This window comes from Martinezella tropici (assembly GCF_003287875.1).
GTDB classification, from domain to species: domain Bacteria; phylum Pseudomonadota; class Alphaproteobacteria; order Rhizobiales; family Rhizobiaceae; genus Rhizobium; species Rhizobium tropici_C.
In genome coordinates this window covers 458,138-513,673 of record NZ_QMKK01000054.1, presented here as the reverse complement: position 1 = coordinate 513,673, position 55,536 = coordinate 458,138, and the positions used below count along the sequence as shown (strand labels likewise).

General features: G+C 60.5%; 59 protein-coding genes (2 of these 59 only partly in view). 31 read left to right on the top strand and 28 right to left on the bottom strand.

Going from position 1 to position 55,536, the window contains the following annotated elements; genetic code table 11:
• On the top strand, positions 1-758 hold the 3' portion of the coding sequence (bla, locus tag DQ393_RS27735; protein ID WP_112344883.1) for a class A beta-lactamase. The gene continues 133 nt to the left of window position 1, outside the view; 758 of the gene's 891 nt are visible here — the last part of the coding sequence; its start codon lies beyond the left edge, outside the window; its stop codon occupies positions 756-758.
• Positions 759-814: 56 nt separating this feature from the next.
• Positions 815-1,981 (top strand): class C beta-lactamase, encoded by a 1,167-nt coding sequence (gene ampC / locus DQ393_RS27730; RefSeq protein ID WP_432422041.1) that lies wholly within the window; start codon positions 815-817, stop codon positions 1,979-1,981.
• A 74-nt stretch (positions 1,982-2,055) separates the two neighbouring features.
• Here the strand turns inward: ampC and DQ393_RS33580 are convergent, their stop codons facing one another.
• Positions 2,056-2,214, bottom strand: a complete 159-nt coding sequence (locus DQ393_RS33580; RefSeq protein WP_181592426.1) for a hypothetical protein — start codon at positions 2,212-2,214, stop codon at positions 2,056-2,058.
• A gap of 295 nt (positions 2,215-2,509) precedes the next feature.
• Here DQ393_RS33580 and DQ393_RS27720 point away from each other — a divergent pair, with 295 nt between their 5' ends.
• Positions 2,510-2,908, top strand: coding sequence for a hypothetical protein (locus DQ393_RS27720; protein WP_112344880.1), 399 nt, complete (start codon positions 2,510-2,512; stop codon positions 2,906-2,908).
• 120 nt (positions 2,909-3,028) lie between these two features.
• Here the strand turns inward: DQ393_RS27720 and DQ393_RS27715 are convergent, their stop codons facing one another.
• From DQ393_RS27715 to DQ393_RS27700, 4 genes are read right to left on the bottom strand one after another with little or no spacing between them, the layout of a single operon-like run.
• Entirely contained in the window at positions 3,029-4,015 is a 987-nt protein-coding gene (locus tag DQ393_RS27715; RefSeq protein ID WP_112344879.1) for a branched-chain amino acid ABC transporter permease, read from the bottom strand.
• Positions 4,012-4,920: a branched-chain amino acid ABC transporter permease gene (locus DQ393_RS27710; RefSeq protein ID WP_112344878.1), complete on the bottom strand. Its 909-nt coding sequence runs from the start codon at positions 4,918-4,920 to the stop codon at positions 4,012-4,014. The genes DQ393_RS27715 and DQ393_RS27710 overlap by 4 nt, the downstream gene beginning before the upstream one ends.
• Positions 4,917-5,666: an ABC transporter ATP-binding protein gene (locus DQ393_RS27705; protein ID WP_112344877.1), complete on the bottom strand. Its 750-nt coding sequence runs from the start codon at positions 5,664-5,666 to the stop codon at positions 4,917-4,919. The genes DQ393_RS27710 and DQ393_RS27705 overlap by 4 nt, the downstream gene beginning before the upstream one ends.
• Entirely contained in the window at positions 5,663-6,460 is a 798-nt protein-coding gene (locus DQ393_RS27700) for an ABC transporter ATP-binding protein (RefSeq protein WP_112345207.1), read from the bottom strand. The genes DQ393_RS27705 and DQ393_RS27700 overlap by 4 nt, the downstream gene beginning before the upstream one ends.
• Before the next feature lie 122 nt (positions 6,461-6,582).
• On the opposite strand from DQ393_RS27700, the gene DQ393_RS27695 reads away from it, so the two are divergent.
• From DQ393_RS27695 to DQ393_RS27660, 8 genes are all read left to right on the top strand, one after another.
• The gene (locus tag DQ393_RS27695; protein ID WP_112345206.1) at positions 6,583-7,317 is read left to right on the top strand and encodes a GntR family transcriptional regulator; all 735 of its coding nucleotides are present in this window, start codon (positions 6,583-6,585) and stop codon (positions 7,315-7,317) included.
• Positions 7,314-7,802: a DUF3830 family protein gene (locus DQ393_RS27690; RefSeq protein WP_112344876.1), complete on the top strand. Its 489-nt coding sequence runs from the start codon at positions 7,314-7,316 to the stop codon at positions 7,800-7,802. Before DQ393_RS27695 ends, DQ393_RS27690 begins: the two co-directional genes overlap by 4 nt.
• Before the next feature lies 1 nt (position 7,803).
• Positions 7,804-8,157: a TIGR04076 family protein gene (locus DQ393_RS27685; protein WP_112344875.1), complete on the top strand. Its 354-nt coding sequence runs from the start codon at positions 7,804-7,806 to the stop codon at positions 8,155-8,157.
• Between the two features lie 5 nt (positions 8,158-8,162).
• The gene (locus tag DQ393_RS27680) at positions 8,163-9,218 is read left to right on the top strand and encodes an aldo/keto reductase (RefSeq protein ID WP_112345205.1); all 1,056 of its coding nucleotides are present in this window, start codon (positions 8,163-8,165) and stop codon (positions 9,216-9,218) included.
• Complete coding sequence (locus DQ393_RS27675) at positions 9,215-9,643, top strand: hypothetical protein (RefSeq protein ID WP_112344874.1); 429 nt, start codon at positions 9,215-9,217, stop codon at positions 9,641-9,643. Before DQ393_RS27680 ends, DQ393_RS27675 begins: the two co-directional genes overlap by 4 nt.
• A 52-nt stretch (positions 9,644-9,695) precedes the next feature.
• A complete protein-coding gene (locus tag DQ393_RS27670; protein ID WP_112344873.1) occupies positions 9,696-10,952 on the top strand; it encodes an ABC transporter substrate-binding protein in 1,257 nt (418 codons plus the stop codon).
• A 135-nt stretch (positions 10,953-11,087) separates the two neighbouring features.
• Entirely contained in the window at positions 11,088-12,386 is a 1,299-nt protein-coding gene (locus DQ393_RS27665) for an NAD(P)/FAD-dependent oxidoreductase (RefSeq protein WP_112344872.1), read from the top strand.
• Positions 12,387-12,561: 175 nt separating this feature from the next.
• Positions 12,562-13,779 carry an SfnB family sulfur acquisition oxidoreductase gene (locus DQ393_RS27660; RefSeq protein WP_112344871.1) on the top strand — a complete coding sequence of 406 codons (1,218 nt, stop codon included), beginning with the start codon at positions 12,562-12,564 and terminating at the stop codon, positions 13,777-13,779.
• Between the two features lie 68 nt (positions 13,780-13,847).
• Here the strand turns inward: DQ393_RS27660 and DQ393_RS27655 are convergent, their stop codons facing one another.
• Entirely contained in the window at positions 13,848-15,053 is a 1,206-nt protein-coding gene (locus DQ393_RS27655) for an acyl-CoA dehydrogenase family protein (RefSeq protein ID WP_112344870.1), read from the bottom strand.
• A 72-nt stretch (positions 15,054-15,125) separates the two neighbouring features.
• Complete coding sequence (locus tag DQ393_RS27650) at positions 15,126-16,169, bottom strand: substrate-binding domain-containing protein (protein ID WP_112344869.1); 1,044 nt, start codon at positions 16,167-16,169, stop codon at positions 15,126-15,128.
• A 420-nt stretch (positions 16,170-16,589) separates the two neighbouring features.
• Here DQ393_RS27650 and DQ393_RS27645 point away from each other — a divergent pair, with 420 nt between their 5' ends.
• From DQ393_RS27645 to DQ393_RS27625, 5 genes are all read left to right on the top strand, one after another.
• Positions 16,590-17,597 (top strand): sugar ABC transporter substrate-binding protein, encoded by a 1,008-nt coding sequence (locus tag DQ393_RS27645; protein WP_112344868.1) that lies wholly within the window; start codon positions 16,590-16,592, stop codon positions 17,595-17,597.
• A gap of 61 nt (positions 17,598-17,658) precedes the next feature.
• The gene (locus DQ393_RS27640) at positions 17,659-19,209 is read left to right on the top strand and encodes a sugar ABC transporter ATP-binding protein (RefSeq protein WP_112344867.1); all 1,551 of its coding nucleotides are present in this window, start codon (positions 17,659-17,661) and stop codon (positions 19,207-19,209) included.
• Positions 19,199-20,218 carry an ABC transporter permease gene (locus tag DQ393_RS27635; RefSeq protein WP_112344866.1) on the top strand — a complete coding sequence of 340 codons (1,020 nt, stop codon included), beginning with the start codon at positions 19,199-19,201 and terminating at the stop codon, positions 20,216-20,218. Before DQ393_RS27640 ends, DQ393_RS27635 begins: the two co-directional genes overlap by 11 nt.
• Positions 20,219-20,221: 3 nt before the next feature.
• Complete coding sequence (locus tag DQ393_RS27630; protein ID WP_112344865.1) at positions 20,222-21,199, top strand: ABC transporter permease; 978 nt, start codon at positions 20,222-20,224, stop codon at positions 21,197-21,199.
• Positions 21,200-21,235: 36 nt separating this feature from the next.
• Complete coding sequence (locus DQ393_RS27625) at positions 21,236-22,633, top strand: LLM class flavin-dependent oxidoreductase (protein ID WP_112344864.1); 1,398 nt, start codon at positions 21,236-21,238, stop codon at positions 22,631-22,633.
• A 64-nt stretch (positions 22,634-22,697) separates the two neighbouring features.
• On the opposite strand, the gene DQ393_RS27620 is transcribed toward DQ393_RS27625, so the two are convergent.
• Positions 22,698-23,735: a dipeptidase gene (locus DQ393_RS27620; RefSeq protein ID WP_112344863.1), complete on the bottom strand. Its 1,038-nt coding sequence runs from the start codon at positions 23,733-23,735 to the stop codon at positions 22,698-22,700.
• A gap of 457 nt (positions 23,736-24,192) precedes the next feature.
• Here DQ393_RS27620 and DQ393_RS33695 point away from each other — a divergent pair, with 457 nt between their 5' ends.
• The 4 genes from DQ393_RS33695 (at position 24,193) to DQ393_RS27605 (ending at position 26,655) form a co-directional block, all read left to right on the top strand.
• Positions 24,193-24,348 carry a hypothetical protein gene (locus DQ393_RS33695; protein ID WP_186450724.1) on the top strand — a complete coding sequence of 52 codons (156 nt, stop codon included), beginning with the start codon at positions 24,193-24,195 and terminating at the stop codon, positions 24,346-24,348.
• A 34-nt stretch (positions 24,349-24,382) separates the two neighbouring features.
• Positions 24,383-25,525 carry a helix-turn-helix transcriptional regulator gene (locus DQ393_RS27615; protein ID WP_112345204.1) on the top strand — a complete coding sequence of 381 codons (1,143 nt, stop codon included), beginning with the start codon at positions 24,383-24,385 and terminating at the stop codon, positions 25,523-25,525.
• Between the two features lie 276 nt (positions 25,526-25,801).
• Positions 25,802-26,023, top strand: coding sequence for a hypothetical protein (locus DQ393_RS27610; RefSeq protein ID WP_112344862.1), 222 nt, complete (start codon positions 25,802-25,804; stop codon positions 26,021-26,023).
• A gap of 191 nt (positions 26,024-26,214) precedes the next feature.
• On the top strand, positions 26,215-26,655 hold the full coding sequence (locus DQ393_RS27605) for a VOC family protein (RefSeq protein WP_112344861.1): 441 nt from the start codon (positions 26,215-26,217) through the stop codon (positions 26,653-26,655).
• Between the two features lie 135 nt (positions 26,656-26,790).
• Here the strand turns inward: DQ393_RS27605 and DQ393_RS27600 are convergent, their stop codons facing one another.
• From DQ393_RS27600 to DQ393_RS27590, 3 genes are all read right to left on the bottom strand, one after another.
• Positions 26,791-27,162, bottom strand: coding sequence for a hypothetical protein (locus tag DQ393_RS27600; protein WP_112344860.1), 372 nt, complete (start codon positions 27,160-27,162; stop codon positions 26,791-26,793).
• Between the two features lie 265 nt (positions 27,163-27,427).
• Positions 27,428-27,784 (bottom strand): hypothetical protein, encoded by a 357-nt coding sequence (locus DQ393_RS27595; RefSeq protein WP_112344859.1) that lies wholly within the window; start codon positions 27,782-27,784, stop codon positions 27,428-27,430.
• 311 nt (positions 27,785-28,095) lie between these two features.
• Positions 28,096-29,094: a LacI family DNA-binding transcriptional regulator gene (locus tag DQ393_RS27590; RefSeq protein WP_112345203.1), complete on the bottom strand. Its 999-nt coding sequence runs from the start codon at positions 29,092-29,094 to the stop codon at positions 28,096-28,098.
• 210 nt (positions 29,095-29,304) lie between these two features.
• On the opposite strand from DQ393_RS27590, the gene ltnD reads away from it, so the two are divergent.
• From ltnD to DQ393_RS27560, 6 genes are all read left to right on the top strand, one after another.
• Positions 29,305-30,171 (top strand): L-threonate dehydrogenase, encoded by an 867-nt coding sequence (gene ltnD, locus DQ393_RS27585; RefSeq protein WP_432422040.1) that lies wholly within the window; start codon positions 29,305-29,307, stop codon positions 30,169-30,171.
• A gap of 3 nt (positions 30,172-30,174) precedes the next feature.
• Entirely contained in the window at positions 30,175-31,449 is a 1,275-nt protein-coding gene (gene otnK / locus DQ393_RS27580; protein WP_112344857.1) for a 3-oxo-tetronate kinase, read from the top strand.
• The gene (otnC, locus tag DQ393_RS27575; RefSeq protein ID WP_112344856.1) at positions 31,446-32,096 is read left to right on the top strand and encodes a 3-oxo-tetronate 4-phosphate decarboxylase; all 651 of its coding nucleotides are present in this window, start codon (positions 31,446-31,448) and stop codon (positions 32,094-32,096) included. Before otnK ends, otnC begins: the two co-directional genes overlap by 4 nt.
• 2 nt (positions 32,097-32,098) lie before the next feature.
• Complete coding sequence (locus DQ393_RS27570; RefSeq protein WP_169643233.1) at positions 32,099-32,863, top strand: hydroxypyruvate isomerase family protein; 765 nt, start codon at positions 32,099-32,101, stop codon at positions 32,861-32,863.
• A 94-nt stretch (positions 32,864-32,957) separates the two neighbouring features.
• Complete coding sequence (gene denD / locus DQ393_RS27565; RefSeq protein WP_112344854.1) at positions 32,958-33,944, top strand: D-erythronate dehydrogenase; 987 nt, start codon at positions 32,958-32,960, stop codon at positions 33,942-33,944.
• A complete protein-coding gene (locus tag DQ393_RS27560; protein ID WP_112344853.1) occupies positions 33,941-34,717 on the top strand; it encodes an SDR family oxidoreductase in 777 nt (258 codons plus the stop codon). The genes denD and DQ393_RS27560 overlap by 4 nt, the downstream gene beginning before the upstream one ends.
• A gap of 57 nt (positions 34,718-34,774) precedes the next feature.
• On the opposite strand, the gene DQ393_RS27555 is transcribed toward DQ393_RS27560, so the two are convergent.
• The 3 genes from DQ393_RS27555 to DQ393_RS27545 form a co-directional block, all read right to left on the bottom strand.
• Complete coding sequence (locus DQ393_RS27555) at positions 34,775-35,737, bottom strand: S1C family serine protease (protein ID WP_112344852.1); 963 nt, start codon at positions 35,735-35,737, stop codon at positions 34,775-34,777.
• A gap of 160 nt (positions 35,738-35,897) precedes the next feature.
• A complete protein-coding gene (locus DQ393_RS27550) occupies positions 35,898-37,502 on the bottom strand; it encodes a diguanylate cyclase domain-containing protein (RefSeq protein ID WP_245430472.1) in 1,605 nt (534 codons plus the stop codon).
• 107 nt (positions 37,503-37,609) lie between these two features.
• Positions 37,610-38,092, bottom strand: a complete 483-nt coding sequence (locus DQ393_RS27545; RefSeq protein WP_245430471.1) for a MarR family winged helix-turn-helix transcriptional regulator — start codon at positions 38,090-38,092, stop codon at positions 37,610-37,612.
• A 39-nt stretch (positions 38,093-38,131) separates the two neighbouring features.
• On the opposite strand from DQ393_RS27545, the gene DQ393_RS27540 reads away from it, so the two are divergent.
• Positions 38,132-39,394: an FAD-dependent monooxygenase gene (locus tag DQ393_RS27540; protein WP_112344849.1), complete on the top strand. Its 1,263-nt coding sequence runs from the start codon at positions 38,132-38,134 to the stop codon at positions 39,392-39,394.
• Between the two features lie 11 nt (positions 39,395-39,405).
• Here DQ393_RS27540 and DQ393_RS27535 read toward each other — a convergent pair whose 3' ends face one another.
• On the bottom strand, positions 39,406-39,912 hold the full coding sequence (locus DQ393_RS27535; RefSeq protein WP_112344848.1) for a hypothetical protein: 507 nt from the start codon (positions 39,910-39,912) through the stop codon (positions 39,406-39,408).
• 166 nt (positions 39,913-40,078) lie between these two features.
• Here DQ393_RS27535 and DQ393_RS27530 point away from each other — a divergent pair, with 166 nt between their 5' ends.
• Both DQ393_RS27530 and DQ393_RS27525 read left to right on the top strand, forming a co-directional pair.
• Positions 40,079-40,711, top strand: a complete 633-nt coding sequence (locus tag DQ393_RS27530) for a lysozyme inhibitor LprI family protein (protein ID WP_112344847.1) — start codon at positions 40,079-40,081, stop codon at positions 40,709-40,711.
• Positions 40,712-41,001: 290 nt separating this feature from the next.
• A complete protein-coding gene (locus DQ393_RS27525) occupies positions 41,002-42,222 on the top strand; it encodes an ROK family transcriptional regulator (protein WP_112344846.1) in 1,221 nt (406 codons plus the stop codon).
• 82 nt (positions 42,223-42,304) lie between these two features.
• Here DQ393_RS27525 and DQ393_RS27520 read toward each other — a convergent pair whose 3' ends face one another.
• The 8 genes from DQ393_RS27520 to DQ393_RS27485 all read right to left on the bottom strand — a co-directional run bounded on the left by DQ393_RS27520 (position 42,305) and on the right by DQ393_RS27485 (position 50,951).
• The gene (locus tag DQ393_RS27520) at positions 42,305-44,326 is read right to left on the bottom strand and encodes a beta-N-acetylhexosaminidase (RefSeq protein WP_112344845.1); all 2,022 of its coding nucleotides are present in this window, start codon (positions 44,324-44,326) and stop codon (positions 42,305-42,307) included.
• Between the two features lie 27 nt (positions 44,327-44,353).
• Positions 44,354-44,824: a GNAT family N-acetyltransferase gene (locus DQ393_RS27515; RefSeq protein WP_112344844.1), complete on the bottom strand. Its 471-nt coding sequence runs from the start codon at positions 44,822-44,824 to the stop codon at positions 44,354-44,356.
• 12 nt (positions 44,825-44,836) lie between these two features.
• Positions 44,837-45,763 carry an ABC transporter ATP-binding protein gene (locus tag DQ393_RS27510; RefSeq protein ID WP_112344843.1) on the bottom strand — a complete coding sequence of 309 codons (927 nt, stop codon included), beginning with the start codon at positions 45,761-45,763 and terminating at the stop codon, positions 44,837-44,839.
• Positions 45,760-46,575 carry an ABC transporter ATP-binding protein gene (locus DQ393_RS27505; RefSeq protein ID WP_112344842.1) on the bottom strand — a complete coding sequence of 272 codons (816 nt, stop codon included), beginning with the start codon at positions 46,573-46,575 and terminating at the stop codon, positions 45,760-45,762. Before DQ393_RS27505 ends, DQ393_RS27510 begins: the two co-directional genes overlap by 4 nt.
• The gene (locus tag DQ393_RS27500) at positions 46,572-47,474 is read right to left on the bottom strand and encodes an ABC transporter permease (protein ID WP_112344841.1); all 903 of its coding nucleotides are present in this window, start codon (positions 47,472-47,474) and stop codon (positions 46,572-46,574) included. The genes DQ393_RS27505 and DQ393_RS27500 overlap by 4 nt, the downstream gene beginning before the upstream one ends.
• Entirely contained in the window at positions 47,471-48,454 is a 984-nt protein-coding gene (locus tag DQ393_RS27495) for an ABC transporter permease (RefSeq protein WP_112344840.1), read from the bottom strand. The genes DQ393_RS27500 and DQ393_RS27495 overlap by 4 nt, the downstream gene beginning before the upstream one ends.
• Before the next feature lie 22 nt (positions 48,455-48,476).
• Entirely contained in the window at positions 48,477-50,165 is a 1,689-nt protein-coding gene (locus DQ393_RS27490) for an ABC transporter substrate-binding protein (protein WP_432422035.1), read from the bottom strand.
• Between the two features lie 390 nt (positions 50,166-50,555).
• On the bottom strand, positions 50,556-50,951 hold the full coding sequence (locus DQ393_RS27485) for a RidA family protein (protein ID WP_112344838.1): 396 nt from the start codon (positions 50,949-50,951) through the stop codon (positions 50,556-50,558).
• Positions 50,952-51,336: 385 nt separating this feature from the next.
• Here DQ393_RS27485 and DQ393_RS27480 point away from each other — a divergent pair, with 385 nt between their 5' ends.
• The gene (locus DQ393_RS27480; protein ID WP_112344837.1) at positions 51,337-52,131 is read left to right on the top strand and encodes an SDR family NAD(P)-dependent oxidoreductase; all 795 of its coding nucleotides are present in this window, start codon (positions 51,337-51,339) and stop codon (positions 52,129-52,131) included.
• 85 nt (positions 52,132-52,216) lie between these two features.
• Complete coding sequence (gene ligD / locus DQ393_RS27475; protein WP_112344836.1) at positions 52,217-53,104, top strand: non-homologous end-joining DNA ligase; 888 nt, start codon at positions 52,217-52,219, stop codon at positions 53,102-53,104.
• Between the two features lie 2 nt (positions 53,105-53,106).
• Here the strand turns inward: ligD and DQ393_RS27470 are convergent, their stop codons facing one another.
• The 5 genes from DQ393_RS27470 to DQ393_RS27445 form a co-directional block, all read right to left on the bottom strand.
• A complete protein-coding gene (locus DQ393_RS27470; RefSeq protein ID WP_112344835.1) occupies positions 53,107-53,673 on the bottom strand; it encodes a methyltransferase family protein in 567 nt (188 codons plus the stop codon).
• 3 nt (positions 53,674-53,676) lie between these two features.
• On the bottom strand, positions 53,677-54,414 hold the full coding sequence (locus DQ393_RS27465) for a glutathione S-transferase family protein (protein WP_112344834.1): 738 nt from the start codon (positions 54,412-54,414) through the stop codon (positions 53,677-53,679).
• Between the two features lie 180 nt (positions 54,415-54,594).
• Positions 54,595-54,909, bottom strand: coding sequence for a plasmid stabilization protein (locus DQ393_RS27460; protein WP_112344833.1), 315 nt, complete (start codon positions 54,907-54,909; stop codon positions 54,595-54,597).
• Between the two features lie 39 nt (positions 54,910-54,948).
• Complete coding sequence (locus tag DQ393_RS27455) at positions 54,949-55,143, bottom strand: hypothetical protein (protein WP_112345202.1); 195 nt, start codon at positions 55,141-55,143, stop codon at positions 54,949-54,951.
• Positions 55,144-55,420: 277 nt separating this feature from the next.
• On the bottom strand, positions 55,421-55,536 hold the 3' portion of the coding sequence (locus DQ393_RS27445) for a DUF2934 domain-containing protein (RefSeq protein WP_112345201.1). Its footprint extends 145 nt past the window's final position; 116 of the gene's 261 nt are visible here — the last part of the coding sequence; the start codon falls outside the window, past its right edge — the gene reads right to left on this strand; the stop codon is at positions 55,421-55,423.

Genomic DNA, 55,536 nt, shown 5'->3' with positions numbered 1-55,536 from the left:
GCAAGCATCCGGGCCGTATTTGTGTGAGTATTCTCGACATGGCGAGCGGCAGGCGCATCGAACACCGCGCCGGCGAACATATCTTGATGTGCAGCACCTTCAAGGCACTGGCGGCTGCCCTGGTGCTCGCCCGCGTTGACAAAGGCGAAGAGAAGCTCGACCGGCGCATTCGCTACTCGGAAGGCGATATCATCGGCGGCTCGCCAGCAACCAAATTGCGCGTTGGCGACGGCATGACGGTGGCAGAACTCTGTGCTGCGGCGGTCACGCTCAGCGACAATGCGGCTGCAAATCTCCTGCTTGCGAGCTTCGGCGGCCCCAAGGCGCTGACCGCGTTCTGCCGGAGCCTTGGCGACGATCTCACGCGCCTTGACCGCACAGAACCCACATTGAACTACCACGACACGCCGGACGACCAGCGCGACACGACGACGGCGGCCGCGATGCTGGAGAACCTTCGGCGGCTTCTGTTTACCGACGTGCTCACGGCCTCCTCGCGATCGCAGCTTGCCGCATGGCTGATCACCAACAAGACGGGGGACGCCCGCTTGCGCGCCGGCGTCCCGAAGGATTGGCTGGTCGGTGACAAAACCGGTACGAACGGTGACAAAGCCGGCAATGCCAACGACATTGCGGTGCTGTGGACGTCGAAGCGCGCGCCGATCATCGTGACGGCCTATTGCGAGATCCCCTCGATTTCAGCGGACGAACGCAACGCCGTAATTGCCGAGATAGGCCGGATCGCCGCGACGATCTGAGATCGCCCTTCATCCATCAGCATGAGGATATCATCTTGAATATACCTAACAATTCTCTGCAGAAGCTCGGCATCGTCGCAGGCTGCCTTTTCTATGGGATCGGCGCCCACGCCGAAGGCATCGATCAGAACCGCCTGGAGCGGGCCGTCAACGAGACCATTCGTCCGCTCATGAAGGATAACGACGTGCCGGGCATGGCAATCGCCGTCACCCTCAAGGGTAAGCGCTACATCTTCAACTACGGCGTCGCCTCGAAGGAGAGCGGCCAGAAGGTGACGAACGATACGATCTTCGAGCTCGGTTCCATCAGCAAGACGTTTGCGGCAACGCTTACCTCCTACGTCGAAGTCAGCGGGAAGCTGTCTTTCTCCGACAAGGCGACGAAATACATGCCGGAGCTGGCTGGTACGGCCTTCGACAGGATCAGCCTTCTCGATCTCGGCACATACACGACCGGCGGCCTGCCTCTGCAATTCCCGGAGAGCGTCAGCAATGATGGAATGATCGCCTATTATCGCAGCTGGCATCCGTCCTTTGCGCCCGGCACGTACCGGCAATATTCCAATCCCAGCATCGGGCTGTTCGGCTATCTGGCCGCACGGGCCATGGGCCAGCCGTTCGATACGCTGATGCAGGACAAGATCATCGCCGGCTTCGGGCTCAAGCATACCTATGTCCATGTTCCCGCCGCCGAGATGGGCAGCTATGCCTATGGCTACTCGAAAATGGGCAAGCCGGTTCGCGTCGGCCCCGGCGTTCTCGACACGCCCGCCTATGGCATCAAGACCACGGCATCCGATATGCTTGCCGTTCTCGAAGCCAATATGGATGGTTCGAAGCTCGACGAAACGTTTCAGCGGGCAGTCGAGGCGACGCATGCCGGCTATTACACCGTCGGCAACATGACGCAGGGGCTTGGCTGGGAAATCTATGCCTATCCGACAACGCTTGCCCGGTTGCTCGCCGGCAACTCATCCGACATGACGCGCCAACCGCACAAGGTCACCCGGCTCGACCCGCCGCAGCCGCTACGCAAGGACGTGCTGATCAACAAGACCGGCTCGACGAACGGCTTTGGCGCCTATGCGGCCTTCATTCCCGCCCGTCAGGTCGGCATTGTGCTCCTGGCAAACAGGAACTTTCCGATCCCGGCCCGCGTCTCCGCGGCCTACAAGATCCTGGCGGCAGTCGAGAGCCTGTCCGGATCGAACGCTGCACGATAGAGAGTGGCTTGAGGATTAGTCAGCTTCGACAAACGGCCGGCCTTCGGAAAAGATATCGAGGCCGGCCTCGCATTTTATGGATTGCCAGACGACCGTCGCGCGGCAACATCGGCTTGGGAGGCCTCTGCCCCGTTGAAGAATTCCTGCAGGAGGCGGGTAATGCGCTCTGGCGATGTACCCTTGGCATATTCTTCCTGCATCCGGCGTCTGACCAACATTTCTAAGACTGACATGTCTTTCACCTCATCTATCCGGCGCAAGGAAAATGTCGCTCTCAAAGGCATGGGAGGCAAGTTACAGTTTTTTCATGATTTTAGCGGCGCGGCGAGAACATCTTCGGCTTTGCCGTCATCGCATTCGGTCCGAAGCGGAGTTGACCGAAGCGTGACCAATCTGCCACTTGCCAAATCCCGGCGCATCGTAGAATTGAAAGCGGCCAATCGGTCGGTTGTTTGCGCTTCCTTAACTTCCGTGCTTTAGCGGGCCACACCCCGACCATTGGATGATGTCGCCTGCAAGGAATGAATAATGCCCATAAAGAAAAGCTCTGCCTCTGACGTTTTCCAGCGCAAGATTTCGGATTTTTGCGATATGCGGCTCAAGCCGCTGCTTCAGCCGCGTAGCTTCGAGAATATCAAAGGCTTCATGATCGGTCTGATCGTTTTCCAGTCGCGCCCTCCTCTTCGGGCAGGCCGCGTCGACTGGCAGGAGATCGCTTCCCTCTGCGGCATGGACGAGGAAATGAGCCCGGAACTGAAGCGCGCGGCCCAGCCCGGCTTCGATGCTATTCTTCGCTGGCTTGGGGCAGCGAAAACCAGCACGGCGCGTAAGCCGCCCGTCGCCTCTCCTGCCGCCCGGAAAACGCCGTTGCGGGTTCCCGCCAAGCCTATTTCCGCTCAGCCCGTGCGCCGCGCTTTGGCGTCTTGAACCGAACTGCGTACCGGCCGCCTATGGCCGGTACGCCACCAATCCGCGTCGCCCGATCTTAAAACCCCAAACAGCACAGACTATCAATCCAGTCGGCAAAGGGCCTGCTTCCAGCTCCCGCTAGGATGGTGCGTTACTTTCATCCGCGATCGGTTTCTGCTGCGGCGCGATCGCAGATCGACGCTTCGGGATATCGCCGAAAAGGCCGCCCGGCCGCACAAGCAGGATGATGCAGAGCATGACGCCGATCGCGACGATCTGAAGCGAGGCCGCACGGGCCTGCTGCTCCGGCGAAAAAAGCACGCTCGTTAGCGCTCCCGATCCAGCCCATATCCCCCAGACGAGAATGCTGCCGACAACGGCGCCCTTGTTGCTGCCTGAACCACCGACGATCAGCATGACCCATACCTGGAAGGTCAGGGTCGGGATATAATTGTCGGGTGCGATGAAGCCGATGAAATGCGTCTGCATGGCACCGGCAAGCCCCATGATCGCGCCTCCGACGGCAAAGGCCTGCACACGGTAGAAGCGCGCGCTCTTGCCGAGAGAAATGGCGGCACGCTCGTCCTCACGCAGCGCCTTGAGAACACGTCCCCAGGGGCTTTTTGCAAGATGCTCCAGCGCAAAATAAACGATCAGCAATGCGACGACCACGATGCCTAGATTGGCAAGATTGAAAAGAAGTGGCGTTTCGGCAAGGCTGGAAAATGGGCGCGGGATGAAGCCGATGCCAAAGGGGCCACCGGTGAGCTTCTGCGCATTCAGCGCCACGAGCTGGACGACAACCGCGACGCCGAAAGTGGTGATCGCCAGATAATCGGATTTCAGCCGGAGCGTCGCCACGCCGATGAGGGCGGCGGCAAGACCGGCGATAATCATTGCGCCGAGCCAGCCGACGAGGATCGGCAGATCGAACCCACCAAACCGCCCGGCCGTATCGGGCGTCGTCAGCAGGGCCGAGGTATAGGCGCCAATCGCTACGAAGCCGGCGAGCCCGACATTGAAGAGGCCGGTCAGGCCCCATTGCAGGTTCAGGCCGAGGGTGATGAAGGAGAAGATCAGCGCGGTGGTCAGGAAGAAAGCGCCATAGCCAATAATGTCCATCATCGCTCCCTCACTCCGAAAAGGCCGATCGGCCGGATGAACAGCACCGCCATCAGGATGATGAACGAGATGGCGGCACGCCACTCGGCACCGACAAGCTGAACCGCGGCCGCTTCGGCAAGGCCGATGATCAGGCCGCCGAGAACCGCGCCCGGCACGCTGCCGATACCGCCGAGAATGGCGGCGGCAAACATCGGCAGCAGCATGTCGAAGCCCATCAGCGGGCGAATCTGCACGAGAATGCCGATCATGACACCGGCGACGCAAGCCAGCCCGCCACCGATCAGCCATGTGACGCGCACGACTTTGGCGACATCGATGCCGACGACGCGGGCAAGCGCCGGATTTTGGCTCAGCGCCTGCATGGAGCGGCCCGTCTGCGTCCTCGTCATCAGCATATGCACGCCGAAGACCAAAAGTGCCGTGACGATCAAAAGGGCGATCTGATCGGGCGTGATGCGGATGCCGAAACCGACGGGCATGGCGATCTGGATGGCGCGGCTGAAATAGGTCGGGCGCGACGTGAAGAGAAATTCGAGCAGGCTGCGCAGCGCCATGGAAGCACCGAAGCTTGCCATGACGACGATGATCGACTGGCCCTTGGCCCTGAGCCTGGCAAACAGCACCTTGTCGAGCGCGAGGGCAAGGACGCCGGTAAAGCCCATCGCCAGGATCACTGCCACGATCAGCGGCCAGCCGAAGGAAAGCGGGCCGATGGGGGCGACCTTGCCGAAGATTGCCCCGATGGCACTGACGACGGCAAGCGTCGCATAAGTGCCCCAAGCCATGAAATCGCCATGGGCGAAGTTCGAGAACCGCAGGATCGAATAGGTGAGCGTGACACCAATGGCGCCTAGGCCGATCATCGAGCCCGTCAGCAAGCCGTCGACGATGAATTGCAGGTTCATGCCGCACCTCCCTTTGTCGACGGTGCTGGTCGCTGCCCGAGATAGAGTTCGGCTACGACAGGATCGTTCCAAAGCTCAGAAGCCACGCCTTCATGCCTGTCCTTGCCCTCGACGAGGACATAGGCGCGATCGCCGATGGCCAGCGCCGCCCTGGCATTCTGCTCGACCAGCAGAATGGTGACGCCGGATTTGCGGATTTCGCTCAGCATGTCGAAGACCATCGAGACGAATTTCGGCGAGAGGCCCGCCGAGGGCTCATCGAGCACGAGAAGCTTCGGGTGAACGATAAGAGCACGCGCAACGGCCAGCATCTGCCGCTGCCCTCCGGAGAGATTGCCGGCCGCGATGCGGCGATGGCGGGCAAGATCCGGAAAGGTCGCGTACATTTCGTCGATACGAGCAGGCACGTCCTTCGGCTTCAGGATGCCGCCGGCGACCTTCAGATTGTCTTCGACGGACATCAGCGGAAAGACATTCTCCGTCTGCGGCACGAAGGCAAGACCGAGCCGCACCATCGTGTGCGCGGGCATACTCGTTATATCCCTGCCAACCAGTTCCACCGTGCCGCTTTCGACCGGAACGAGACCGGCAATCGCCTTGATGAAGCTCGATTTGCCGGCGCCATTGGGGCCGAGCACAACGACGATTTCCTTCTCCGCTACCGTAATCGAGGCGCCGCGCACGATCGGAACACCCGGCTCGTAACCGGCAACGAGATTGCGAACGCTCAAGACCGGTTCGCTCATGCCGCACCTCCCAGATAGGCCTCGATGACGCGCGGATCGCGGGCGACCTCTTCCGGCGTGCCCTCGCAAAGAAGCTGGCCGCTCGCCATCACAAGCACGCGGTGACACAGGCGGGTGACCATATCGATATTGTGTTCAATCAGAAGAAAGGTGACGCCGCGTTGATTGATATCGCGGATGCGGTTGATGATCGTTTCCAGAAGCGTCGCGTTGACGCCGGCCGCCGGTTCATCGAGCAGGATGAGGGCAGGATCGGCCATCATGACGCGAGCAAGCTCCAGAAGCTTGCGTTGACCGCCGGACAGAACGCGCGCCGGTTCATGCGCCAGACGCGTCAGGTGGACGAGGTCGAGCAGCTCCATCGCCTTGGCACGGGCAGCCTTCTCCTCAGCGGCAACCTTCCATGGCCGTAGGAAATTCGATAGCAGCCGCTCGCCCGCCTGATCCTGGGCGGCCAGCATCACGTTGTCGAGAAGCGTCAGATTGGGAAACGGTCGCGGGATCTGGAAGGTGCGTCCAAGACCACGTGCGATCCGCCGATGGGCCGCCTCGCCCGCGACTGCGGTGCCATCCAAGACGATTTCCCCGCTACTCGGCGCGACGCTGCCAGCCAGAAGGTCGAACATCGTCGTCTTGCCGGCGCCGTTCGGGCCGATCAGGCCGAGGATCTCGCCCTGGCGCACGTGAAAGGAAACGTCGTTGACGGCCACGAGACCGCCGAAACGCCGCACCACGTTTCTGGCTGTCAGAACGGGCCGGGCTTCCTCCCCATGCCGTTCAGTTGTCGTACTCATGAGATCCCTCTGGCCGGAAAACAATCGTTGCCGCTTCCCTGATTATTTGATTTGTGATCACACTTGCATTGATCACGCTAATCAGCTTTAATCCTCTTCGCAAGCCGAAAAAGGGATTTCGAATGCAAAAGGCCACCGCCGACAAGAGCGATCCGATTGCCGCACAGCTTGCGCCAGTGGGGCGAGAAACCGTTCAGGACCGGGTCTATCTGGAGCTGCGCCGCGCGCTGATCGGCGGGCTGTTCGAGCCGAGCCAGGTGCTGACGATCCGCGGCTTGGCCGACGCGCTGATGACCAGCACCATGCCTGTGCGCGAGGCGCTCGGTCGGCTCATTACCGAAAAGGCGTTAGAAGCCCTTCCCAATCGATCCGTTCGCGTGCCGCCGATCACGCTGGAGCGCATGGACGATCTTCTGCGCGCTCGCATCCTGATCGAAGGCGAGGCGATCGCGCTTGCCGCGACCCGCATGACGCCGCGGCAGATTACGACCATCGAGAGCATGCTCGGCGAATGGGATGAGATGCGCGCGCTGAAACACAAGAAGGACGTCGACCGCGAGGTGACGTTGAACCAGGCCTTTCACTTCGAGATCTATCGCGCCTGCGGTTCCGCCGTGCTGATCCCGATGATCGAAAGCCTTTGGTTGCAATCCGGCCCCTGTATCCGCGTCGCGATTTATGCCTTCTCGGATGCCGGTGAGGTCGATACCGCCCATTATCACCGCACAATCGTCAAGGCGATCGCCGCGCAAGACGCCAAGGGAGCCCGCGATGCACTGATCGCAGACATCAGCCGGCCGTTCACCTTCCTGCGCAGCAAACTGGAAGCCGAAGCCAAGAAGGGCCAATCCGTATGAGCCAACGCGCCATCAAGATCACCGAACCACGTTCCGGCCTCAGTGTATTGGCGCCTCTGCTGGAAGCCAAGGCGCCCGACAATGCCGCCTTTCTGTGGACCTATCTGAATGAGTCGCGCGTCGTCAGCGGTATTCATGCCATGTGGACCGGCCCGGAAATCTCCTGCCCGATCCCGCCGGCGCATCTGAAAGGTGCTTCCTATGCGAACGCCCTGCCCGCCGAGAACGCGACACTGACGCCGCAGCCAGGCGATATCGTGCTCAGCTACGTGCCGCCGCGTATGTGGGGCGGCAATCCAGATGCGATCTTCGATATCGGTCTGTTCTATGGTCAGGGCGCTCGCCTGCTCTTCCCGATCGGCTGGCTTGCCGGCAGCGTCGTCGCGCAAGTGCGCCCTGAAGAACGCGAACACTTCGCGGCGGCCTGCGGCGTCGTCCGCCGCAACGGCGCCTGTGACGTCACCTTCGAACGCGCGGAGATCTGAGATGGCGGCTGAAAGCGACGACAGTTTCGAGCTCTTCGATCTTAGAGTGGAAGCGGTCATTCCCGAGGGCAAACCGATCTATTGCGGCGCCAAGCCGGGCGACTATTTCGAACTCAAGGGCGAAATGCTGTCCCTCCCTGCGGGCCAGGGCTTTTCGATCTACTCCATTTCAGCCGTCCTGCCGCTGCTGGCGGCCAAGCAACGGCCAACTCACAAGAACGACTGGATGACCTCGGACGCAGAAATCGCCTGCCCCGACCCCAATTGCGCGAGCCGGCTGCGGATCGTCAGAACGGGCAAACGGCGGTTCAGCCATGCCGACACAACGGCCGTGCCGTTGCCCGAAGGAGAATGAATTGCATGACCGCCAAGACTTTTGAGCTCAGCCCCGGATACGAGATCTCCCGCGTCATCCGCGGCGGCTGGCAGCTTGCCGGCGGGCACGGCGCCATCGATCGCACCCAGGCGGTGACCGACCTGATCGCCGCCTTCGACGTCGGCATCCGCACCTATGACTGCGCCGACATCTATACGGGCGTCGAGGAGCTGATCGGCGAGGCGCGCGAACGGCTCCGCAACGAGCGCGGCACGGAAGCCTCAAGCGCGATGAAGGTCCACACGAAGCTGGTTCCTGATCTGGAAAAGCTCGCAACCATCAGCCGCGACTATATTCGCGGCATCGTCGACAAATCGCTTCGCAAACTGAAGACCGAACAGCTTGACCTGGTACAGTTTCACTGGTGGGACTACTCCCTGCCCGGCTATCTCGAAGCCCTGAGCTGGCTGGACGAGATGCGCCGTGAAGGCAAGGTGCGTAATGTCGGCACGACCAATTTCGATACACCTCATATTGCCGAGATTCTGAAAGCCGGCATTCCACTCGTCAGCCAGCAATTGCAATATTCCGTTCTCGACCAGCGGCCGTCGCTTAGCCTCGCCAAGCTGGCGGCGGAGAACGAGGTGAAGTTCCTCTGCTACGGCTCGGTGGCCGGCGGCTTCCTGAGCGATAAATGGCTGGGGCAGCCGGAACCGGACATGCCGCTCGAGAACCGCTCTCTCGTCAAATACAAGCTGATCATCGATGACTTTGGCGGCTGGGAGCTGTTTCAATCGCTGCTCGGCACGCTGAAAGCCATCGGTGATCGTCATGGCGTCGATATTGCCACGATCGCCAGCGTCTGGGTGCTGGAGCAGCCCCAGGTGGCCGCTGTCATCATCGGCGCCCGCAACCAGGCGCACGCGCTCGCCAACGCTAAGATCATGGATATTGCACTCTCGGACGAAGACCGCCGCCAGATCACCGACATCATCGCCCAAAGCCCCGGACTTGAAGGCGACGTCTATACGCTGGAGCGCGACCGCACCGGCAGGCACGGCTCTATCATGCATTACAACCTCAATGCGGGGAAGGTATGAGCCAGCAATCGCCTCTCTTCCGCAAAGCCAGCGCCGAAGTCATCGATTTCCATCGCTTCTTCGAAGCCTGGTACGATGCCGCGACTGCCGATCATACGGATTTCGGCCGCTGCGAACGCACCTTCGGCCAGGCCTTCCATATGATCCCGCCGACCGGCCGCATCTTCGACCGCGCTGAAACCATCGAGCTCATCCGGGCAAACCGGGCGACGTTTCAGGGCAATTTCACCATCGAGATTTCGGATATCCGCGCGAGCTACGAAACTACGGATACGATCGTCCTGACTTATGTCGAAGCGCAGACGCGGGCGGGCAAATATAGCCGGCGTCAGGCGAGCGCCCTTTTCACTGCAAGTTCATCGGCACCCAACGGCGTCGAATGGCAGCATCTGCATGAAACCTGGCTGCAGATGCCGGAGACCTGACAGGTTCTAAAAAACGGAAATGAAAATCGTTGACCGAACAAGGGGAACAAAGATGAAGAAGACGATATTTCAAATCACCACGGCTCTGGCCCTTCTCGCTGCCGCCGGCGCCGCCAATGCCGCGGACTGCAAAGTCACGGTCGGCCTCGTGATGGAACTGACCGGCCCGGCCGGCGAATATGGCCAGGCAGGCGCGAAGTCCGTCGAGATGGCCTTTCGCGACATCAATGCCGCTGGCGGCGCCCATGGCTGCGATCTGGTGACGGATACACGCGACAGCCAGAGCCAGGGCAATGTGGCAGTGGATGCTGCGACCCAGCTGGTGCAGGTCAAGAAGGTACCGGCGATTATCGGCGGCATTATTTCTTCGGTGACGATCCCGATCCTGACCTCGGTCACCGCGCCGGCCAAGATCGTGCAGGTATCGCCGGCAGCTTCCTCGCCGACGCTGACGGCGCTCGGCCGCGACGGCAAGACCAACGGTATATTCTTCCGCACCATCACCTCAGATTCGCTGCAGGGCATTGCCGCTGCCAAATATGCGATCGACAAGGGCTTCAAGAAGCTCGCGATCATCCACGTCAACAATGATTTCGGCGTGAACATGGTCGCCGAATTCTCGAAGGCCTATAAGGCGCTCGGCGGCACGATCGTCTCGACGACGCCCTACAATGAAAAGCAGTCGAGCTATGCTTCGGAAGTCACCGCCGGCATGGGCGGCGATCCGGACGGCCTCTACCTCGTCAGCACGCCGGTCGACGGCGCGACAATCGCCCGCACATGGATCTCGCAAGGCGGCCCGCAGAAGTTCCTGCTCAATGACGGCATGAACAGCCCGGACTTTATCGATTCCGTGGGCGCCGACTATCTGAAGGACGCCTTTGGCACCTCCTCCGGCACGACGCCGACGCCCTCGACCGACTATTTTAACAAGAACTACAAGGATTTCTCAGGGATCGAGCCGACTAATCCAGCCGCTGACCGAGCCTATGATGCGGGCGCGATCGTCGGTCTCGCGCTTGCTATCGCCGGCGACGACACCTCGAAGCTGAAGGATGCAATCTTCAAGGTCGTCGACTCCAAGGGCACGCCGATCTATGCCGGCAAGGAAGAGTTCGCCAAGGCGCTCGGCCTCATCAAGGAAGGCAAGCCGATCCGTTACGAAGGCATCATCGGCCCGGTCTCCTTCGATCAATATGGCGACATCACCGGCCCATTCCGTCTCTGGAAGATCGCCGACGGCAAGATCGTCACCGACGGCGAGCTGAAGATGGAAGACGTTTCGACCCTGAAGGATAAGATCAAGTAGGCGACACTCTACTTTGCAAAAAGGCGAGGTGCTCCCCATCGGCGCGCCTCGCTTGAAATCATCCTAGCGCAATCCTTTCAGCGGTTGATCTATGGTGACAGCTATCTGGCGTAGTTATTGAGAGATCCTCCGCTGATGCCCGGCAGTGCCCCTCGCCCCACCAATCCGACCCTGTGGACGCTGACAGCCGGCCCTGCCCCTGAACTTTCCCACGACCTGCCTTCCCGCTCAGACGTCGTCGTGATCGGCGGCGGCTTCACCGGCCTGACCGCAGCACTTCATCTTGCCCGCGCCGGCCGCTCCGTGACCGTTCTTGAGGCCGGGCGGCTGGGTGCGGGAGCCAGCGGCATGAATGCCGGCTTCGTCGTTCCCAATTTCGCCAAGGCCGATCCGGCGACCGTCCGTCAGAAGCTGCCGCGCGACAAGGCGGATGCGCTGTTGTCGCTCGTCGGTGCGGGCGCCGACGAGGTGTTTGCGACCATCGCGGAGGAGCAGATTTCATGCGATGCGGCGCAGACCGGTTGGCTGCAGCCCGCTTATGGCGACGACATGGCTGCGATCCTGCGCCAAAGGGCGAAGGACTGGACAGAGCTTGGTCGTCCAGTCGAATTTCTCAATGCCGGCGCCGTCCGGAACGAGACCGGTATGACTATCTATTCCGGAGGATTGATCGATCACTCCGGCGGCACCATCCACCCGCTAAATTATCTCTATGGGCTCGCAAGGGCGGCCATGCGGCGCGGCGCTATGATCCGCGAAAACAGCGTGGTCGAGCACGTCGAGCGACATGCCGGCACCTGGCACGTTAGCCTCGTGGACCATGAAATCGAAACGGAGGTCGTCATCCTCGCCACCAACGCCTTCACGAGCGGCATAGCTTCCCGCATGGGCCGAACGGGCGTGCCGTTAAAGGTGTATCAAGTGGCCACGAAGCCGATCGATGCCGAAACCGTTGCGCGGATCGCTCCCAATCGCCGGCCCGTCGGCGATACACGCTCCAACCTCTTCACCTACCGGCTCGATCGCGACAACAGGCTGATCAGCGGCGGCATGGCGATCAATCCGGTCGGTGCCTTCGAGCGCGTCGGTCGCGCCGTCGTCGACCGGCTCACATCCGAACTCCGCCTGCCGCATCATCCGGGTGTGGAGATCGTCTGGACCGGAACGGCGATCATGACGCCGGATTTCCTGCCGCGCCTCTATCGTTTCGGCGGCGGCTTCTTCGGAGGGATTGGCTGCAATGGTCGCGGCATCGCCATGACGGCGCAGCTTGGCCGGACACTGGCGAGACTGGCGCTCGGCGAAACGGCGGAATCCCTGCCGATTCCGCTGCAATCCAGCCACCCGCTGCCGTTCCACCGATTCACGCCCGCCGTCGCTTCGCTTGCTCTGGCGCATGCGCGCTTTGAAGACTGGCGCACCGGGCGTCGATAGCTTGGTGAGAACATCGCTGCTTATCAATGCCGAGACAGCTTCAGGCAGCAATTGACCATAAATTCTATAGAGAAAGGAATGAAGACGCGACCGCATCCGTAAAAACGAAATGGCTTTTCTCGAACGCCTGCTTTTAATGCGGCATCGTGGCGCCGGATGAAATCGGAGCCTGCCCATGAACGCGCAATTGCACCATATCAACGCCAAGCATCCCGAGGCGACCTTGCTGGAGACCGAGCAACAGGCGCTGGCCGTCGCGCAGGAGCTTGCCGCACGCTTTGCCGCCACCGCTTCGGAGCGCGATAGCGAAAGGCTGCTCCCGTTTGCGGAAATGGATGAGCTGGCTCTGTCCGGGCTGCTGGCGATCACCGTTCCCGAAGAATATGGCGGCCTGGATGTCTCGAATGCCACCCTGGCGGAGATCACCGCGATCCTGGCTGAGGCCGACGGCTCAATCGGGCAGATACCGCAGAATCATTTCTACATCCTCGAAGCCCTGCGCATCGACGGCTCGGAAGATCAGAAGCGCTATTTCTTCGGCCGCGCATTGGCCGGCGATCGTTTCGGCAACGCCCTTTCCGAACGCGGCACGAAGACGGTCGGGCACTATGATACCCGTATCACCCGCGACGGTCCCGGCTATCGTATCAACGGCCGCAAGTTCTATTCGACCGGCGTTCTCTTTGCCGATTGGGTCACCGTCTTCGCGCTGGATGAAGCCGACAAGCTGGTCATGGCCTTCGTTCCCAAGGGCACGGAAGGCATCGAGATCATCGATGACTGGGATGGCTTCGGGCAGCGCACGACCGGCAGCGGCACCACGGTCCTCAACAATGTCTATGTGAATGCCGATCACGTCGTCCCCCATCACAAGGGCTTCGAACGGCCGACGACGATCGGCTCGGTCGGTCAGATCATCCACGCCGGCGTCGATCTCGGCATTGCCCGAGCCGCATTTGCCGCAACGCTGGACTTCGTAAAAACCCGATCCCGCCCCTGGATGGATAGCGGCGTCGAGCGCGCGAGCGACGATCCGCTGACGATCGCCAAGGTCGGCCAGATCGCCATCCGGCTGGAAGCAGCGGCTGCGACTATCGAACGCGCCGGCCGCAAGGTCGATGCCGCACAGGTCGAGACGACCGAAAAAAGAGTAATTGAGGCAACGCTCGCCGTCGCTGCCGCCAAGGTGCTGACGACGGAAATCGCCATCGAAGCGACGAATACGCTGTTCGAGCTTGCCGGGACGGCATCGGTCAAGCTCGACCTCAATCTCGACCGGCACTGGCGCAATGCCCGTACGCATACGCTTCACGATCCGGTTCGCTGGAAATATCATGTCGTTGGCAACTACCATCTGAACGACGTCATTCCGCCGAAGAACGGCGCACTTTGATAAGAGCGCAAACAAAAGCCCCGTTGCCGACATTGGGCAACGGGGCTTTTCTGTCCGATGAGGTCTGATCAGCTGTAGAGGCTGACTTCGGGAATCCGGTCGTTCAGCACGAACTCGCCGACTTCCTTGGCCTTGTAGAAGACCGGATCGTGCAGCGTATGCGTCCGCACATTGCGCCAGAAGCGATCGAAGCGATATTTCTCTGCGGTCGAGCGCGCGCCGGTGAGTTCGAAGACGCGTGAGGTGATATCCAGCGAAACGTGCGTCGCATGCACCTTCGCCGCATAGGCCTCGGCTGCCGCCTCGCCGCGCTCGCGCGCCGTTGCCCTGCTTCCTCTCGCAAGAGCCTCCTGCACCGCTGCCGCGGCGCTATCGGCCAGCGCAACGGAAGCCTTCAAGGCCGCAGTGAACTCGCCGACACGCTCGAGAATATAGGGGTCGTCCGATGCACGCTCGACGCCGGAAGTAACCCAGGGCCGTGTCGTGGTGCGGACGTAGTCGATGGCCTCGCGCAACGCGCCCTCGGCCGTGCCAAGATAGAAGTTCACGAAAACAAGCTGAATGAACGGCGTGTTGAACGTCGCGAGCACCGGCGCCTCACCGCCAGTCGCCGCCGCCCTGTCCAGATCCTCCTCATAGACGGGGAAATCATGGAATTCGACGCTGCCGCTGTCGGAGAGGCGTTGGCCGAAATTGTCCCAGTCGTCATTGGCCTTGTAGCCCGGCCGGTTCGTCGGAACAGCAAAGCCGACGATCCTGTCGTCGAGCGCGGCATTGGCATTGATATAGTCGGACACGCGAGCGGCCGTCGAGAAGGATTTGCGGCCATTCAGGACATAACCGTTGCCGCGACGCGTCAGCACGAGGCCTGGATCGCGCGGATTGACGGCGGCGCCCCAATAGAGGCTGTTGGCAACCGTCTTGCTGCCGAATTCCTGCGCTCGTGTCTCGTCGAAGGCCCAATAGACATATTGGCTGTTGACATAGTGATAGCCGAGAAGCTGGCCGATGGAGCTTTCGCCGCGCGCAAGGATGCGCACCAGCCGCAATCCGTCCACCCAGTCGAGACCACCGCCGCCGATCTGCTGTGGGTGCAGGGCGTTCAGCAGCCCGGCATTCTTCAGTCTGACGATTTCGCCGTGAGGAGGCCGTCCCTCCCGGTCAAGTTCTGCAGCTCGCTTCGAAAGATCCGCGGCAATCTCTTCCGCTCTGGCAAAAAGGTCCTCTCGCGTGGCATTTCGATTGCCCGCAAAGACGACGTTGGACTGGCTCATGATATGAACTCCGGTTCAGTGACGTAATCCGGCGGGATCAAGGGACCCCGCCGAAAGATCGAAGTCGGCAGCTTAGAAAAGCTTGTCCGGTATCCAGCTTGCGGTCACTGCGTCGCTAGCGCTGAAGGCGGGAACTTTCTGTGCCAGTTCCTCGATCGTCTTGACGCTGGCCGCCCGCAGCCCTTCCTGCGTCAGCAGGGTCGGCTTGACGGTGATCTGATGCGGAACCTCCTGGCCTGCGACCTGCAAAGCCGCGGCACGGATGGAGACGGCGCCGACCACGGCCGGATTGGTTGCAACCGTCGCGACCCAGGGGCTGCCCGGCTCGGTGATCTCCTGAATGTCGGCTGTCGATACGTCGGCCGAGTAGATCTTCAGCTTGTCGGCAATCCCGAGATCGGTGGCGGCAAGCTTCACACCGCGCGCGAATTCGTCATAGGGAGCGAAGACGACCGATATATCGGGATTGGCCGTCAGCGCCGCCTTTGCCTGGTCCGCGGTCGACGTCGCCGTCGTATCGCTGACATTGCCGAAACGGGTCTTCTCGACGACCCCTGCATTCTGCTTCTTGAACGTGTCCCAGACCTCGTTGCGACGGTCGAGCGGCGCAAAGCCGGCTACATAGACATAACCTGCCTTGAAACTGTTCCCGTTGTCTTTGACGGCCTGCTTCAAAGCGAGATCGGCAAGCTCATGATCGCTCTGCTCGACCTGGGGGATCTTCGGATTGTTGAGATTGACGTCGAAAGCGACGACCTTGATGCCCTTGTCGAGCGCCTGCTGGACGACATCGCCAAGCGATTCCGGCAGGCCGTGATCGATGACGATGGCAGAGACGCCAAGATTGATTGCCTGGAGGATCTGTTCGCGCTGAGCTGCGGCATCCTGACGGCCGGGGAAGACGCGTAGATCGATATCGAGCGCCTTCGCCTGCGCTTCCGCACCGGCCTGATAAGCCTGAAAGAAATCGCCGGCGGATATGTAGCTGACCAAGGCGATCTTTACGCCCCCTTTATCAAAGGGCGCGGGAGCGCCATTCACACCGCCAGCCAGCGCAGTCTGCGCAAGAAGAAGAGGAGCAACGGCCGACAGGACAAGCCGTGTGAGAAATTTCATTGTCGCGACCCTCACGATCAATCGGAAGCGTCGTCTGACGGAATGATGACCCTGCGACGCGTGCAATTATTTAGCTATAAACTCTATGTTTTTAGTAGATTAAATTATCCGATTTTGCCCGCCTTCGGAGATTCTTTGTTCGCGACGGGAAGGCTTGGCGGCAAGGGCTTGCCCACGAGATCGCGCAATCTCGCAGATAGCCAGTTCGGGTGATGGCGATAGAGCAGCGTCCGAAAAGGCAGACCTTGACCTGTCAATCACTGCACGAGCCACGGAAACCCGATCTGTACATTAGAAGGCTGGATGACGGAAATTTCCCAGGCCGCTCCAGTTTTGGAAAAACGTTCCTCCCGCAAATCATTTAAATCTACCAATTTTATATTCTATTGGCATTTATGGATTGCTGGAGAGGATGCTTTCATGACCAAGGAACAGACGATCGGCCTCGGACGCCGGGATATTCTTAAACTGACGGCGGTTGCCGGAACGGCGCTCGCGGCCTCGAGCATTCTGTCCAAAACCGCGGCAGCTGCCGATGATGCATTGTCGTTGAAAGGCAAGCGGATCGCCATAAGCGCGACGGGAACCGACCACTATTTCGACCTGCAGGCCTACAACGCACAAATCGACGAAGTGAAGCGCCTGGGCGGCACGCCGATTGCCGTCGATGCCGGCCGCAATGACGGCAAGCTTGTCTCGCAGCTGCAGACGCTGATCGCCCAGAAGCCGGACGCGATCGTCCAGATCCTCGGCACGCTGAGCGTCATCGACCCCTGGCTGAAGAAGGCCCGCGACGCCGGCATTCCCGTTTTGACCGTCGATGTCGGCTCGACCAACTCGATCAACAACACCACCTCGGACAATTGGGGCATCGGCAAGGACCTGGCGCTGCAGCTCGTCTCCGACATTGGCGGCGAAGGCAATATCGTCGCCTTCAACGGCTTCTACGGCGTGACGCCCTGCGCGATCCGCTACGACCAGCTCGTCAACGTCGTCAAATACTTCCCGAAGGTGAAGATTATCCAGCCGGAGCTGCGTGACGTCATTCCGAATACGGTTCAGGACGCATTCACCCAGATCACAGCGATCCTCAATAAATATCCGGAAAAGGGGTCGATCAAAGCGATCTGGTCGGCTTGGGACATTCCGCAGCTTGGTGCCACGCAGGCTCTCGCCGCCGCCGGCCGCACGGAGATCCGCACCTACGGCGTCGACGGCAGCCCGGAAGTGCTGCAGCTCGTCGCCGATCCCAATTCACCGGCGGGCGCCGATGCTGCCCAGCAGCCGGCGGAGATCGGTCGTACGGCTATCCGCAATGTCGCCAAGCTGCTCTCGGGGCAGACGCTGCCGCGCGAAACCTACGTCCCTGCCCTGCTGGCAAACAAAAGCAATGTCGCCGACGTGATCAAGAAGCTCGGCATCGGCTGACCTGCAAACCGGCGATGCGGATCTCCCCGCATCGCTCCTCCAAAGGCGAAAGGCCTCTTTCATGACCGCAGCCGAGCATGCGACCACAGCAGACAACGAGTCGCACATCCTGCGCTTCGATGGCATCGTCAAACGCTTCGGCGGCGCGCAGGCGCTGGCCGGAGCGTCACTTGCCATCAGGCGCGGCACCGTCCACGGACTTGTCGGTCAGAACGGAGCGGGCAAATCCACTTTGATCAAGCTCCTTGCCGGTCTGCATACCCCGGACGAGGGACGGATCGAGATCGAGGGCCGGGCCTATGATCGCCTGACGCCGCATCTGTGCGAAGAGCTCGGCATTCATTTCATCCACCAGGATCGGCTGCTGGTCCCGACCTTCACCGTCGGAGAATCGCTTTTTCTCGGGCGAGAGACCCGCCTCGGCAAGACGCCTTTCCTCGACCGCAGCGCCATGCAGCGGCGGGCAGCAGAGCTCCTTGCCAATTATTTCGGCGTCGATCTGCCGAAGAACGCGCTCATCAGCGAGCTCTCGACGGCCGAACGCCAGATCGTGCAGATCACCCGCGCGCTGCTGCATAAACCGAAGATCCTTGTCTTCGACGAGCCGACCGCGGCGCTGGTGCGCCAGGAAGCGGAGATCCTGTTCCGCCTCATCCGTCGCCTGCGCGGTGAGGGCGTGACCATTGTCTATGTCTCGCATTATCTCAATGAAATCGAGGCCTTGTGCGACGATGTTACGGTTCTGCGCAATGGTATCGATGTAGCTTCTCTGAGGGCAAGCGAAATCTCGGCAGGTAAGATTGCCAACCTGATGGTCGAACGCGATATCGCCGACATGTTTCCCAAGCGGCAGGTCGAACTCGGCAAGGAAATCCTCAAGGTCAGGAATCTCTCGGCAGCCAGCCGTTTTCACGATGTCAGCTTCTCACTGCATCGCGGCGAGATCCTCGGTATTACGGGCTTTCTCGGCTCGGGGGCAAAGGATCTCGTTCGCACCCTGTTTGGCTTGCAGGCCGCAACAGATGGGACGATCGATGTCGATGCGCGTGGCCTGAAGCCGCGCAACCCGGTCGAAGCCGTCGATCACCAGATCGCCTTGGTACCGGAGGATAGGCGCGGCCACGGTGTAGGTCTGGAGCTCAGCGTCCGTGAAAACATCACCCTGTCGAGCCTGGGCCGCTATACGCGCTTCGGCTTTCTCAACAAAAAGCGAGAAAGCGCCGACACCGACGAGCTGATCAAGCGGCTGCAGATCAAGACGGCTGGACGCGAGGCATTGGTGCGGACGCTCTCGGGCGGCAATCAGCAGAAGGTGGCGATTGCCAAATGGCTGAGCCGCCGGTCGGATATCTACCTGCTCGACGAGCCGACCGCCGGCGTCGACATCGGCTCGAAGGTCGAAATCTATTCGCTGATCGGCGAACTTGCCGCCCGCGGTGCCGGTGTGATCGTGCTGTCTTCGGATCTTCAGGAGCTTGTCGGCATCACGGACAGGATCCTTGTGCTATTCCGCGGTCGCGTGACGCGTGAACTGATTTCCTCTCAGACCACAACGGACGAAGTTCTGTCGGCATCCACCGGTGCCTTGGAAGGATTGCGCCATGTCGGCTGATGTTCAATTTGCCTCGCTGCCTGAAACTTCGACGGCAAAAGCCTTACCGACCGGCGGCAGGCTTGCCGCTGCTGCCCTGCGGTTCGGTTCGCTGCTTGCCTTTGCAGCCATTCTGGTGATTTTCGCGCTGACGGCGCCCTATTTTCTGACGGTCGGCAATATCGGCAACGTGCTCGGACAATCGGCCATTTCGGGTGTTCTTGCCATCGGCCTCACGATCGTGTTGATTGCAGGCGGCTCCAATGTCGTCACCGGTGGCATAGACCTCTCGCTTGCCGCCAATATGGGGCTGAGCGCCGCGGTTTACGCAAGCCTCATCCAGCTCGGCTTCAGTGACCTGGTCGCCGCGGCGGGCGCGCTGGCGACCGGTCTGGCGATCGGCGCCGTCAATGCGCTGGCGATCGTCTTTGCCGGCATCGTACCATTGCTGGCGACCCTCGCCGTAATGAACGTGGTCGCCGGGCTGGAGCTGGTGCTGACGCAGAATACCGTGCTTCCCGCCTCGACTGACCTCCTTGCCCTTCTGTCATCGTCTGACGGCTTCGGCATTCCGATCCTCGCCTATGTGCTGATCGGCTTCACCATCATCGCCACGGCGATCGTTCAATTCACCCCACTCGGCCTCAGGCTCTATGCCGTCGGCGAGTTTCCGGAGGCCGCACGCGCCGCCGGATTGCCGTTGAGGAGCCTGGTCGCGGGCGCTTTCGTCGCCAGCGGGTTCTGCGGCGGCATCGCCGGCATCCTGTCGGTCGCCTATCTCAGCGGCAGCACCACCGGTTCGGGCGAAATGCTGCTTCCCGTCGTCGTAACGGCCTTGCTCGGCTCTGTCTTCTCGCGCCGGCTCGTACCGACCATCGGCGGCACGCTCATATCGACGCTGTTCGTCGGCTTTCTCATCAATGGCTTTCAGTTGCTCAACCTGCCAAGCACGCTGGTCAGCGGCGTTCAAGGTCTTCTGATCCTCATCGTGGTTTCTGCCACCACCCTGCTGCGCAAACGGGAGATCTGAGCCATGACCGCTGCCATCGCTCCGACACGATCATTCGCCGGCCTCGCCCGCTATGGACTCATTGTCGCCCTTGTCGTCGTCTTTTCCCTGTTTTCGATCGTGGCACCGACATTTCTCAGCATCGGCAATCTGCAGAGCATTCTCGTCAATAACTTCACGCTGCTGGCCATCGTCTCGATCGCCATGACCTTCGCCGTTGCCGCCGGCGGCATCGATCTCTCCGTCGGAACGGCGGTCGATTTCGCAAGCTTCGCCTTCGTCTCCGGTATTCTTGCAGGCCTGCCCGTGCCGCTGGCCGCCTTGGCGGGCCTTGGCGCCGGAGCCGTGGTCGGCAGCGTCAATGCGGCGCTGATCTCGGCGATCGGCGTCTCGCCATTCCTGGCAACACTCGGAACGCTGTTCATCGGCCGCAGCATTCAGCAATTGCTCACGGACGGTGGCAATCCGGTCTATCTGCCGCCTTCCGGCGTCCCCGCAGCGTTCCGCTTTATCGGTCATGGAACGATTGCCGGCCTGCCGGTCCCGCTTCTGATCGCCGCGGTCATCATCGCGGGCGCAGCACTGTTGTTCGGGCGCATGCGCTTCGGCCGAGTCGTGCTTGCGATCGGCATCCAACCGCGGACGGTGCGCTATTCCGGGATTGGACTGGCAAAGCATGTCGCCGTGACCTTCATTCTTGCAAGCACGATTGCCGCCTTTGCCGGGCTGATCCTGACGGCGACGGTCACCGTCTATATCCCCTCCTCCGGCAACGGCTTCATGCTGAACGCCATCGGCGCCACCTTCATCGGCACGACCTTTTCGCCACTCGGTCGGCCGAATGTCGCCGGCACCGTTCTTGGCGTTCTGCTGTTGAGCATCGTTGCCAACGGCCTGCTGCTGACGGGCCTGAACTTCTATTGGCAGCAGGTCGGCACCGGCCTTTTGATCTTCGCCGTGCTCGCCTTCAGCTTCGTCAACAAGAAAGCCGTCGGCGTCTGATCGCCGGCCCAACGATACAATCGCAGGAATAGCAAGATGACACGCGAAATCAGGCTCAATGCCTTCGACATGAACTGCGTCGGACACCAGTCACCGGGCCTATGGCGCCATCCGCGCGACAAATCCTGGACCTACAAGGACCTCGATTATTGGGTCCATCTGGCAAAGACGCTGGAGCGCGGCAAGTTCGACGGCCTGTTCATCGCCGACGTGCTTGGGGTCTATGACGTTCTGAACGGCAATGTCGATGCGGCCTTGCGCCATTCGGCACAGGTGCCGGTCAACGATCCGCTGCAGCTCATCCCGACCATGGCCTATGAAACGGAGCATCTCGGCTTCGGTCTGACGGCTTCGCTCTCTTTCGAGCATCCCTATACCTTCGCACGGCGCATCTCGACGCTCGATCATCTGACGAAAGGGCGCGTCGGCTGGAACATCGTCACCTCCTATTTGAACAGCGGCGCGCTCAACATCGGTCAATCGGCCCAGACACAACATGACGATCGTTATGCGTTGGCCGAGGAATATCTCGAAGTCTGCTACAAGCTTTGGGAGGGCAGCTGGGAAGACGACGCCGTCATCCGCGATCGCGAGAGCGGCATCTTTACGAGACCGGAAAAGGTGCATCCGATCCGCCATTCCGGCAAGCATTTCAGCGTACCCGGCATTCATCTCTGCGAACCGTCGCCGCAGCGCACGCCTGTGCTCTACCAGGCGGGCGCCTCCAGCCGCGGCAAGGATTTCGCCGGCGCGCATGCCGAATGCATTTTCGTCGCCGCACCGTCAAAAGCGGTCCTGAAACGCTATGTCGCCAATGTTCGCGAAGCCGCCGAGCGCATCGGCCGCAATCCCCGAGAAATCCTCTCCTTCAATCTTCAGACTGTGATTCTCGGTGAGACGGATGCCGAGGCGCAGCGCAAGTTCAACGAATACCGTCAATATGTTTCGCTCGAAGGCGCGCAGGCGCTGATCTCCGGCTGGACGGGCATCGATTTCGGCCAGTTCTCGCCCGACGAGGTGCTGCGCCATCGCCATACCAATGCGGTGCAATCTGCTGTCGAGACCTTCACCACCATCGACCCAGGCAAGGAATGGACGGTGCGCGAAATGGCGGATTGGGTCGGCATTGGCGGCTTCGGCCCGGTCTTTGTCGGCTCGCCACAGACGGTCGCGGACCTCATGCAGGAATGGATCGAGGATACCGACGTCGACGGCTTCAATCTTGCCTATGCCGTCACGCCCGAAAGCTTCGAAGATGCCGTCGATCTTCTGGTGCCGGAGCTGCAGAAGCGCGGCGTCTACAAGACCGAATATCGCGCGGGCACCCTGCGCGAGAAGCTCGGCGGCAGCGGCCCAAGACTCACGGCACCGCATCCGGCGGCCGGCTATCGCAATCTTGGGGAAGCTGCGGCCCTATCCAGACGCGCCGGATAGGCTTCAGGCAAGGGGCCGCCGCGATCTTCCGCAGCTGCCCCGGCTTGGACGGAGACGGCTCTTCTCAGCCGCCCCAGGTCTGATCGAGGACGCGAATCCAGTTCTGATGCGCGATCTTGGCGAGCGCCTGGTCGTCAAAGCCATGCGCGCGCAGGGCGTCGATCAGCTTCGGCAGCCCGCTCGCATCGCCTAGTGCTGCCGGTATGGTCGTACCATCGAAATCGGAACCGAGCGCGACGTGCTCTATGCCAATGCGCTCGGCAATGTAGGCGACGTGGCGAACGAGGATGTCGAGCGGCGTATCCATGTTCCTCGCGCCGTCATCGCGCAGGAAGAGCACGCCGAAATTGATGCCGACCAGGCCGCCCGTATCGCGGATCGCGTCGAGCTGCCTGTCGGTCAGATTGCGGCTGTGCGGGCTGATGGCATGCGCGTTGGAATGCGAGGCGACCAGCGGCGCATTCGACAATTTCGCGATATCCCAAAAACCCTGCTCGTTCATGTGCGATAGATCGATCATGATCCTGAGCTCGTTGCAGGCGCGGATCAGATCCTTGCCGGCATCGGTGAGGCCAGGGCCGATATCCGGCGTCGAGGGAAAGCGGAACGGCACGCCATGAGCAAAGACGTTCGAGCGGCTCCATACAGGCCCGAGCGTGCGTAGCCCGGCCTGATGCAGGACGTAAAGAGCATCGAGATCGGCCGCGACAGCCTCCGCGCCCTCGATGTGGAAAATCGCAGCGAATTGGCCCTCGGCAATGGAGCGCTTGATATCGGCGGCCGAACGGCAAACCTTTACCGCTCCCTTGGAGCGGGCCTCGATCGCTAGCAAAAGCCGCGCCATGGCCAGGGTCTCGTTCAGCGCGTCGGGCTGGGCAGGCGTGACAAAATCGGCGTTTTCGGGCTTCGGCTGATCCGGCGACGGAATGAATATGGCGCATAGCCCGCCGGCGAGGCCACCGCGGCGCGCACGAGGCAGGTCGATATGCCCGGCAGCTTCGCCATTCAGGAAAGCGTCGACGGAATTCAAGCCGCCGCGGCGCAGCCGGAGCAGCACGTCGTTGTGGCCATCAAAGACGGGGATTATCGAGGATTCGGTCATGTCTCATTCCAAAACTGTGGTTGATATCTGCGTAGGAAAAATTGGCTGGATGGGCAAATGCAAACTACGCATGAAAAACGGAAGGGTTGCTCGCAAAGCGCGCCGGTGGGGAGTTCCGCAAAGATATGATGGAGACCGGACCATGCCAAGCCTCGTTATGTGCGGCATAAAGCTATTGCCGGAAGTCGGCAACGCCTTCAATCAAATACCGGGGCGACATTGGTCTGCAGCGCAGCCCAAAGTCCGTCCACTCTTGCAGATATCCGATCGGCCCGCCGTCCCGAAATCGCTCGGTATGTGCCAATACGACACGAATCCACACCACCTGGCGCCATAGTTCAGGGCAATTGCCACGCGAATATGAGGTTGATGACCCGCGGGACTTGCCTTTTCGAAATCGCGCTGCAAATGAAAGGGTTTGGCATCATCAGGTAGCTAAGGATACGGCAGGTGCAACATGTCGTTTCGCTGGAGAAAAGACAGCCCGAAGCAGGCTTTGAACCTTATTCCTGTTGAAACAGGCGACCATCTATCAGCCGGCATCGTGAGTGGCCGTTTGAAGGCGGTGCTCATGTTTTATCCCGACGGTATTCGAGGAGACCGGATTGTCTGATTTGCGGCGCGAAGAACAATCCGCATCTGCGTCCATCGAGGCGAAGGATCGATCGTGGCGCGAGGACAGAAGGCCCCAGCCGTCAGATCGGCGGCGCTTTCCGCGGCCGGAAAAGCCGGCGAGCGAGGAAGTGTTGCCACTGCCGGCTTTGCAGCCGCTGCGGTTTTCGACGCGCGAGCTCGAACCGGCGGCACAATTTGCCGCCTGGCAGACCTATATCGCACCCCTGGTTGACATCCGCCTGCCGGATAATGTCTCGCCGGAAACCGGTTTTCCCGCAGATCATGTGGCCTGGAATCTCGGTGGCATGCTCATCGTTCAGCAGGATACGCCTCCTCACAGCTACATGCGCTCGCAGGCGAAGGTAAAAGCCAACCTCATCGATCATTGGCATATTTCCGTCCTGAGCGATGGCCGGACATGGACGGAGGTCGACGGGCGTGTGCTGGAAGGCGAGCCGGGCAAGATAGAATTGCGCTCTCTCGGGCATCCTTTTCGGGGACGATCGACCGAAGCGAAAACCCTCTCGCTCTTTCTGCCGCGAGCATTGCTGTTCGAAGTTCCCGCCCCCGTCGAGATCGAAAACAACATCGCCCTTTCCGGGATCTTCACGGGCATGCTGATCGAATATCTCGACAGCGTCACGGACAATCTTCCTCGCTTTGCGGCGACCGACCTGCCGCATATCGTTCAGACGGTGCGCAACATGATCGTGGCGTCCGTTTCGACATCGGCGGCCCAATCGACAGGCGTCGAGCAACATAGCACTCTGGCAGTAACGGAGCGCGTGCGGCGGTTCGTCGAAAGCAATCTTGCTGCGGGCGACCTGACGGTGGAGCAGATATGCCGGCAGCTCGGCATATCCCGCACCAGGCTCTACCAAATCTTCGAGCAATATGGCGGCGTGCATCATTATATTCAGCGACGCCGTCTTCTGTCGGCCCATGCCGCGCTCAGCGATCCGGCGAACCGGGAGCAGATCCTCGATATTGCCTTTAGCGTCGGTTTTTCATCGGCAGCACATTTCAGCCGGGCATTCAGCAAGGAATTTGGCTACAGTCCTCGTGAAGCAAGAAATCTCACCATTCCACGCTATCTTGGACAAGTCGCTTCGCCGGCATCGCCTGACACCCATTCCTTCGAAGAATGGCTGAGGACCCTCGGCTACTATCACTAAAGACGATGGATTTTGACATCCCTTGAACGCGCGCAAAGCGGATTGCTTCGCGCGCCGGGCGATACGTTCGCCTCCGCGATCTCGGCGCTCGGCCGCCGGATCGCACTTCAGCAATTGCGAAAATGGACGCTGCTGCAAGTTTCAGGATGCACGGCTAACGACATGTCGCACGTAACCTATTAGAAAAGAAGCATAATAATCGTTTGGACACCAAGGCCCTGGTGAGTGGCGAATGTACCCTCCGTCCACCACGGCAAAGCTTTAGGGAACATAGCAATGGTATCGACCCGCCAGACAATGACCATCAGCAAGCCTCAACATCCTTCCACCGACGCCTATCGCGCCGTCGAACGTGAAGAGGTTCTGGAAGTAGCGTTTCGCGATTTCGTACAAATGGTGCTTGCTGCCGGCTGGAATGAACCGGAAGTCGCTTTGACCCTCGCCGACATCGCCGACGACTACGTCATGGCTCTCGCTGGTAGAGTTGCCGAAAAATAGTGTTGCGTACCCGTCCGTGCCCCGCAGGGGTGGGCACGGACGGCCAGCAGCAACTCTTCAGCATGCCGCCGGCGACACCGCTCACCAAGAAGGCGGCTCGCCGGCGGCACGAGTTCTACCCATCAATACGGCAGACATGCCTCCTTCATGCGGCGCCCTATCCAGGCGGGACTTGAAGAAAGCGAATAGTGATGAAAGTCAGGCAACATCTCTGGTTTCGGCGTGATATGGAATCGGCGATCGAGTTCTACGCGACGCTTATTCCGAATTCGGCAACCGGGTGGATCTCGAATATCCTGACCGATAATCCGAATGGTCCGGCCGGCAGCGTGAAATTCGCAGGCTTCACACTCGGCAACCGTTCCTTCATGGGCTTTGAGGCCGGGCCGCTCGATCGCTCGGAGCATTGCTCTTCCATCATCTTCGAATGCGAAACGAAGGCCGAAGCGGATCGTTTGCGCGCTGCTCTGGAAAAGGGCAGTTCGAAGGATAGTCACAGCCCGGTGGTAGATCCCTGGGGTGTATCCTGGCAGTTCATCGTGACGTCGCAAAGCGATGGCGTCGAAGCGGCAGTCATATCCGACAAGACCAGCGGCACTGTTCCCGCGAAAAAGAAATTCGCCGCCGCCTAAGGCTGCGCGACAAACGGCAACAAAGCTCTAAAGCGGCAACGGCGCATCCTTTTTTAGCCAGTCGAAAGGATGCGCGGCCGCGAAGGTAAGCGGAAGCCGATCCACACTCGGCTTCCGCTTGCGCTATATCGGCTATCAGTTGAGAGCCGGGCAGCCGCTCCGATTGGCGAAGACCATACGGTCCGGGCCGCCATCATTCCAGCCACGAACGACGATACGCCGGCCATTGCTGTCAATTGAATCGATGCGCCGGAAGCCTTCGGCACGGGCGGCTCGCATGAGCTCGCGCCGGCTGCAGCCGCGATCACGGTCCCAATCGCGATCCCGGTCGCGGTCCCATCCGCGCGGCGGGCGGTTCCAATCACGACCCTGGTCACGCTGCCAGGGCGGCGGCGCGTAGCCGTCATCGCCACCATAGTACTGCGCCGAGGCGGCAGAGGTCATCAGTTGCAACGCGGCCAGCCCGATCAGGGCGACGCGCGATACTCGTACGAAACGTTCCAACATTTCCCTTACCCCATTTTCTCTTATGGACGAGGCAGAGATACACCAGCTCGCCTGAACTCTGCCTGAACGCCGCCGGAGCGTGATCATAGCACAGGGTCGAACGTCAAGGGACTATCGACGGACCAGCCATTGACGGCCGCGCAGAGGCGCTCGCAATTTCCTCGACAGCCAGCAAAATTCCATGTCCTCGAGATTCATGCCAGCAGTCTGCAGCCAAACCGCGCCAATCTCGCGAAAACCGCTACCTATTTTCGCGTACCACGCGTCAGGACGTATGATCTCCATCCCGCCAATCGGTGATGGCAGAATGAACCGACTGGGACAGAAGCATTGCGGCGGCGAGACAATAAAGCAACACGATAATGGCCGTTTCTATGATCAGCGGCAGGAAAGCAAAATGGGCGCCTGGGCTGTCTTCCTCTTCAGGAAAAAGATCCGGCAGCCCAAGGCTCATGGCCACCAGCGGCGAGGCCAGGATCGCGACAAAGGCGGCTGCATGAAACCAGAGGCGTAGTCGAGGTAATTTTCCCGCCGCCCAGAAAGCCAAAAGCGGCGCGCCGATATTGCAGACCAAACCAAGCAAAACGGCAATCTCTGTTGGCAGGATCGAATCGTCGTACATGAATCCCCAATCCCCTGATGCTACCCAAATTAGTATCAAGCCTACGAAATGACAACTTGCTCACATGATGATGCGATCGCCAGAATTCGGGCTTTCAGCGCATCGCCGCGAATTTATGGAAAGCATCGGCACTCGGAAACCTCGCTGGATAGCAAACCCGATATCTGTCTAGCTGACGAGCTCGCTCCGCCCCTGTCCGAATGTTTCTGCACGATGGAATTTATGGGAAATCTTGTTGCTGAACGTAAGAGGCCGTGCTGCCCTCAATACCCGGCCTGATATCCCCGCTTCGTCATCCAGACGGAGATATCCTAGCGCTCGATGCCAGTGATCGTCGGTTTGAACGCGATGGTTTTCTCGCCGATATCGCCCTCGCCGGCGACAGCGTGGCGAACCAGCTGTGCGGCCATCTCGCCCATGGCGCGCCTTGGCGAGCGGGAGGTCGCGATCGGCGCCGGCAGGGAGCCGACCAGATCCAGCCCATTGAATCCGGCAATCAACACTTGGCCAGGAACCTCAATGCCGAGCTGCATACAGGCGAACAATCCGCCGCTCGCCATGTCGTCGTTCGAATAATAAATGCAATCGATATCGGGCGCAGCCGCGAGCATTGCCATCGTCAGCCGCTTTCCCAGTGCGATTGAGGAAAAGGCATCGTCAATCCGCTGCTCGATGAAATCGAGACCATGCGTACGCAATATGCGCTCGAAGCCGGCCTTGCGTTTGCCGGCACGCAGGTCCTTTTCCAGCGCGCTGCCGACATAGCCGAACCGCCAACGGCCGGCGGCAATGAGCGCTTCGGCCATGTCTTCGCCCGCCGCGCCATGCGACAGCCCGACATTGAAATCGATCGGCGCACCATCGAGATCCATGAGCTGGATGACCGGAATATTGGCGTGGCGGAGCAAGTCCACCGTTTCCTCGGGTTGATCCAGGCCGGTGACGATGATGGCACAGGGTTGCCAGGAGAGCATATCGCGGATGATGTCGCGCTCCTTTGCCATGTCATAATCGGATATGCCGAACACGGCCTGCATGCCGGAACCATCAAGCCCGGCGGAAATGCCGGCAAGAATCTCCGGGAAAACAATGTTCGACATGCTGGGAACGACAACAGCGACCAGATTGGTGCGCTGAGAAGATAGTGAGAGTGCCAGCCTGTTGCCCACATAGTTCATCCGCGTTGCCGCCTCGATCACCCTGTCGCGCGTCTCGCTGGAGACGTCGGCAACGCCGCGCAAAGCGCGCGACGCCGTCATCTTGCTGACGCCCGCTTCGGTCGCGACTTCTTCCAGAGTGGGTTTGCGCATCCCCAAGCAACCCTCGATGAACCATGCGGCTGGCACAATGCCGCTCTCCTTCATAGAATGTTTCGCCGAAAAGGCAAACATGAGCCTATTGACAATTCCTCGAGAAATGAGCCTATGTTACCGATACCGGTATCGGTAACATAGGCTGAAAATCGCAGAGGTAGCGCCGTGCAGAATACGAAGAAGGCCGCCGTTATCGGTCTGGGGTCCATGGGCTGGGGCGCCGCTTTGTCGCTTCTGAGAGCTGGCTTTAACGTGCGCGGCTGCGATCTTCGCAGCGAGGCTCTCGCCTGTTTTGCCGAGAACGGCGGCACACCCTGCACGACGCCGGCGTCGGCGGCGGAAGATGCCGACGTGATCCTCGTCTATGTCGTCAACAACAAGCAGACCGAGGACGTGCTTTTCGGGCAGAACGGTGCGCTGGAAACAGCGCGGCCGTCGACGGTGTTCCTGCTCTGCGCCACTATGGCCCCGAGCGCCACAATAGCCATTGCGGAAAGGCTGGAAGCGGCAGGCATGCTCGTCATCGACGCGCCCGTCTCCGGCGGTCACGTGCGCGCCCTTGCAGGCGAGATCACCGTCATGGCGTCCGGCATGCCCGAGGCCTTCGATCGCGCATCCGCGGTGCTCGATGCCATTTCGACCAAGGTGTTCCGGCTCGGCGATCGCCCAGGCGCCGGTTCGCAGGTCAAGATGATCAACCAGCTGCTGGCCGGCGTGCATATCGCCGCGACAGCCGAGGCCATGACGCTTGCCGCCAAGGCAGGTATCGATCTGAAAACGCTCTACGAGGTGATTCGTGTTTCCGCCGGCTCGTCCTGGATGTTCGAGAACCGCGGCGAGCACATCGTTTCAGGCGATTACACGCCGCGCTCGGCGGTCAATATCTTCGTCAAGGACCTCGGCATCGTCACTTCGGAGGCCGGCAAGGCCGGTGCCGTCACCCCGCTTGCAACAACGGCGCTCGATCTCTTCGTTGAAGCATCGCAAGCGGGTCTCGGTCTTGAAGATGACGCAGCCGTCGCAAAAATCCTGGCCGCCAAGAGCGGAGCCAGCCTGCCGGGCGTGAAAGGTTAGACCATGGCGCTCCTGCTTGGTTGCATCGCGGATGACTTTACCGGGGCGACCGACCTTGCCGCGCTGCTGGCGCGCAGCGGATTGCCCGTTTCGCTGCGGATCGGCATACCGCCGGAGAAGCGCGACCGGAACGAGACGGCTGCCTTCGAGGTCATCGCCCTGAAATGCCGGACATCGCCGGTCGCGATCGCCGTGAAGCAGGCTCGGCAAGCATTGGATTGGCTGAAGGAAGCGGGAGCAAACCGTTTCTTCTGGAAATATTGCTCGACATTCGACAGCACGGCCGAAGGCAATATCGGTCCGGTCGCTGAGATGCTGCTGGCGGAGACGAGTGCGACCCAGACAATCTATTGTCCTGCCTTTCCGGAAAATGGGCGTAGCGTCTTCATGGGCCATCTCTTCGTCGGCGAGCAGCCTCTGTCGGAAAGTCCGATGAAGGACCATCCGCTGACGCCGATGCGCGATTCAAGCCTCTTGCGGCTTCTGACGCCGCAGGTGAATGGCGCTGTCGGCCTTGCCAGCCGTAATATCGTCTCGAAGGGTGCAGCGGCGCTGAGAGCAAAGTTGGCGCAACTCGGCAGCGGCGGCATTCAACATGTGATCGTCGATGCCGTATCCGACGACGATCTCCGCACGATCGCGGCGGCATCCTTCGACATGCCGCTGCTGACGGGCGGCAGCGCAATTGCCGGCCAGCTTCCGCGATTCTACATGGAGCAGGGTCTCGTTGGCCTCTCCGAACATAGACAGGCGCCGCCGAAGGTCGCCGGCGGCTCGATCGTCCTATCCGGCAGCTGCTCCGCCATGACGCGGAAGCAGGTTGTCAATTACGCCGGCAAGGTCGCCAGCCTGCAGCTCGATCCGGTCGTGCTTGCAGAGGAAGGCGCCGGTACTGCGCTGGAATGGCTGCGTCAACAGTCCCCCGATGCGCCGAAACTCATTTACGCGACCGCCGAACCCGATGAGGTACGGCAGGCGCAGGAGCGGTTGGGGCGGGACAAGGCGGGCCAGGTCGTCGAGAACGCGCTTTCCGAGATCGCCCGCGCGGCGTTCGATGGCGGCACCCGCCGCTTCGTCGTTGCCGGCGGCGAGACCTCCGGCGCGATCACGCAGGCGCTCGGGGCGGCGCATTTGACTATCGGGCCGGAAATAGCACCCGGCGTGCCTTGGACTTTCACGACCCTTGGGGGCGAAACAGTCGCTCTAGCTCTAAAGTCCGGCAATTTCGGCGGGGAAACCTTCTTTACAGACGCTTTCGATGGATTGAGGGCGGCATGAGCGAGGAAGCCGCGCTGCGCGAACAGATCTGCATGATGGCCAAATCGCTTTACGATCGCGGCCTGACCGCCGGCTCCTCCGGCAATATTTCGGCGCGGCTCAGCGACGGACGGCTTTTGGTGACGCCGACGGGCAGCTCCTTCGGACGCCTCGATCCCGCCCGCCTCTCGCTCTTCGACGATGAAGGGCGCCTGATCGGCGGGGACAAGCCAACGAAGGAGATGCCGCTGCATGCCGCCTTCTATGAGACACGACCGAAAAAGACAGGCGCCGTCGTCCATCTTCATTCCAGCCACTCGGTGGCGCTTTCGATCCTGCCCGGCGTCGATGCCGACAACATGCTGCCGCCGTTGACCGCCTATTCGATCATGAAGCTCGGCAAGGTGAAGTTGTTGCCCTATTTCATGCCGGGCGATCCGGCGATGGGCGATGCCATTCGCGGCCTTGCCGGCAAGCGCAGCGCCGTGATGCTGGCAGCACACGGCCCTGTCGTTTCGGCCAAGGATCTGGAAGCCGCTATCTATGCGATCGAAGAACTGGAAGAGACGGCTAAGCTTGCCATCTTGACCCGTGGGGCTAATCCTTCGCTGCTGACGGATGCGCAAATCGCCGATCTCGTCCGCACTTATGATGTGGAATGGGACTGAACATGACACGCTTTTCCGCCAATCTGGGTTTCCTGTGGCAGGAGCTTTCCCTTCCCGACGGCATCCGCGCCGCCAAGGCCGCCGGCTTCGACGCCGTGGAATGCCACTACCCCTACGACACGCCCGCTGAAGCCGTGCGTCGGGCGTTGGAGGAAACCGGCCTCGCCATGCTCGGCCTCAATACTGCCCGCGGCAATGTCGCGGCCGGCGACAACGGACTTGCCGCCATCCCGGGACGCGAGGAAGAAGCCCGCCTGCTCATCGATCAGGCTATCGACTATGCAGACGCCATCGGGGCGCGAAATGTGCATGTGATGGCAGGCAAGACCGCCGGCGATGACGCACGGGCCACCTTCATTTCCAATCTGCGCTATGCCTGCGAACGCGCCAGCAAGATGGGAGCGACCATCCTGATCGAGCCGCTCAACTATCGCGATGCACCAGGCTACTTCCTCCAGACTGCCGATCAGGCGCTGGACATCATCGTTGAAGTGGGCGCTGATAATCTCAAACTGATGTTCGACTGCTATCACCTCCAGATCATGCAGGGCGATCTGACACATAGGCTGCAAGCGCATATGGGAGCAATCGGCCATATCCAGATCGCTGCTGTTCCGGACAGGCGCGAACCGGATCACGGAGAGATCGATTATCGTCACATTCTGCAGGTCCTGGAAATGCTTGGTTATGACAGGCCGATCGGCGCGGAATATCGGCCGGCAACCACGACGAATGCGGGGCTCACCTGGCTGCAGACTTACAGATGAAACGGCGGTTGGCGTCCCGGATGCGGCCGTCAAACTTATTCACTCGGGACTGATCCCGAAGACTGACACTCGTCTACTGGGAGGAAAATCCGATATGCATGTTTTGATCCTGGGTGCCGCGGGCATGGTCGGCCGCAAGCTTGTCAACCGCATCGCCGCCGAACCGACGATTCTCGGCAAGGCTATCGATCGCCTGACGCTGGTCGACGCTTTCCAGCCGCCGGTGCCGGAAGCGCTTCAATCCGTGTCCAAGGCTTTGACGATCGACCTTGCGACACCGGGTGTTACGGAAAAACTCATCGAAGACCGTCCGGATATGGTCTTCCATCTCGCCGCCATCGTCTCCGGCGAGGCCGAGGCCGACTTCGACAAGGGGTACTCCGTCAATCTCGATGGCACGCGAGCTCTCTTCGAAGCCATCCGCCAGCAAGGCCTGAAATCCGCCTATACGCCGCGCGTCATCTTCGCCTCTTCCATTGCGGTGTTCGGCACCCCCTTCCCCGAGGTTATCGGTGACGAATTCCTGACCGCACCGCTGACGAGCTACGGCACGCAGAAGGCGATCGCGGAACTCCTGCTTGCCGATTATTCGCGTCGCGGCATTTTCGATGGCATCGGCATCCGACTACCGACCATCTGCGTTCGCCCCGGCACTCCGAACAAGGCGGCCTCCGGCTTCTTTTCCAACATCCTGCGCGAGCCGCTGGTCGGCAAAGAGGCTGTTCTGCCCGTCAGCGATACGGTGCGCCACTGGTTCGCAAGCCCGCGGGCGGCGGTCGGTTTCTTTGTGCATGCGGCAACGCTCGATACGGCGAAGGTCGGGCCGCGGCGCAATCTTACCATGCCCGGGCTTTCTGCACTCGTTTCCGATGAGATCGATGCGCTGCGCCGTGTCGGCGGCGACAAGGCGGTTGCGCTGATCCGCCGTCAGCCTGATCCGGTGATCGAGCGCATCGTTTCCGGCTGGGCGACGCAGTTCGACGCCAAGCGCGCGAGCGACCTCGGCTTCAAGGCCGAACAGAGCTTCGACGAGATCCTGCAGGCACATATCGAAGACGAATTGGACGGGAGGGTCGCATGACGGAGGCGTCATCGAACGCACAAAGCGCAATCGCACTGGTGACCGGCGGCGGCACCGGCATTGGTCGCGCTATCGCCAAGGCACTCGGCTCGGCCGGCTTCAAGATCGTCATCTCGGGGCGTCGTGCGGACGTTCTCGAAAAATCCGCCCGCGAGCTCTCCAAGGAGACAGGGGCAGAATTTCTTGCGGTGGCGGCCGATGTCAGCGACCCCAATTCGGTCCGCAGCCTTTTCGACACCATTGCAGGTCGCTATGGCCGCCTCGACCTTCTGGTCAACAATGCGGGCACGGGCCTGCCGGCCGTGCCGATGGAGGAACTGAGTTTCGAGCAATGGAATGCTATTGTCGGCGCAAACCTGACCGGCGCGTTCCTCTGCACGCAGCAGGCTTTCCGTCTGATGAAAGCCCAGACGCCGCAAGGCGGTCGTATCATCAATAACGGCTCGATCTCGGCAACGACGCCACGGCCGCATTCCGCACCCTATACGGCCACGAAACACGCCATTACAGGCCTTACAAAATCGACGGCGCTCGACGGCCGTCCCTTCGATATCGCCTGCGGCCAGATCGATATCGGCAATGCCGCCACCGACATGACCGCACGGATGAGCGCCGGCGTCTTGCAGGCAAATGGGGAGACCGCGGCAGAGCCGACGATTTCGGCAGAGCATGTCGCCCGCGCCGTCGTCTACATGGCCACGCTGCCGCTCGATGCCAACGTTCTTTCCATGACCGTCATGGCAACGAAGATGCCGCTCGTCGGCAGGGGATAAAAGCAATCGGCAGCGTCGTGAGCACGGCGCTGCCGACATTACCAATTCGCGTATTGGCTAGATTGCCGGCCGTGCCGAAGGCTTGACCTGCCTTCGCTCGATCAGGCCGCCGACGCTGAAGATCAAAACTTCGATCTCGGTGTCGATCTTGTCGCCATCGAGCAGCCGCACGACATCGTCGATCCCGGAGACGGCTTGGCCGTCGATGGCAAGCAGGTAGTCACCCTCCTGCAAGCCGCCCTTTGCGGCCGGGCTATCCTTCTCGACACGACGCAGGCGCACGGCGGTCGAATGCGTGACGCCGGCTTCCAGCGCGATCCGCCGATGCAGTTCCACCGTGTCGGCGGCAATGCCGATATAGGCGCGCCGGACATGGCCGAAACGCAGGATCTCGGATACGACGTGCTTAGCCGTGTTTGAGGCGACCGAAAACGCGATGCTCTGCGCGCCCTGGATGACGGCGGTATTGACGCCGATAACCTCACCCGCCGACGAGACCAGCGGACCGCCGGAATTACCTGGGTTGAGGGCGGCATCGGTCTGGATGATGTCTTCCATCAGCCGACCGCTCGCCGCGCGCATGGAGCGGCCAAGCGCCGAGACGATGCCGGCCGTGACGGTCCATTCGAAACCGAGGGGATTGCCGATGGCGATCGCGATGTGACCGCGCTTCAGCGATTTGGAATCGCCAAGTCTCGCCCAGTTGCCTGGCCAGTCATTGGCGCGAATGAGCGCGAGGTCTGTATCCGGATCGCGCCCCAGCACCCTTCCCTCGACGGTTGCCCCTTCCGGGGTCTTGATACGTACGGCTTTGGCATCGTCGACGACATGATTATTGGTCACCACAAGGCCGTCAGGCGAAATGGCAAAACCGGAACCATGCCCGGCACGGCCGCCCAATCGCTCGATACGGCTGACGGCCGGACCGACGAGATCGACGGCGCTCGATACCGATTGAGAATAGGCATCCAGCAGCCCGGCATCGGATGACGGCTGAATGTCGCGATCAATAAAGCCCATGAAAACTCCCCCGACGCGGACGCGTCGCATAGAGGAACGGCAGCAACTGTTGGAAAGCAGGAGGCTGTCGGTTCGACAGATTGAAACAGTAGATACTGAAATGAGGAGAGATCACGCCAAGTTCAAGAGCCACATATGGACGTGTGTACTGAACCGCCTCTTATCTCATACGCCCTGAAACGGTCTGTTGGCGATGGTCGCTACTCGCCGTCCGCCATGTGTTCCGGCCGTTGGCTTTGGCTCGGTAGAGGGCACGGTCTGCTTCCTGAATGAGAACCTCTCCGTTCTCGCCGTTCTCCGGCGCTGCCGAAACGCCGATGCTGATACCGATATCGACGATGGCACCCTCGATGCGAAACGAGGATTTGAAGGCTGCAATGCAACCCTTCGCAACATCGGCGATATCACCCACATCCCCGGTCATCAGGATGGCAAACTCATCGCCGCCCAAGCGCGCGACCATGTGGCCTCTGGCTGCACCGCGCAGCCGCTCGGCCACCATCTTGAGAACCTCGTCGCCGGCCGCATGCCCGAAAGTGTCGTTGACCGGCTTGAACCCATCGAGATCAAGACAGAAAACGGCGACGCCCATTCCATTGTTCATCTTCAAGGCGTCATCGAGGGCCTTGTAGAAGCACATCCGGTTCGGCAATCCGGTGAGCATGTCGTGCCGTGCCAGGCGATTGGCTTCGGCCTCAGCGAGAATGCGATCGCTGACATCGGCAATGGTCAGGAGGAGGCGACGGTCCAGGCCTTCATGGAGCAGCCGAACGTAAACAAGCACGTGGCGTTCCGTCCCATCGGCCACTCTCTGGCGCCAGACGGTTCTCGCCTCGCAATCGCCTTCGAGTTCCAGAAGCCCATCTGCAAAGCGATCCGCCTCGCTCTCGACATGCATGTCGCACGCCCTCCGCGAGAGCAGCGTCGCTTTTGCGAAGCCATAGAAGTCGATCGCCGCCCGGTTGACCTGCAGGATCTGCAGACTGCTGCCATCGCACAGGAGCATCGGCATCGGATTGGCATCGAAAAGCTGGCGCAACCGCTCCTCACGTTGCTTCAACTCGCTGATGTCTATCCGCATGCCGATGGCCCCGCCGTCGGGCGTGCGCCGATCATCATGCCGAAGCCATCGCCCATCCTTGAGCTGCTGCTCCTCCTGCGAAACCGGCTGGCGAAATTTTCGCATGCGCTGCTTCAGCCACATATCCCTGTCTTCGACGACTTCGGGCATGCGGCCGCTGGCAAGGCTGATCTTCAGAATATCTTCGAAAGCGATGCCCGGCTTGAGGTGATCGGCGATATCCGGATAAAGCTCGGCATATTTCTCGTTCCAGAGAACGTAGCGATCATTCGCATCGAAGACGCACACGGCTTCCGGCAGCATCTCGATCACATATCGAAGGCGCAGATTGGCCTCTCTCGCCGCCACCGCGGCATGGCGGTCTTCACTCTCCGGTTCGATCAGAACCGCCGTCAATCTTCCTGACGCCGAGGACCACGTCATGACGCCGACCCGGCAGTCCCGTCGATGACCGGCGCCTGTCACGAGCAGTGGCTGCGAGGCAGTGGCAGGCAGCGGCCAGTCCGGTATCAAATTCGAGACCGATAGCTCGTGGGACGCATCTGAAAGGACAAAGAGTTCCCGGGCTCCCGCATTGGCGAAGACGATCGTGCCGACGGCGTCGAGCACAAGTGCCGCCATCGGACACGCTTCCAGGAATGCAACGATTTCCGCGTCCAGCATCTTCTCCCAGAGGGTCTTCAAATTTATCCCCAGGCCCGATTATAACGCCGGATGGTAAAGGAATGCCGTAGACCATGGCAAGACGCACAGCGCGTCTAGAATCGGAGCGCCATCCGCGGCGATCGAGATCAGTCCTTGTCGTCCATCAACAGCCGAGCAAGTTCGCGCTCCTGCATCTCGATGGCCTGCGTGATGAACCGCAGGACCACCTGCTTTTCCGCGGCGGAAAACTGCTTCAGCATCCGCATGCCGGCCTCCTGGATCGGGCCATAGCCCTCCTTCCCCAGCCTGATTGCTTTCTCGGAAGGGGCGACCAGCACACGACGTCGATCGTTCGGATCGGGAATGCGATGGACAAGGTCGCGTGCCGAAAGGCGGTCGATCAGCGCCGTCACCGATGGCGGCGCAAGGCCGATGGCCTTGGCGACGGCGTTTGCGGGTTGCGGTGCGCGCATGATCGCGCTGAGACAGCGTCGCTCGGCGCTGTTGAGCCCATGCAACTTGCCGAAGGCCTCGTCAAAGCTTTCAGTCGCCTCCTGCCAGCGCATGCAGGCAAACCCGATGGCTTCGGCGAGATGCTGCTCGTCTTCATTTGATTTTTGTTCTATCATCAAATAATTCATTTATCAAACTATTAGAAGCGAGAACCAATGTGCCCCATCGGCGAGCATGCCGCAACTGGCAATCAGGCAATGCATCCGGAAACGTTGATTGGCATATGCGGCGCCGGCGTTGGCGGGCTGGTGCTTGCACTCCGGCTGGCAAAGCTAGGCTTTCGTCCGATATTGTTCGAAGCCCGCTCAAAGGAAGCCGCCTTGTCGGAAGGAGAATTTCTGACGCTCGCCCCGAACGGACTGAACGGGCTTCGGGCGGTGGGCTGCTACGAGGAGGTATTGCGCCACGGATTGGAGACCTGCGCCATCGAGCTTTGCAATGCGCGAGGCAAACGGCTCGCGCTCGTGGATCAAAACGATCACCTTGCAACCTTCGGCGCGCCCGCCGTGACGATCAGGCGCGGCGCTCTGGCGAATATTCTGATCGAGAAGTGCCTGGCGGATGGCATCATCGTGCAGTTTGGCCGTCGCGTGACCAGGGTCAACAATCACGCGCATGCCGTGACTCTCGCCTTCTCCGAAAGTAACGCTATCGCCGTCGATCTGCTGGTGGCCTGCGACGGATTGCGATCCTCCGTCCGCGCGCAAATATTCCCAGATTACCCCCTGCCGCAGTTTACGGGGCTGATCGGCACCGGAGGGATCGTCGACGCGGATGTACCGGATACGGATGGCATAATGCGTATGACCTTCGGAGAGAAGGCCTTCTTCGGCTATATCAAGACGGCGTCCCATCCGGTTTACTGGTTCGATTCCTTCCCCGCCGACGCGTCCGATGCACTACGCACATTGGAGCCAGAGGCGCTGGCTGCCCATGTTCGCCAGATGCATGCGGACGATCCGGAACCCACCATGTCGATCCTGCGTGCGGTCGGCGGGATCGGGCGCAGCTATCCCATCTTCGATATGCCGCAGCTTCCTGTCTGGTCCAACGGGCGCGTGGCGCTGCTCGGCGATGCTGCCCATGCGATCGGCCCGCATGCCGGCCAAGGCGCATCGATGGCTATAGAAGATGCCCTTGTCCTGTCCGCCTGCCTCGCCGATACACTCGACTACGGCGCTGCCTTCGCCCGCTATGAAGACCTGCGGCGCCCACGCATTGCCCGCGTGGTGAAACTTACTCGGCGAAATGCCTCGCGGAAGCGAAAAACCAACCGGTTTAGCCTGTTTCTGAGGGATCTGCTTCTGCCTCTCTTTATTCCGATCAGCGTCAGGGCTGGCCGCAAATTGTTTGCGTATCGAGCCGATCTCGCCCCGCTGGGCGTAAGTCATTCCATAGATCGAAAGAACGCCGCCTGAAGCCTCCAAACTTATTTTCGCGGCCAGGCCAGCCTGCTCCAATTCGCGATGTAGAACACCACGGCGATGAACATTCCGGATCCGATCAGATCGAGCCGGTGGCGGCCGAAGAGGAACAGGCCGAGAAGAGCCAGTCCAAGCGAAGATGCGATGAGGAAAAGAGACGGGATCACGCTTATGATGCGCGTTCCCGCCTCGCCTTCGGCCTCGATGCCATCACCGATAATGTGGCCGCTGGAAGCGGGCGATCTGCTGCCAAGCATGACGGTGACCTGCCCTCTCCTGGTGCCGATCCTGCCTCTGGTTTTCCGCCCCGACGTCAGAAGCACGAGCATCATCGACATGACCATGCTGCCGAATGCCCAGGAAAAAACCGTACATGCCGCCATAGCGGTCGGGTTCGCATAGGTCCGGTAGAGGTGGACCGCCAAGGCTCCCATCCCGATAGTGACGGCAAGAAACACGGAGCCGACGATCAGGAATGTGATCCTGCCGGATAGTTGCGTTTCGCCCGCCATATGACCTCCCTGTCGATCTCATGCCCAGAGGGTTGAAACTAGAAGGATGCCTGCGATCGTCAAACGCCGGCGCAGTATCTGTTGAATTTGCCTGAGGCGCAGGCAGAGCCTTTACGAAGCCGCTCCCGGGCATAATTAGCTGAAATATCGAAGAATGGAGGTGCCCATGAGGACTTCGATATCCGCATCAGCGATGGTCGTCGTCATGCTGTTTGCACTGCCCGTCGAAGCGGCCGGCATCGATTGCGCCAAGCCTGCCTCGACGAGCGATCATATGATTTGCCAGGATAAATCGCTGCTTTCACGGGATAACATGATGGGCGCGCTGTATGCTTCCGCCCTGAAGCAGGACGATAGAGGTAAGATCCGGGAACGGCAGCGGCGCTGGATTACGAAAGTGCAGTCCTGCGGCGATGCGGCTTGCATCCGGCAGGCCTATGATGACCAGATCGGCTCCCTCCTGATGACCAAGGGCGGGCGAAGCGCATCGATGGATTTCCAGTCGAACAACACTGACGGCAATGAGAGCCATCTTTCGATTTTCGGACCGGTCGACGGCCTTATCGCAATTTCGATCTCATCGACCTCTGTCGGCCCGGGTGGTGCCGAAGCGGGCGATGTCAATGCCGATGGCATGGACGGCGTTGTTCCGCTGGTAAAGGAACATACCCAGCTTTCCAGAGACGCCTGCAAGGTCGATTTTGAGCGCCTCAACGCAAAGACCTGGCGCGTGTCACAGACAGGTGTCTGCAATCTTGCCGAGGGCGTGACCTTGCAGGGAACCTATCGCAAACAATGAGATGATCTGGTTCGCAGGCAGGCATTGCAATCCCCGCCTGCGGTGATGTGCGACGCCACAGAGGGGCGTTTCCAACGCTTTTCCGCCGACCAAGGGCTGCCGCCCCGCTTTGACAGGCGCACAGTCGCCAGGCAGAAACGCGCGGCCACTTGAAGAGCTCGACAAAAGAATGGAAAATACCTGCTGGGGCAGACACCGGCAAAATCGGCCATTTCCCCGTCACGCCAACGGCGGCTCGTGACAAGCAACAACGCCAACCGAACGCCGATACAGAAAATCCCCATCCACTCATGAAGATAATTTCAGGCACGAATCTCGAACAGGCCAAATCGCATAACCGGCGTGTCGTGATCGAGGCCATTCGCACCAACGGACCGATGTCGCGCGCTGCGATTGCGCGCATGACAGCACTGACCACGCAGACGGTTTCGAATATTGTGGAGGAACTCGCGCGCTCGCACCTGCTGATCCCCATGGAGGCACAGAGGATCGCCCGCGGCCAGCCGATCATTCCCTACACCATCAATCCCATGGGAGCCTATTCCATTGGCCTCGAGCTCGGCCGCCAGCGCGCGGCCGGCGTGCTCACGGATCTTTCCGGCACGGTTTGTGCCCGTATTGACCGCCACGTCGACAGGCCAGGACCGAAGGAGGCAATGCCGATCTTTGCCGAGATCGTCAGAGAATTGCAGGAGGCCTTTTCCTTCGATCGTGCGCGGCTGCTTGGCGCCGGCATCGCCCTGCCGGGGCGCTATGCCGATGGCGGCGTCACATCGCTGAGCCCGCTCAACCTGCCCGGCTGGCAGGATTTCCCGGTTGCCCGCGAGCTGGAACGGCTCATCGAGCTGCCCGTCCTCGTCGAAAACGACGCGACGGCGGCGGCGATCGGCGAGCGGCTCTATGGCGTCGCCCGCGGCCTTGGGAGTTTCGTCTATCTTTTTCTGGCGGGTGACGGGGGTATCGGCGCCGGCATGTTCCTCGATGGCCACCTCTACAAAGGCAGCCGCGCCAACGCCGGCGAAATCGGCCATATCATCGTCGAGCCGCATGGCAGGCTTTGCACCTGCGGCAAGCGCGGCTGTCTCGATCGCTATGTCTCGCCATCTGTCGCTTACGAGTGTCTGGGCATCCAGAATGCACAGGAGTTGGACCCCGACGATCTAGATGCGCTGATCGCGGCAAACGGCCATGGCCTAAAGGCATGGCTGGAACAGGCGGTACAGCCGCTGCGCCAGACGATCGACTTTCTTGAGTTGGCCTTCGATCCGCAGACGATTGTGCTTGGCGGCAGTGCACCAACATCCCTGATGACGGGGCTGGCCGAAAGCGTCGAACCTCTCCACACCCCGGTCAACCCAACCGAAGAGCGCAGCATTCCGCGGTTGATGATCGGCGCCACCGGCAAGGATACCGCCATTCTCGGTGCAGCGGCCCTGCCGATCTTCTCCGAGACCAATCCGCAGTTCGATGTCCTTCAGAAGCCACTGACGCACCGCGCCGTCATAGGTTAGGCAAACGATTCGACTTATATCCAGTCAACCTTGCTCAGGCGCGACCCGCCGGGGCCGCGCCTGAGGGCCATGCATCAAGCTGTCAAAATTGATGCAGGCCGTAAAGCAGGGGCATGGTGCCGGCCAGCGCCTTGAACCGCTCCCAGGATTTGGCCGAGGGCTTCGTCCAGCCGGTTTCCGCCAGCGCCGACAGGCGCGGAAAGACGAGCCGGTCGAAGACAGCGCGGTCGGTCATCGGTTCCGACCAGATGCAGGCCTGGATGCCGCGAAGCTTCTCCTTCTGCGCATCCGTCCAACCACCAACGGGATCAAAGGTGTAGATCTTCTCCGCATCGGAATATCCGGCCCAGCTGCCGCCCGGCTCGTCCCAATCGGGACGCATCGCCATGTCGAGATAGTAGACCTGGCCCGGGCAGACGACGATCTCATAACCGCGCCCCGCAAGCTCGGCCGCCACCTCGACGTTACGCCAGCTGCAGAGATAGCTCTTGTCCTTGTCGATCCTATCGCCATGCGCCGCCTCCTCCCAGCCGCCGGTCACGCAGCCTTTCGAGGCAAGGAATGCCTGGACGCGCTCCAGGAACTCCGCCTGCAGGATGGCAGCACCGGAGCCGTGAATATCGTCGGCGCCATGGGTGTTGGTGATGACGTTCAGACGCTTGGCATGGGCGTCCGCAACGTCGGCGCCGGCAAGTTCGCGCAGACGGGCAAGCGCCTCCGGCGACCCGGACCAGGCCCCGAGCGGCACTTCATCGGCGCCGATATGGATCGTCTTGAACGGGAAGAGCTCGATCAGTTCGGAAAGGATGGTCTCGATGACCTCGTAGGTCTTCTCGCGCGCCGGATTGATGCAATTATCCGGGAAGCCCTGCACCGAATAATAGCTGCCGGCCTCGTTCGGATCGCGAAGCTCGGGGATCGCCTGCTGCATCGCATAGCAATGACCGGGCATGTCGATCTCGGGCAGGATCTCGATACCGAAACCCTTGGCGTAAGCGACGATCTCGCGCACCGCCGCCTTGGTATAATAGCCGCCGGTGCGGGCCGGGCTGGAGCCGAGCAGCGGCGGCAACGGCAATCCGTGGCCCCGCCATGCACCGATCTCCGTCAATGCCGGATAGGCATCGATCTCGACGCGCCAGGATTCGTCGTCCGACAGGTGCCAGTGGAAACGATTGAGCTTGTTCCAGGCAAGAACCGCCATCAGCTTCTTGATTTCGGCGGTCGCGTAGAACTGGCGGGAGACGTCAAGATGCAGGCCACGCCAGCTCATGGATGGCTCGTCGACGATCTCGCCAGCCGCCGGGAAGTGGAAAGCCTGCGGATGCAGGCGCGCGCCGCGCCAGATCTGGCCGATGGTCACGAGGCCATAGACGAAGCCGGTCTGGGTGCTCGCCGCGACAGTGACGGTCTCAGGCGAAAACTCCAGCCTATAGGCCTCAGGCCCAAGATCTTCCGTTTGACGCAGCACCACCGTGGTGCCGCCTTCCGCCTCGGGGCGGATGAGGCCTTCAGCTGCGAAGAGATGCTCGACCAGAGCCGTGAAGCTTGCAGCCGCCGCCTGCGCTGCCGACGTATCGGCTTTGAGCGCAAAGCCTGCCGGCAGCGGACGGCGGGAGGAAACGGCTACACGGTTCGGCCAGGGAATGATCGCCAGCGGAACGGGAGGATTGGCTGGAACGGGATAGATTTCGGCACCGCGCTTCAGCGGCGCATTGCTCGACGATGTGCGCGTCGGCTCGGCGGCGAGCGATACCGCCGTGCCATCCGGCAGTGCAAGATAGGCGCTGGTCGCACCGTCAGTCCAATGGCGGAACGGCCAGCTGAGCGCGTGCACCATGATGGTCCATGTCTCGCCACCGGCCAGCACAAAGCCTTCCGGCGGCTGGAATTCGGTGAAATTGGACAGCCGTTTCGTGACCGTCGCACCTTCGACGACGCCGGCCGGATCGACGCGGCCAGGGCCGCTGACGCAGAGCGAAAAGCCGGAAAGCGGCTCTAACGACAGGTTCTTCAGCCGCAGGACATAGGAGAATTCCTTGTCGTCTGTCGGCGGGTTCCAGGTTGTTTCAAGCCGCAGAGCCAGGGATCGCGGTGTGGACATGAGTATTCTCTCTTCCTGAAGGATCGTTCAAAGCTTGAGCATGCCGGCATAAATGCCGGGTGCGGAATTGGGGATCTGGATGGCGCCGACCGTCTTCTCATAGAATTCCGATGGGCCGACATCGCCGATGACCGTATAGGCATAGCCCATCGCCTTCTGGTCGTTGAGGCAGGCAAACAGCAGCGCCCGACCAATGCCGAGGCCGCGCACGCTTTCGTCGACGCCGGTCGGACCGAAGAAGCCGCGCGCCGTCGCTTCGTGGCAGGCAAAGCCGACAAGCTCGCGATTACGGGTGGCGATGAAGCATGTCGGCGGTTGGCGGCTCATCGCGACCGTCGTCTCGCTCGCCCAGCCCTCACTGAAATGTTCAGCCACCCAAGCGGTGATAACACGCAGTTCCGGCGGCAGAGCGCGCCGGATGGTGACATCAGCCTTCGCCATGCGCCCGGGCGATTGCGTGTCGATCGGCAGGGTCGATAGATTGACCAGATAGTCCAACGGGAATTCCTCCTAATTCGATGCGACCAGCGCACGCATGAAATGATTGGGGCCGACCTCCTCGACCACCGTCGAGACCGGTCGGCTGAGCGCGCGGATCTTTTCCGCCTGTTCGAGGAAGCGAGCGCTGCCGCCGGTCACAAACCTGCGGCCGCCATCCGGCACGGCCGAAAGCAGAAGCTGCGTATAGGGGTGCTTCGGATTGGCAAGCACGGCATTGGTTTCGCCCCACTCGACCATCTGGCCGGCAAACATTACCACGATCTCCTCCGCAACATGGGCTGCCGTCGCGATATCATGGGTGATGTAGAGCATGGCGAGATCGTTTTCGCGCTTTACCCGCGCCAGCAGATCGAGAATGTCCTTGCGGATCGAGACATCGAGCATCGAGGTCGGCTCATCCGCCACCAGCACGCTCGGGGAAACCGCCAGCGCACGGGCGATATTGACGCGCTGACGCTGGCCGCCGGAGAGTTCGTGCGGGAACTTCTGACGCGTCACCGAAGGATCGAGCCCAACGCTTTCGAGCAGCTTCGCTATATCCTCGTCCCGCTCGGCCTTCGGCTTGTCCTGGCCGTGCAATTGCAGCGGCCTTGCGATGTGATGATTGATGGTAAAGGCCGGGTTGAGCGATGAGAACGGATCCTGGAAGACCATCTGGACATCCTTGCGGTACATCCGCTCTTCCCTGCCCGACCCTCGTGCCGTGCGATCCTGCCCACGAAACAGCAGCCTGCCGGCCGTCGGCTTGTCGAGCCGGGCGATAATGCGGGCGCACGTGGTCTTGCCGCAGCCGGATTCGCCGACCAATGCCAGCGCCTTTCCCGCGAATAGCGAAAAGGAAACGCTCTTCAATGCGTGCACGGGGCCAAAGTGGCGCTGGATATCATCAAGCCGGATGATGGGTTCTGCAGTTACGGCCTGTATCTGCGGGTTCATGCGAAAACTCCGGGAGAATGGGCGCTGGCCGGAAGCTGCGGGATGGCATTCCAGAGCTTGCGCGTGTACTCGTGAACGGGCGACTGGCTGACCTGGGCGACATCGCCGACCTCGACCAATTCGCCTTTCAGCATGACACCGATGCGATGGCAAAGCTGGGCCATCAGATGCAGGTCATGGGTGATGAAGAGCACCGAGAAACCATAGGTCTGCTGCAGGTCGAGAACCTGTTCCAGGATTTCTCGCTGCACGACGACATCGAGCGCCGTTGTCGGTTCGTCCATGATGATGAGTTCAGGACGCAGCGCCAGGCAGATGGCGATGACGATGCGCTGGCGCATGCCGCCGGAAAACTGGTGCGGATAATCGCTGACGCGATGCGGAGGAATACCCACCAGCTTGAACATCTCTTCAGCACGGGCGCGCGATTCCTGGCGTGAGCAGCCGGTATGGCGATGCAGGACGTCGTGGAACTGCGCCTCCACCCGCATCAGCGGATTGAGCGAATTCATGGCGCTCTGGAATACCATGCCGATGCGCTTCCAGCGGATCTTCTGCAGCTCGCCTTCCGGCATCTTCAGCAGATCCTGCCCGTCGAGCCGGATGCTTCCGCCGCTGACCCAGGCCGGCGCCTTCGATAGCCGCGTGATCGCATAGGCGATCGTGCTCTTGCCGCAGCCGGATTCGCCGGCAAGACCGAAGATCTCACCCCGGCCAATACTGAGGGATACATCCTTCACCGCGCGGAAATCGCCCTTGTCGAGCAGATAGTCGATATTGAGGTGTTCGATCTCAAGCAGATTGTCGCTCATTGCTCGGCCCTCATCATGCGGTTGCGGGCACGCGTCAGGCGGAACCAGCGGGTCAAGGCCGGGCCGGAACGCAATTGCGGATTGGCGATTTCATCGAAAGTGAAGTTGATCAGCGCGAGACCAAGCCCCGTCAGCGCAATGCCGATCGCCGGCACGCCGATATCCCACCAGGCGCCGACCATGATGGCCGAGGCATTCTGGGCATTATAGAGCATGGTACCCCAGGTGACCTTCAGCGGATCGCCGAAGCCGAGATATTCGAGCGTGGTCTGGGCGACGATCGCATAGATGATGCTGCCGACCAGATTGATGCCGATGAGCGGCGTCAGGTTTGGCAAGATCTCGACGAAGATGATGCGCCAGGCCGGCTCGCCGATCATCTTGGCAGCGGTGACGAAATCGCGGTTGCGTAAGGCCATCGTCTGCGAGCGTGTCATGCGCGCGCCCCACGGCCAGGACGTTAGCGCAATGATGGTCATGATCGTTATCGGGCCGACAGTACCCGCAAAGGAAGCGAGGAGGATGAGGAGCGGCATGTTCGGGATAACAAGCACGGCGTTTGTAGCGAGATCGAGCGCCGCATCCGTCTTGCCGCCGGTATAGCCGGCGATGAGGCCGATGGCGGTGCCGAGCACGGTGATCGCGATGCCCGTGGCAAAGCCGACGGAAAGCGAGCTTCTGGCGCCCCAGACAAATTGCTTGTAGACATCGCGGCCCATCTTTGTCGTGCCGAAGACATGCTCGACAGATGGCGGCTGATGCGAGCGGCCGACACGGGCTCCTGCTTCGCCTGGCGCGATGATCGGCGCGCAGATCGCCATCAGGCATAGCGCGGCGACGATGACGAAGCCGACAAGCGCCTTTTTCTGGCTGAAAATGGATCGGAAGGAGAAGCTCATCGGCCTGCCTCCCTCAATCGCGGATCGACGAGACCGTAGATGATGTCGACGAGGAAATTGGCGCCCAGGGTTGCGAGCGTCATCAGCAGCAATTGCCCCTGGATGACGGGATAGTCGCGCGCCACGCTGGCGGTAAACAGCGTCAGGCCGAGACCTGGATAGTTGAAGACGATCTCCGTGACGATCGAGCCGCCGAAAACGGCACCAAGCATCAGAGCAAGATTGGTGAGGACCGGCAGAAGCGCATTGCGCGCGCCATAGCCGAACATGACGGCGAGATTGCTCAGCCCCTTGGCCCGCCCCATCGTCACGTAATCCTCGCCGAGCACGACGATCATGGATGAGCGCATGGTGGTCTGGAACTCGCCGATCAGGAAAGGCGACAGCGTCAGCACCGGCAGGATCGAGTGCATGAACACGCTGCCGAAGAAGGTGAAATTGAAGCCTGGATCGAGATTGGGATCATAGGCATATCCCACAGGAAACCAGCGCAACGATACGGCGAAGACGAACAGGGTCGTGAGCGCCACAATGACGGGCGGGATCGAAAACAGGATGACGGCAAAAGGCGATACGATCGTATCGAACCGCCCGCCACGCCTCCAGGCCGCGATGGCGCCGAGCACGACGCCGACACACAGCGAAAAGATGATCGCCGTTACCACCAGGAAGATGGTCCACAGAGTGGCCCGGCTCAGCACCTGGACCACCGTCTGCGGGTAATACTTGACCGAAACGCCAAGGTCGAAGGTGGCAAGGCCTTTAAGGTAGTCGAAGAACTGCATCATGATCGGCTGATCGATCTCGCCGAAACGGGCCTTGATCGCCTCCACGGCCGCGGGCGTGGCCCGCGGCCCGAGTTGCGCGACCATGGCGTCGACGGGACTCCCCGGCATAAGCCGGGGAAGAATGAAGTTCACGACGATCGCGAAGGCCAGGGCCACCGCGTAGACGCCGAGGCGCCGGCTTGAAACACGCATCTCTGCTTCCTTCGCTGTGGTCTTATTGGACCGGCTTCAGACGCAGCAGATGCATGAGACGCATGCGGTTGTTGTCGTGGTTTTCCGGGTTCATCACGGGATCCTTGTCCGTGACCCAACCGGTGAAACGCTTGCTCGAATATTGGTACCAGGTCGGGCCGTTGAAGACGGGAACGACCGGGAAATCGTCGGCGATCAGCACCTGAATATCGTTGAAGATCTTCTTATGATCATCATCGGAAGACGACTTCAGATATTGATCGAAGAGCGCATCGAGCTTCGGGTTGGAATAGCGTGCCGCGGCGACGGTGAGCTTGCCGGCATAGGCCGTCGACAGGCTCTGATAATAGCCCTGGAACGGGGTTGCGCTATCCGCACGCGAGTTCATGACGACATCGAAGCTGCCATCGAGAAGCTGCTTGCGCCACTGCTCGTATTCGGGCGTGGTGACCGAGGCGTTGATGCCAGCGGCGCGCAACCCTTCGACGGCGATCTGCACTGCGTCAATCCAGTCGGTCCAGCCGTTCGGTACGATGATCGGGAAGGTAATCGGCTTGCCGCTCGGCGTGGTGCGGAAACCATCCGCACCCTTCTTGTAGCCGGCATCGTCGAGGATCTTGTTTGCCTTGTCGGTGTCGAAGCCCATGAAGGCGTCCTTGTCGCCTTCGGCTGCCTTGTTTCGCCAGCTTTCGAAGCGCGGCGGCAGGCCGCTGGCATGCAGGTTGACGACCGGGTAGCCGAAGCCGGCAATGTCGACCATCGACTTGCGATCCATCGCCAGGCTGAAGGCATGACGGAAGTTCAGGTCCTTGAAAGCCTCGAGATTACCGGCATTCGTGGATTTGAAGTTCATCTCGAAAGCAACGGTTTCCGCCGGCGGCTGCCAGTAACCATTGTGCTGCGGGTCGAGCGCGACGAAGGTCTTGTCAATCTGCGGCAGGAACGAACCGATCCAATCGACGGTGCCTTCCGGCAGCAGCGCCAGCATCTGGTCATTACCCGAAATCTGCGGCAGACGCAGGCAATCGACATGCAGCGATGTGGCATCCCAGTAGTTCGGGTTGCGGCACTGCTCATAGACTTGCGGCGTAAAGCGGCGAACCTCGGTCATCGGGCCGGAACCGACGGGCTTCTCGTTCTTGAAGGCGACCGGATCGGGAACGTCTTTCCAGATATGCTCGGGTACGACGGCGAGATCGGCCAGCGATTCGGGGAATTCGGAATTCACAGCCTTGAGGTTGATCTTCACCTGCGTTGGCGACGGCGCTTCGACGGAGGCGACCGTCTGGCCGACACCGACGGTATCGACGGCCGGGTTCTTCAGCATCAGATCGATCGTGTATTTCACGTCGGCCGAGGTCAGCGGCTGACCGTCCGACCATTTCACGCCCGGACGCAGCTCATAGGTGATCGACATCAGATCGTCGGAAAACTTGTAGCTGGTCGCAAGCCGCCAGACCGGCTTGCCGCCATCATTGGCGTTGAAGATGACCAGCGGTTCGTAGATGAAATCCATCGTGCTCTGGCGACGACCGGCCAGATCGAAGGGATTGAAGTTGCTGACCCAGCTGGTCTGCTCCTCGATATGCATCGTCAGCACGGATTCCGCCGCCGAGGCGATGCCGGAACCGAATACCAGCGAGGCGCTCAGTGCCGCCGCGGCCGCCCAAGGCGTCCGGTTTAAAAGATTGCGCAGTGTCCTTTTCCTCATTCCCATTTGTCGTTCCCTCTCGTTTTCGAGTAGTCAATCAAATTGATTTAATCGTGAGTTTTGAGACTCGTCAATCGCTGATTGGAAATCAACAGGGATGGATTGGACCTAATGGGCGCAGTCGCCGATGAGGCGGCGATATCGGGCGATTGGGATTGGGGAAATCGTTGCGGTTCGCCGCTGTCTGCAACGGCGGAGCGAACAGGGCATTGATGCCGCATACCGATGATATGGAAACGCCACCTTGATGCCGACATACAGAGAGCCGGCATCGAAAGCGCGGGAGTTAGGCGCGGCAGAAATTTATCGAACGGCCGTCACCGCGGCATTCGCGGATATGACGATGCAGTCGCCGCACCTTTGCGATCGTAATCGCAAAGCAATCTCTACTCAGTCGAGCGGATTGTAAGCCACGACATCCATCTCGACCTTGACATCGACCATCATCGGCGACTGGACAGTGGAACGCGCTGGCGGGTGATCGATGAAATGTTTCTCGAACACCGCGTTGAAGCTCGAGAAATCGCGGGCATCGTCCAGCCAGACATTGACCTTCACAACGTGCTCGAGCGTGCAATCGGCGAGGGCAAGAACATCCTTGATATTGGCAATGACCTGCTCGGTCTGGGTCACGATATTGCCGACGACGATTTCACCGTTGATGGTCGGCACCTGGCCCGAGACATAGACGAAATCGCCGGCGCGGACTGCCTTGGCGAAGGGACGGCGCTGGCCACCGGCCTGATTGTCGGCAACATCGAAACGGATCAGTTTGTTCCTGCTCATGATTGTTCGGTCTCTCCTTGTTGTCGAAGCCGCGGCCGCCAGCGCCTCACCACTGTAAGGAGCGGCCGACTCCCGGAGCACCCTCATTATCTGCCGCGGCACTGTCAGACCAGATCGTTTCGTGTCAATCTCCGCGGATTGCACCTTGTTAAAGTAGAGAATGAAGTTTTTCATTTATGGAAATGATCATAATTTCAAAAATTTACGGTAAAATCCTGGAGTGCCATTTTGATGCAAAAGCGAGAGTTTGCAGAGCGGAAATGCGATCCCAAGAGCATATCGCGTCCTTTTGTCTGGCCCTGCCCCAATTGCCTTTCCTCCCTTCCGCCTGATAAGACAGGGCATATTTCGTCATATGATTGATTGACATTGAGGAGGAGTTGTCATGGCAGAACTCGCGCAATTGCTTGCGTCCATCCGCATCCCAGATCTAGCCGGAAAACGGGTGTTGATAACAGGGGCTTCGACCGGCATCGGCGCTGCCGTCGCACGGGCCTTTGCCGCGCAGGGGATGAAGGTCGGCCTTCATTTCAATGCCAGCCGCGAACCGGCGGAAAAGCTGGCGGCAGACATCGAGGCCAGCGGCGGCGTGGTTCATCTGATCCAGGGTGACGTCTCGCAAGGCGGCGAGACCGAACGCGTCGTCACGGACGCGGCCGAAGCGCTGGGCGGCCTCGATGGGCTGGTCAACAATGCCGGCGGCATGCTGGGGCGGCTTCCCACCGTCGACATGACCGATGAACATTACGACCGGGTGATGAACCTCAACGCCCGCTCCGTGCTCGCGGCGACCCGCGCGGCCCACCCATACCTCAAGCAACAGGGCGGCTTCGTGATCAACACGACCTCGATTGCCGCGCGCAACGGCGGCGGCAACGGCGCGATCCTCTATGCAGCCTCCAAGGGGTTTGTCTCGACGATCACCCACGGCCATGCCAAGGAATTCGTCAACGACAAGATCCGGGTCAATGCGGTCGCACCTGGCGTGATCGCGACGCCCTTCCACGAGCGCTACACCAACGACGAACAGATGGAAATTCAACGCAAGACGATCCCCATGGGTTTCGTCGGTACGCCGGAGGATTGTGTCGGCGCCTATCTCTTCCTCGCCTCGGCAACGCTGTCCGGCTATATCACCGGCCAGGTCGTCGAGGTCAATGGCGGCCAACTCATGCCGTAACAGCCAATCGACTTCATGCGCCGGACAATGCTAGTCTTATCCGGCGCTGCGGCCCATCCGTCGCAGAAAATGGAGCGCGCGCGAGATGGCAAAGACGCCCATTCAGAACAACATCAAGACCTCGGTGGAACTGACGCATCCGGAGCGGGTTTACTGGCCCGATGACGGTGTCAGCAAGCAGGATCTCCTCGATTACTACGCGCTTGCCTGGCAGCGGATGCAACCCTTCGTCACCAATCGCCCCCTCGCCCTCCTGCGCTGCCCCGACGGCATCGATGGGCCGAAGTTTTTCCAGAAACATGCCTGGAAGGGCATCAATCCGCATATCGAGGAGATTGCCGATCCTGAAGACAAGGATGCGGCAAAGCTTTTGAAGATCGAAGACTTCGACGGACTGGCTGCCCTCGTTCAGTCGGCGGCGCTGGAAATACATCCCTGGGGCACGACCATCCGTCACTGGGAAAAGCCCGACATGATCATCATGGATCTCGACCCGGGCGAAGACGTCACCTGGGGCAAGGTCACCGCTGCGGCGAAGGAAATAAGGGAACGCTTTTCCGCCCAGGGATTGACCTCATTCATCAAGACCTCGGGCGGCAAAGGCCTACACGTCGTCGCATCCCTTACACCACAAGCAAACTGGCAGCAGGTCAAGGAGGCAGCCGAGACGATGGCGCATTCCATGAGCGCCGATAGCCCGCAGACATATTTGTCGGTCGCCAGCAAGGCGAAGCGGACCGGCCACATCTTCGTGGACTACCTGCGCAACGGCCGCGGCAATACCGCGGTCGCCCCTTATTCGACGCGCGCAAGAAAGGGTGCCGCGGTTTCGATGCCGATCGGCTGGGAGGAGTTGGACGGCAAGATCGGCCCGGCTTCTTTCACCATTGGCAACGCAGCCTCGCGTTTGAGCCGATCGAGCGCCGATCCCTGGGCCGATTTTTTCGCGGCGGCATCGCCGCTCAAAGTCTGACGCTATAGAAGAAACGGGACTAGTGCCGGCGTGCTCGCTTTATAGTCGGCATAAGCCGAACCGAAAGTCTCACTCATCCAGCTTTCCTCGATGGATACGCGTCGCAAAACGGCATAAAGCACCGCGACGATCGCAAGGACGGCTGCGATATCGCCGCGTGCGATGGCCGAACCGACGATGGCGAGCATCAGCCCGGAATAGATTGGATGGCGGACAAGAGCGTAGGGTCCGGAACGGATCAGTGCGTGATCTTCCTTGAGGGTAATCACCCCGCTCCAATTGCGACCGATGTGGTAGCGGGCCCATATCGCGAAGAGGAGCCCGACGAAGGTCAAAGCCGCACCGATCATATAGAACGTCAGATCCTGCGGGATTAGGCGAAACCGCAGAGGCCCCAGCCAGGAAGGATTGACCGCCAGAAAAAACGCGCCGATCCAGATCGGCGCGGTATTGCCAAGCCGCGACAACGGATCTTCCTGCCGCACGGTTTTCTTGCCGCCGAAGGACGCAAAAAACCAGATCAGCAGCCAGATGATCCAGCACGCGGGAATGAATTGATAGAGGAGCATCGCTCACGCCATATCTTTATCCAGCTCCGGATAGTGCCGGAAAATGCCGTCCTCGTTGAAGGGGATGCGGCGATCGGATTGAAGATAGCGAGCAATATTGGGCAGTTTCATGACAGCGGCATGCAGTGCCGCCAAGTGCGGATAGCGACGGTCCAGATGTGCGGTCGCGCGCGGAAAGGCATAACGCAACCCCTCATAGATCTGGAACAGCGAGAGATCGACATAGGTCAGGCTCTTGCCGAAAATATGGTTCGGTCCGTCCGGATTTTGCTGCAGTACCCGCTCGAAATATCCGAGGAACTTCGGAATACGATTGTCGATGAATTCGGCGGCGCGAGCCTTGGCTTCTCGCTTCTGGTCCTCATAATATTTCGAAATGGCTATAGGATGATGCGTATCATGCACCTCGGCAACGAGATCGGTGATCGTCAATTGCAGGCCATTCAACACATGACGCTGTGCTTCGTCCTTTGGTGCAAGGCCGAATTTCAAGCCGAGATACATCAGAATATTTGCCACATGCGGAATGATGACGTCACCGTCCTTTAAAAACGGCGGAGCAAACGGGATATTGGACCCTTCGCCATTTTCCATGATCGCCAGCATAGCCGGCATTCCCTGCCCTGCGCTCGCCTTGCCACGGCAGATATCGATATAGTCGGCGCCGGCCTGCTCCAATGCCAGCCGGACGAATTCGCCACGTCCCTGGATGCCGTCCCAATAGTAGAGTTCATAAGGCATTCGGCTTTCCCTCCCGAGAATTGAATAGGCTACCAGCGACGATCGGCGTGAATCACCGGTTGGCCTCGCGCAGAAATCCATATTCCGGAACGGAAGGGTGTCGACGATCGCGAGCCGACGAAATGACATCACCTCACCGGTCAATGCGCGCCAACCCAGAATTCGGCATTCAAGCGCAGCCTATGAATGCGCTCGGTGTTCATGACGTTTACGTGTCGCGGCCGCCTTCTTTGCGGAAGCGGAGCGTTCCGACGCCGGGCGTTTTGCGGCGGCGCGTCCGCCGATCTTGCCGCCCTTCTCGGAAGATTCATGACTTTCCGCATGGCCGCGGCCCGAGCCGGACTTTTTGCCGCCGCCGCTTTCTTTGTTTACGGTCGCCCACGCGCGTCGTTCCGCCTCTCCATGCGAGACACCGCGGTCTTCATAGCCTTCCTCGATATGCTCGGCCTTGCGTTTCTGCTTGTCGGTATAGGCCGATTTGTCTCCTCGTGGCATGATCTTTCTCCTTACTATGGAAGAAAGAGCAACACGTCGTCACGGAAAAGGTTCCGATACCTGGCCGGGAGAATTGCGATTGGCCGAAAACGGCCACAGGCGCCGATCGTGCTGCCGCGTCGCCCGGCGTTTGGCTGATGCCGGGAAAAACATGCCGACGGAACGGTCGATGATCAGGATGAGGATCAGCGCCGCCACAAGATAGATCGCCGCAAGTACGAGAAGGGACGTCACCTCAATCACCCCCCGGCACTGCCGCCAAAACGCAAAAGGCAGTATGCTGTGACGATCGTAGTACCAGTCATTTCCAGATCATCGATATGGCTGCAGCTCATTGCGTGGCTCCCTTTTCACTTGGTAGCATCGCTGTGTGACAGCTATTTCGCGATCAGGCCCCAAATGACCGAAATTATTGCGAATATTTCTCCTGCAACAGCCCAAAAAGAGAGGCGGCTCGATGTCTGCCATCGAACCGCCCCGGTCTTTGCCGTACCTCTAAAACCAGCGCGCCCTACGCCTTTGCAACTGCGGCTTTCTTCGATGCCTTCTTTGCCGTCGGCTTGGCGACCACCTTGGCAGCGGCGGCGGTCGGCTTGCGTTTGGCTTTGGGCTTTGCTTCGCCTCCGA

What these genes read in the sequence shown, in the direction of transcription:
- DQ393_RS33580 (WP_181592426.1), bottom strand. Translation starts at nt 2,214, where the DNA reads ATGTCAGTCTTAGAAATGTTGGTCAGACGCCGGATGCAGGAAGAATAT.
- DQ393_RS27720 (WP_112344880.1), top strand. Translation starts at nt 2,510, where the DNA reads ATGCCCATAAAGAAAAGCTCTGCCTCTGACGTTTTCCAGCGCAAGATT.
- DQ393_RS27715 (WP_112344879.1), bottom strand. Translation starts at nt 4,015, where the DNA reads ATGATGGACATTATTGGCTATGGCGCTTTCTTCCTGACCACCGCGCTG.
- DQ393_RS27710 (WP_112344878.1), bottom strand. Translation starts at nt 4,920, where the DNA reads ATGAACCTGCAATTCATCGTCGACGGCTTGCTGACGGGCTCGATGATC.
- DQ393_RS27705 (WP_112344877.1), bottom strand. Translation starts at nt 5,666, where the DNA reads ATGAGCGAACCGGTCTTGAGCGTTCGCAATCTCGTTGCCGGTTACGAG.
- DQ393_RS27700 (WP_112345207.1), bottom strand. Translation starts at nt 6,460, where the DNA reads ATGAGTACGACAACTGAACGGCATGGGGAGGAAGCCCGGCCCGTTCTG.
- DQ393_RS27695 (WP_112345206.1), top strand. Translation starts at nt 6,583, where the DNA reads ATGCAAAAGGCCACCGCCGACAAGAGCGATCCGATTGCCGCACAGCTT.
- DQ393_RS27690 (WP_112344876.1), top strand. Translation starts at nt 7,314, where the DNA reads ATGAGCCAACGCGCCATCAAGATCACCGAACCACGTTCCGGCCTCAGT.
- DQ393_RS27685 (WP_112344875.1), top strand. Translation starts at nt 7,804, where the DNA reads ATGGCGGCTGAAAGCGACGACAGTTTCGAGCTCTTCGATCTTAGAGTG.
- DQ393_RS27680 (WP_112345205.1), top strand. Translation starts at nt 8,163, where the DNA reads ATGACCGCCAAGACTTTTGAGCTCAGCCCCGGATACGAGATCTCCCGC.
- DQ393_RS27675 (WP_112344874.1), top strand. Translation starts at nt 9,215, where the DNA reads ATGAGCCAGCAATCGCCTCTCTTCCGCAAAGCCAGCGCCGAAGTCATC.
- DQ393_RS27670 (WP_112344873.1), top strand. Translation starts at nt 9,696, where the DNA reads ATGAAGAAGACGATATTTCAAATCACCACGGCTCTGGCCCTTCTCGCT.
- DQ393_RS27665 (WP_112344872.1), top strand. Translation starts at nt 11,088, where the DNA reads ATGCCCGGCAGTGCCCCTCGCCCCACCAATCCGACCCTGTGGACGCTG.
- DQ393_RS27660 (WP_112344871.1), top strand. Translation starts at nt 12,562, where the DNA reads ATGAACGCGCAATTGCACCATATCAACGCCAAGCATCCCGAGGCGACC.
- DQ393_RS27655 (WP_112344870.1), bottom strand. Translation starts at nt 15,053, where the DNA reads ATGAGCCAGTCCAACGTCGTCTTTGCGGGCAATCGAAATGCCACGCGA.
- DQ393_RS27650 (WP_112344869.1), bottom strand. Translation starts at nt 16,169, where the DNA reads ATGAAATTTCTCACACGGCTTGTCCTGTCGGCCGTTGCTCCTCTTCTT.
- DQ393_RS27645 (WP_112344868.1), top strand. Translation starts at nt 16,590, where the DNA reads ATGACCAAGGAACAGACGATCGGCCTCGGACGCCGGGATATTCTTAAA.
- DQ393_RS27640 (WP_112344867.1), top strand. Translation starts at nt 17,659, where the DNA reads ATGACCGCAGCCGAGCATGCGACCACAGCAGACAACGAGTCGCACATC.
- DQ393_RS27635 (WP_112344866.1), top strand. Translation starts at nt 19,199, where the DNA reads ATGTCGGCTGATGTTCAATTTGCCTCGCTGCCTGAAACTTCGACGGCA.
- DQ393_RS27630 (WP_112344865.1), top strand. Translation starts at nt 20,222, where the DNA reads ATGACCGCTGCCATCGCTCCGACACGATCATTCGCCGGCCTCGCCCGC.
- DQ393_RS27625 (WP_112344864.1), top strand. Translation starts at nt 21,236, where the DNA reads ATGACACGCGAAATCAGGCTCAATGCCTTCGACATGAACTGCGTCGGA.
- DQ393_RS27620 (WP_112344863.1), bottom strand. Translation starts at nt 23,735, where the DNA reads ATGACCGAATCCTCGATAATCCCCGTCTTTGATGGCCACAACGACGTG.
- DQ393_RS33695 (WP_186450724.1), top strand. Translation starts at nt 24,193, where the DNA reads ATGTCGTTTCGCTGGAGAAAAGACAGCCCGAAGCAGGCTTTGAACCTT.
- DQ393_RS27610 (WP_112344862.1), top strand. Translation starts at nt 25,802, where the DNA reads ATGGTATCGACCCGCCAGACAATGACCATCAGCAAGCCTCAACATCCT.
- DQ393_RS27605 (WP_112344861.1), top strand. Translation starts at nt 26,215, where the DNA reads ATGAAAGTCAGGCAACATCTCTGGTTTCGGCGTGATATGGAATCGGCG.
- DQ393_RS27600 (WP_112344860.1), bottom strand. Translation starts at nt 27,162, where the DNA reads ATGTTGGAACGTTTCGTACGAGTATCGCGCGTCGCCCTGATCGGGCTG.
- DQ393_RS27595 (WP_112344859.1), bottom strand. Translation starts at nt 27,784, where the DNA reads ATGTACGACGATTCGATCCTGCCAACAGAGATTGCCGTTTTGCTTGGT.
- DQ393_RS27590 (WP_112345203.1), bottom strand. Translation starts at nt 29,094, where the DNA reads ATGCGCAAACCCACTCTGGAAGAAGTCGCGACCGAAGCGGGCGTCAGC.
- ltnD (WP_432422040.1), top strand. Translation starts at nt 29,305, where the DNA reads ATGGGCTGGGGCGCCGCTTTGTCGCTTCTGAGAGCTGGCTTTAACGTG.
- otnK (WP_112344857.1), top strand. Translation starts at nt 30,175, where the DNA reads ATGGCGCTCCTGCTTGGTTGCATCGCGGATGACTTTACCGGGGCGACC.
- otnC (WP_112344856.1), top strand. Translation starts at nt 31,446, where the DNA reads ATGAGCGAGGAAGCCGCGCTGCGCGAACAGATCTGCATGATGGCCAAA.
- DQ393_RS27570 (WP_169643233.1), top strand. Translation starts at nt 32,099, where the DNA reads ATGACACGCTTTTCCGCCAATCTGGGTTTCCTGTGGCAGGAGCTTTCC.
- denD (WP_112344854.1), top strand. Translation starts at nt 32,958, where the DNA reads ATGCATGTTTTGATCCTGGGTGCCGCGGGCATGGTCGGCCGCAAGCTT.
- DQ393_RS27560 (WP_112344853.1), top strand. Translation starts at nt 33,941, where the DNA reads ATGACGGAGGCGTCATCGAACGCACAAAGCGCAATCGCACTGGTGACC.
- DQ393_RS27555 (WP_112344852.1), bottom strand. Translation starts at nt 35,737, where the DNA reads ATGGGCTTTATTGATCGCGACATTCAGCCGTCATCCGATGCCGGGCTG.
- DQ393_RS27545 (WP_245430471.1), bottom strand. Translation starts at nt 38,092, where the DNA reads ATGATAGAACAAAAATCAAATGAAGACGAGCAGCATCTCGCCGAAGCC.
- DQ393_RS27540 (WP_112344849.1), top strand. Translation starts at nt 38,132, where the DNA reads ATGTGCCCCATCGGCGAGCATGCCGCAACTGGCAATCAGGCAATGCAT.
- DQ393_RS27535 (WP_112344848.1), bottom strand. Translation starts at nt 39,912, where the DNA reads ATGGCGGGCGAAACGCAACTATCCGGCAGGATCACATTCCTGATCGTC.
- DQ393_RS27530 (WP_112344847.1), top strand. Translation starts at nt 40,079, where the DNA reads ATGAGGACTTCGATATCCGCATCAGCGATGGTCGTCGTCATGCTGTTT.
- DQ393_RS27525 (WP_112344846.1), top strand. Translation starts at nt 41,002, where the DNA reads ATGAAGATAATTTCAGGCACGAATCTCGAACAGGCCAAATCGCATAAC.
- DQ393_RS27520 (WP_112344845.1), bottom strand. Translation starts at nt 44,326, where the DNA reads ATGTCCACACCGCGATCCCTGGCTCTGCGGCTTGAAACAACCTGGAAC.
- DQ393_RS27510 (WP_112344843.1), bottom strand. Translation starts at nt 45,763, where the DNA reads ATGAACCCGCAGATACAGGCCGTAACTGCAGAACCCATCATCCGGCTT.
- DQ393_RS27505 (WP_112344842.1), bottom strand. Translation starts at nt 46,575, where the DNA reads ATGAGCGACAATCTGCTTGAGATCGAACACCTCAATATCGACTATCTG.
- DQ393_RS27500 (WP_112344841.1), bottom strand. Translation starts at nt 47,474, where the DNA reads ATGAGCTTCTCCTTCCGATCCATTTTCAGCCAGAAAAAGGCGCTTGTC.
- DQ393_RS27495 (WP_112344840.1), bottom strand. Translation starts at nt 48,454, where the DNA reads ATGCGTGTTTCAAGCCGGCGCCTCGGCGTCTACGCGGTGGCCCTGGCC.
- DQ393_RS27490 (WP_432422035.1), bottom strand. Translation starts at nt 50,165, where the DNA reads ATGAGGAAAAGGACACTGCGCAATCTTTTAAACCGGACGCCTTGGGCG.
- DQ393_RS27485 (WP_112344838.1), bottom strand. Translation starts at nt 50,951, where the DNA reads ATGAGCAGGAACAAACTGATCCGTTTCGATGTTGCCGACAATCAGGCC.
- DQ393_RS27480 (WP_112344837.1), top strand. Translation starts at nt 51,337, where the DNA reads ATGGCAGAACTCGCGCAATTGCTTGCGTCCATCCGCATCCCAGATCTA.
- ligD (WP_112344836.1), top strand. Translation starts at nt 52,217, where the DNA reads ATGGCAAAGACGCCCATTCAGAACAACATCAAGACCTCGGTGGAACTG.
- DQ393_RS27470 (WP_112344835.1), bottom strand. Translation starts at nt 53,673, where the DNA reads ATGCTCCTCTATCAATTCATTCCCGCGTGCTGGATCATCTGGCTGCTG.
- DQ393_RS27465 (WP_112344834.1), bottom strand. Translation starts at nt 54,414, where the DNA reads ATGCCTTATGAACTCTACTATTGGGACGGCATCCAGGGACGTGGCGAA.
- DQ393_RS27460 (WP_112344833.1), bottom strand. Translation starts at nt 54,909, where the DNA reads ATGCCACGAGGAGACAAATCGGCCTATACCGACAAGCAGAAACGCAAG.